Source organism: Algoriphagus sp. PAP.12 (genome assembly GCF_026652115.1).
Taxonomy (GTDB): Bacteria; Bacteroidota; Bacteroidia; order Cytophagales; family Cyclobacteriaceae; genus Algoriphagus.
The window spans coordinates 1-57,671 of the sequence record NZ_JAPPSQ010000021.1; the positions used below are offsets into that span (position 1 = coordinate 1).

The 57,671-nt window shown below is 39.7% G+C and carries 45 protein-coding genes (1 of these 45 running past the window's edge); 20 read left to right on the plus strand and 25 right to left on the minus strand.

The annotated features are described in order from the left end of the window. The 15 genes from O0V13_RS18650 to O0V13_RS18720 form a co-directional block, all read right to left on the minus strand. A partial coding sequence (locus tag O0V13_RS18650; protein WP_268036508.1) for a DEAD/DEAH box helicase occupies window positions 1-1,584 on the minus strand: 1,584 nt, incomplete at its 3' end. Between the two features lie 99 nt (window positions 1,585-1,683). Beyond that, window positions 1,684-2,088 (minus strand): (deoxy)nucleoside triphosphate pyrophosphohydrolase, encoded by a 405-nt coding sequence (locus tag O0V13_RS18655; RefSeq protein ID WP_268036509.1) that lies wholly within the window; start codon window positions 2,086-2,088, stop codon window positions 1,684-1,686. Then, complete coding sequence (locus O0V13_RS18660; RefSeq protein WP_268036510.1) at window positions 2,075-2,959, minus strand: YDG/SRA domain-containing protein; 885 nt, start codon at window positions 2,957-2,959, stop codon at window positions 2,075-2,077. Before O0V13_RS18660 ends, O0V13_RS18655 begins: the two co-directional genes overlap by 14 nt. 134 nt (window positions 2,960-3,093) lie before the next feature. Beyond that, a complete protein-coding gene (locus O0V13_RS18665) occupies window positions 3,094-3,948 on the minus strand; it encodes an HNH endonuclease (RefSeq protein ID WP_268036511.1) in 855 nt (284 codons plus the stop codon). Beyond that, entirely contained in the window at window positions 3,926-5,899 is a 1,974-nt protein-coding gene (locus tag O0V13_RS18670) for an AAA family ATPase (protein WP_268036512.1), read from the minus strand. The genes O0V13_RS18665 and O0V13_RS18670 overlap by 23 nt, the downstream gene beginning before the upstream one ends. Before the next feature lie 227 nt (window positions 5,900-6,126). Beyond that, on the minus strand, window positions 6,127-8,928 hold the full coding sequence (locus O0V13_RS18675) for a TrlF family AAA-like ATPase (RefSeq protein WP_268036513.1): 2,802 nt from the start codon (window positions 8,926-8,928) through the stop codon (window positions 6,127-6,129). Then, window positions 8,929-9,180 (minus strand): hypothetical protein, encoded by a 252-nt coding sequence (locus O0V13_RS18680; RefSeq protein ID WP_268036514.1) that lies wholly within the window; start codon window positions 9,178-9,180, stop codon window positions 8,929-8,931. It lies immediately after the preceding gene. Window positions 9,181-9,641: 461 nt separating this feature from the next. Further along, the gene (locus tag O0V13_RS18685; protein WP_268036515.1) at window positions 9,642-11,069 is read right to left on the minus strand and encodes a DUF1501 domain-containing protein; all 1,428 of its coding nucleotides are present in this window, start codon (window positions 11,067-11,069) and stop codon (window positions 9,642-9,644) included. A 97-nt stretch (window positions 11,070-11,166) separates the two neighbouring features. Then, window positions 11,167-13,542 carry a DUF1549 domain-containing protein gene (locus O0V13_RS18690; RefSeq protein WP_268036516.1) on the minus strand — a complete coding sequence of 792 codons (2,376 nt, stop codon included), beginning with the start codon at window positions 13,540-13,542 and terminating at the stop codon, window positions 11,167-11,169. A gap of 126 nt (window positions 13,543-13,668) precedes the next feature. After that, a complete protein-coding gene (locus O0V13_RS18695) occupies window positions 13,669-15,171 on the minus strand; it encodes a RagB/SusD family nutrient uptake outer membrane protein (RefSeq protein ID WP_268036517.1) in 1,503 nt (500 codons plus the stop codon). A 10-nt stretch (window positions 15,172-15,181) separates the two neighbouring features. After that, a complete protein-coding gene (locus O0V13_RS18700; protein ID WP_268036518.1) occupies window positions 15,182-18,511 on the minus strand; it encodes a SusC/RagA family TonB-linked outer membrane protein in 3,330 nt (1,109 codons plus the stop codon). Between the two features lie 146 nt (window positions 18,512-18,657). Then, window positions 18,658-19,665 (minus strand): FecR family protein, encoded by a 1,008-nt coding sequence (locus tag O0V13_RS18705; RefSeq protein ID WP_268036519.1) that lies wholly within the window; start codon window positions 19,663-19,665, stop codon window positions 18,658-18,660. 189 nt (window positions 19,666-19,854) lie between these two features. Further along, window positions 19,855-20,523 carry an RNA polymerase sigma factor gene (locus O0V13_RS18710; protein ID WP_268036520.1) on the minus strand — a complete coding sequence of 223 codons (669 nt, stop codon included), beginning with the start codon at window positions 20,521-20,523 and terminating at the stop codon, window positions 19,855-19,857. Window positions 20,524-20,898: 375 nt separating this feature from the next. Then, on the minus strand, window positions 20,899-22,008 hold the full coding sequence (gene tnpC / locus O0V13_RS18715; RefSeq protein WP_268036521.1) for an IS66 family transposase: 1,110 nt from the start codon (window positions 22,006-22,008) through the stop codon (window positions 20,899-20,901). Then, entirely contained in the window at window positions 21,998-22,255 is a 258-nt protein-coding gene (locus O0V13_RS18720; RefSeq protein WP_268036522.1) for an AAA family ATPase, read from the minus strand. Before O0V13_RS18720 ends, tnpC begins: the two co-directional genes overlap by 11 nt. A 404-nt stretch (window positions 22,256-22,659) precedes the next feature. Between O0V13_RS18720 and O0V13_RS18725 the strand changes: the two genes are divergently transcribed. The 6 genes from O0V13_RS18725 to O0V13_RS18750 all read left to right on the plus strand — a co-directional run bounded on the left by O0V13_RS18725 (window position 22,660) and on the right by O0V13_RS18750 (window position 32,341). Continuing rightward, on the plus strand, window positions 22,660-25,776 hold the full coding sequence (locus O0V13_RS18725) for a CHAT domain-containing protein (protein WP_268036523.1): 3,117 nt from the start codon (window positions 22,660-22,662) through the stop codon (window positions 25,774-25,776). 54 nt (window positions 25,777-25,830) lie between these two features. After that, window positions 25,831-27,018, plus strand: a complete 1,188-nt coding sequence (locus O0V13_RS18730; protein WP_268036524.1) for a serine hydrolase domain-containing protein — start codon at window positions 25,831-25,833, stop codon at window positions 27,016-27,018. Between the two features lie 69 nt (window positions 27,019-27,087). Further along, window positions 27,088-27,645 (plus strand): RNA polymerase sigma factor, encoded by a 558-nt coding sequence (locus O0V13_RS18735; protein WP_268036525.1) that lies wholly within the window; start codon window positions 27,088-27,090, stop codon window positions 27,643-27,645. Beyond that, window positions 27,645-28,373, plus strand: a complete 729-nt coding sequence (locus O0V13_RS18740; RefSeq protein ID WP_268036526.1) for a hypothetical protein — start codon at window positions 27,645-27,647, stop codon at window positions 28,371-28,373. Before O0V13_RS18735 ends, O0V13_RS18740 begins: the two co-directional genes overlap by 1 nt. Before the next feature lie 63 nt (window positions 28,374-28,436). Continuing rightward, window positions 28,437-30,950 carry a hypothetical protein gene (locus O0V13_RS18745; RefSeq protein ID WP_268036527.1) on the plus strand — a complete coding sequence of 838 codons (2,514 nt, stop codon included), beginning with the start codon at window positions 28,437-28,439 and terminating at the stop codon, window positions 30,948-30,950. Between the two features lie 212 nt (window positions 30,951-31,162). Continuing rightward, entirely contained in the window at window positions 31,163-32,341 is a 1,179-nt protein-coding gene (locus O0V13_RS18750) for a hypothetical protein (protein ID WP_268036528.1), read from the plus strand. A gap of 230 nt (window positions 32,342-32,571) precedes the next feature. On the opposite strand, the gene O0V13_RS18755 is transcribed toward O0V13_RS18750, so the two are convergent. Beyond that, the gene (locus O0V13_RS18755; RefSeq protein ID WP_268036529.1) at window positions 32,572-35,004 is read right to left on the minus strand and encodes an ABC transporter permease; all 2,433 of its coding nucleotides are present in this window, start codon (window positions 35,002-35,004) and stop codon (window positions 32,572-32,574) included. Between the two features lie 634 nt (window positions 35,005-35,638). On the opposite strand from O0V13_RS18755, the gene O0V13_RS18760 reads away from it, so the two are divergent. From O0V13_RS18760 to O0V13_RS18770, 3 genes are all read left to right on the plus strand, one after another. After that, window positions 35,639-36,631, plus strand: coding sequence for an SDR family NAD(P)-dependent oxidoreductase (locus O0V13_RS18760; RefSeq protein ID WP_268036530.1), 993 nt, complete (start codon window positions 35,639-35,641; stop codon window positions 36,629-36,631). 163 nt (window positions 36,632-36,794) lie between these two features. Continuing rightward, complete coding sequence (locus O0V13_RS18765; RefSeq protein ID WP_268036531.1) at window positions 36,795-37,619, plus strand: helix-turn-helix domain-containing protein; 825 nt, start codon at window positions 36,795-36,797, stop codon at window positions 37,617-37,619. 416 nt (window positions 37,620-38,035) lie between these two features. Further along, window positions 38,036-38,356, plus strand: coding sequence for a response regulator transcription factor (locus O0V13_RS18770; RefSeq protein ID WP_268036532.1), 321 nt, complete (start codon window positions 38,036-38,038; stop codon window positions 38,354-38,356). A 205-nt stretch (window positions 38,357-38,561) separates the two neighbouring features. Here O0V13_RS18770 and O0V13_RS18775 read toward each other — a convergent pair whose 3' ends face one another. The 7 genes from O0V13_RS18775 to thiE all read right to left on the minus strand — a co-directional run bounded on the left by O0V13_RS18775 (window position 38,562) and on the right by thiE (window position 43,148). After that, window positions 38,562-39,731, minus strand: a complete 1,170-nt coding sequence (locus O0V13_RS18775) for an ATP-binding protein (RefSeq protein WP_268036533.1) — start codon at window positions 39,729-39,731, stop codon at window positions 38,562-38,564. 618 nt (window positions 39,732-40,349) lie between these two features. Further along, a complete protein-coding gene (locus O0V13_RS18780; RefSeq protein ID WP_268036573.1) occupies window positions 40,350-40,610 on the minus strand; it encodes an aspartate/glutamate racemase family protein in 261 nt (86 codons plus the stop codon). Between the two features lie 17 nt (window positions 40,611-40,627). After that, on the minus strand, window positions 40,628-40,786 hold the full coding sequence (locus O0V13_RS18785) for a hypothetical protein (RefSeq protein WP_268036534.1): 159 nt from the start codon (window positions 40,784-40,786) through the stop codon (window positions 40,628-40,630). Window positions 40,787-40,804: 18 nt separating this feature from the next. Beyond that, entirely contained in the window at window positions 40,805-41,347 is a 543-nt protein-coding gene (locus O0V13_RS18790) for a GNAT family N-acetyltransferase (RefSeq protein WP_268036535.1), read from the minus strand. A 109-nt stretch (window positions 41,348-41,456) separates the two neighbouring features. Then, window positions 41,457-42,026, minus strand: a complete 570-nt coding sequence (locus O0V13_RS18795) for an AAA family ATPase (RefSeq protein ID WP_268036536.1) — start codon at window positions 42,024-42,026, stop codon at window positions 41,457-41,459. 62 nt (window positions 42,027-42,088) lie between these two features. Beyond that, window positions 42,089-42,277 carry a GNAT family N-acetyltransferase gene (locus O0V13_RS18800; RefSeq protein WP_268036537.1) on the minus strand — a complete coding sequence of 63 codons (189 nt, stop codon included), beginning with the start codon at window positions 42,275-42,277 and terminating at the stop codon, window positions 42,089-42,091. 220 nt (window positions 42,278-42,497) lie between these two features. Beyond that, window positions 42,498-43,148: a thiamine phosphate synthase gene (gene thiE / locus O0V13_RS18805; protein ID WP_268036538.1), complete on the minus strand. Its 651-nt coding sequence runs from the start codon at window positions 43,146-43,148 to the stop codon at window positions 42,498-42,500. A 411-nt stretch (window positions 43,149-43,559) separates the two neighbouring features. On the opposite strand from thiE, the gene O0V13_RS18810 reads away from it, so the two are divergent. Both O0V13_RS18810 and O0V13_RS18815 read left to right on the plus strand, forming a co-directional pair. Next, window positions 43,560-44,507: a ketopantoate reductase family protein gene (locus O0V13_RS18810; protein WP_268036539.1), complete on the plus strand. Its 948-nt coding sequence runs from the start codon at window positions 43,560-43,562 to the stop codon at window positions 44,505-44,507. After that, the gene (locus O0V13_RS18815) at window positions 44,474-45,256 is read left to right on the plus strand and encodes a helix-turn-helix domain-containing protein (protein ID WP_268036540.1); all 783 of its coding nucleotides are present in this window, start codon (window positions 44,474-44,476) and stop codon (window positions 45,254-45,256) included. The genes O0V13_RS18810 and O0V13_RS18815 overlap by 34 nt, the downstream gene beginning before the upstream one ends. 81 nt (window positions 45,257-45,337) lie before the next feature. Here the strand turns inward: O0V13_RS18815 and O0V13_RS18820 are convergent, their stop codons facing one another. Both O0V13_RS18820 and O0V13_RS18825 read right to left on the minus strand, forming a co-directional pair. Continuing rightward, window positions 45,338-45,814: a DUF4625 domain-containing protein gene (locus O0V13_RS18820; protein WP_268036541.1), complete on the minus strand. Its 477-nt coding sequence runs from the start codon at window positions 45,812-45,814 to the stop codon at window positions 45,338-45,340. 10 nt (window positions 45,815-45,824) lie between these two features. After that, window positions 45,825-47,990: a TonB-dependent receptor gene (locus tag O0V13_RS18825; protein WP_268036542.1), complete on the minus strand. Its 2,166-nt coding sequence runs from the start codon at window positions 47,988-47,990 to the stop codon at window positions 45,825-45,827. 254 nt (window positions 47,991-48,244) lie between these two features. Between O0V13_RS18825 and O0V13_RS18830 the strand changes: the two genes are divergently transcribed. The 9 genes from O0V13_RS18830 to O0V13_RS18870 form a co-directional block, all read left to right on the plus strand. Further along, a complete protein-coding gene (locus O0V13_RS18830) occupies window positions 48,245-48,622 on the plus strand; it encodes a transcriptional repressor (protein WP_268036543.1) in 378 nt (125 codons plus the stop codon). 247 nt (window positions 48,623-48,869) lie between these two features. Continuing rightward, window positions 48,870-49,643 carry a DUF4625 domain-containing protein gene (locus O0V13_RS18835; RefSeq protein ID WP_268036544.1) on the plus strand — a complete coding sequence of 258 codons (774 nt, stop codon included), beginning with the start codon at window positions 48,870-48,872 and terminating at the stop codon, window positions 49,641-49,643. Between the two features lie 415 nt (window positions 49,644-50,058). Continuing rightward, window positions 50,059-51,048 carry a glycosyltransferase family 2 protein gene (locus tag O0V13_RS18840; protein ID WP_268036545.1) on the plus strand — a complete coding sequence of 330 codons (990 nt, stop codon included), beginning with the start codon at window positions 50,059-50,061 and terminating at the stop codon, window positions 51,046-51,048. Next, window positions 51,048-52,871 (plus strand): ABC transporter ATP-binding protein, encoded by a 1,824-nt coding sequence (locus O0V13_RS18845; protein WP_268036546.1) that lies wholly within the window; start codon window positions 51,048-51,050, stop codon window positions 52,869-52,871. Before O0V13_RS18840 ends, O0V13_RS18845 begins: the two co-directional genes overlap by 1 nt. Next, window positions 52,868-53,812, plus strand: a complete 945-nt coding sequence (locus O0V13_RS18850) for a glycosyltransferase family 2 protein (protein ID WP_268036547.1) — start codon at window positions 52,868-52,870, stop codon at window positions 53,810-53,812. Before O0V13_RS18845 ends, O0V13_RS18850 begins: the two co-directional genes overlap by 4 nt. Before the next feature lie 3 nt (window positions 53,813-53,815). Further along, entirely contained in the window at window positions 53,816-54,754 is a 939-nt protein-coding gene (locus O0V13_RS18855; RefSeq protein ID WP_268036548.1) for a glycosyltransferase family 2 protein, read from the plus strand. Window positions 54,755-54,767: 13 nt separating this feature from the next. Continuing rightward, window positions 54,768-55,616: a glycosyltransferase family 2 protein gene (locus tag O0V13_RS18860; RefSeq protein ID WP_268036549.1), complete on the plus strand. Its 849-nt coding sequence runs from the start codon at window positions 54,768-54,770 to the stop codon at window positions 55,614-55,616. Window positions 55,617-55,862: 246 nt separating this feature from the next. Then, window positions 55,863-56,192, plus strand: coding sequence for a carboxymuconolactone decarboxylase family protein (locus tag O0V13_RS18865; RefSeq protein WP_268036550.1), 330 nt, complete (start codon window positions 55,863-55,865; stop codon window positions 56,190-56,192). Between the two features lie 243 nt (window positions 56,193-56,435). Next, window positions 56,436-57,671, plus strand: the 5' portion of a protein-coding gene (locus O0V13_RS18870) for a S41 family peptidase (RefSeq protein ID WP_268036551.1). The gene runs 201 nt beyond the window's last position; the window shows 1,236 of its 1,437 coding nt (coding positions 1-1,236); the start codon lies at window positions 56,436-56,438; its stop codon lies off the right edge, out of view.

Below are 57,671 nucleotides of genomic sequence, written 5' to 3' on the forward strand. Positions count from 1 at the left end.
CATCTTTCCATGGTAGGGTTTGGCATTAAAACCATCCTTGGTTAACCGTTCCGCAAGCAAAAAAGCCTTTCTGGTTCTTGAAACATAGATGATGGTCGGACAATTCTTCTCCTCAATCAACAGTCTAGTTTGTTGATATTTTTCTTCTTCGTCCCCTTTTTCAAAAACTTTATACTGAAGATTTGTTCGTGATGCTTTGGAGGTATAGAGTTCTAGATCCAGTGAAAGTTTTTCTTTGAAGTAGTCGCGGATATCTTCTATCACTTTCTGCTTTGCCGTTGCGGTAAAACAGGAAACTGGAATTCCCTCTGCTAGATTTTTCTTCTCTTGAAGTTGTCTGATGAAATCACCAATATATAAGTAGTCTACCCTGAAATCTTGACCCCATGAAGAAAAACAGTGGGCTTCATCTATAACAAATCGGACAATCTTTCTTCCTAAAATCAATCGCTCAATTGACTTGGACCGAAGTGATTCGGGTGAGATGTAAAGCATGGTAGCTGAGCCATCTTCCACTCTTTCAAAAGATTTAGCCCTTTCAATCGGGTCAAGCAATCCATTGATGGTTACTGCTTCGGTTATTCCAATTTTTTCAAGGTTGTCAACCTGATCTTTCATCAAAGATTGTAAGGGGGAAATTACAACGGTCAAGCCCTTGGCAGCTTCACCACTCATTAAAGCAGGAACCTGAAAAGTGATTGACTTCCCTCCCCCTGTCGGAAAAATTGCCACTATTGATTTGTTATCAATGGCTGCTTTTACCGCTTTCTCTTGAAGGGGTTCCCCTCCATAAGTCCTAAAAGAATCAAAGCCAAAAAATCTTTTCAACCCCTTATGAATGTCTAAAGCATTGTTGCAATACGCACAACCGCTAACACAAGATTCGTTTCGCAAACGAAACATGATTCTTTCTACTTCCGGGTAATTTTTCAAAACCCATGGCGGTGTGATAGAATGGATTTTCTTGTATTTGATGAAAGAGCCTATGAGCGATAAGCAGTAGGCAAGTTCAATCGGATGCGCTGAAATAATTCTCTTAAGGTCAACTTGTTCACAAATCTCATTTTGAAATTTATTGCGAATTAATTTTTCCAGGTCAATAAGCTCACTTGTGTATCCTATGAAACGAAAAAAGGAACCAAACTCTCTTTTGTCTTTGAGTAACAAATAGAAAATTTGCTTAAGAACTTCATCTGTCTGTTTGAATGCTGTTACTTCATCAAAAAGCAAATCTTTTGCTTTGATGGAATCATTCAATGGATTGTTTAAATCTTCCGATTGTAGCTTGTCGTCCTTTACTAAGGCATGATATGGCCTGGTAGGAAAAAGAAGAGGGGACAAAAATAAGGTATCAATGATGTTAGCTGAATTTATCCCCGCATCAGTGATTGATTGGCCTATATACTCTAAATCGTGGCAAAAAATGTTGTGTCCACAAATGAATTCTGTTCCCCTTAGAAATTGAATAAATTCAGCGACTGAAGTTTTATGAAAAGTACTTCCATCGATCTTGACAGCCCCAATATCATGAATCTTTCGACTCTTTGGGTCAACCTCTGTATCAATAAATGCAATGGACTTCACGCTCAGTTACTCGGGGTTTATTCGTTGACTTTTTGATCTATTTACCTTCTTCCTTCATGAGCCCTCCAGTTTGAAGCAAAGACATTGTTTTAAGGAGTCTTAGGTCCTGTTGGACGGTTTTTTATCTAGTAAAAACTTAATTAAGGGAATATCAGCTGGAGCAAAATTATATTCACCTAATTTTAAACTATCAATCCATTCAAAAGTATCATGGTCGGTCAATTTCCCATGGTAATTGATTAGTTGACATTTGTAACCTAACAATTCGATCTGGAAGTTGCTATAATTATAATTGGATTGGCCGATAAAATCTTTGATTACCACTTCCATTTCTAGCTCCTCATGTAATTCTCTTTTTAGAGCTTGTTCATTCGATTCACTTTCTTCTATTTTACCACCTGGAAATTCCCAGTATCCAGCAAGTGATTTACCTTCCTTCCTTCGGCAAATGAATACCTTTTCATTATCGAAAATAATTCCACAAACAACTCTAATTGTATCCATGACTTTCTCTATGATAACGGATGTTGTCAAGGTCTAATTTGTGACTCGTTAATACCGTCAATTTGCCTGATTCTGCACCTATTAAATCAAAGTTATCTTTCACCGAGAACGCTCCTTTATCAAACATGACATGATGATTCGGACATAAGCATAATAAATTTCCTAGACTATCATCACCATTGTGAGGTTTTCCAAGAGGCTTTATATGAGCTCCTTCAGAGTAAAACCCATTTTTTGTTGGAATGGCTACATCACAAACTTGACATTTATGTTGATAAAGTCTTTTTACATCTTGGGCAATTTTTGTGTCGCGGACAATTTTTAAAACTGTCCCTGAAACACGTTTCTTTTCCCGTACAGCATGATCTAAATTAAGCTCAATTTCTTCAGCTGTTTTCCTATCAGCGTTTTCGCCAGTATAAATTAGCCTGAAACGACAAATTTTAAAACCACTTTTTCCTGTTTTTTGCCAAGCATCAACAACACTATATAATCCCGCATATAAATATCCAGATTTTGGAGAATAAACAGAATTGTGCTGATGACCGCGAATTACTCTAACTGGTAAGCCCTCGTTCATACTTTTTATTAAACCAGCATTTCCTCTATTTTCCCATGTTTGATCAGCTATTTGTTTGCCGGTTTTAGAATCATTACCCCCTGCACCCGTATAAAGAATTTCATCGCCTAAATCTTTATCATCTTCGTATCCTCCTGATAAAACTATTGCAGCAACACCTTCAGTACTATTTCCATCAATCCCTGCCCCCCAGTTTCGATGAAAACTAGATGGCATCATTTCTTTACGTCCTTCAAACCAATGACCCTCCTCAATTCCAGTAATCTCTCCAAATATTATGTCTCTTGGCATATTTTACTATTTATTTTGTATTTGTCGAAGTCGTTTTGGCTATGAGCAGTAGCGTCCCGCAGGGGCGCTATTGCTTATAGGTTTTGTTGGCGGTTCGGTTTTCTTTTTTTAGTTTCGTTTCAGTTTTGTCAATGTCATTTTATTTTAAGTTGTTCTAAAATGTCTTTTGTTAGTTTTGATAAAGGTCGCTTTTCGTGTTCTGCATTTTCAAGATAATTCCCCCAAATAAAGCGGTCAATGTCTGCTTCTTGCTTTCCAAGTCCTTTGTATGATTCAATTAACGAATTGTAGTAACTATGATTGTATGCCTGTGTTTTGTCAATTATCTCATTTACATAGTCAAGATGTTCGTTATAAAGTTCCTTTAATGCAAATACGTTAACGTTTTCATTTGTAGCTGTGAAGTTGATTTCGATTTCATTTTCTAAAGCCCAATCCAAAGAATTATTTCTACCATCTTTTGTTCTCAATTCAAATCTGTAATTGTCTTGAAACCCTTCAATGTATGGGTTTTTGTCTATTGGGTCCTTCGACTTTGTATGATTACAAGTTGGGCAAGCTGGGATTAGATTATAAAGAGATAAAGCCAAGTATGGGTATGTAGATTTTGGGTAAAAATGGTCAAATTCAGGACGAACATTTTTTGTTCCTTTCTGTATTGTAAATATGTATTGACGATTACAATATGGACAAGTTTTTACGTTAAGTTGTTCTGCCAACCATTTTCCTATTTTCTGATTATAAAAAAAATCTTCATACTGCCCTTTCATATAATCTTTAAAATCATCAAACCCGTCTTGATTTAGAGCTTTAAATTCATCGATAATACTATCAAAATCCTTTGCCTCTGATTTAATAATTTTTTCTCTATTTTTTACCCAATAGTTTTGTATAACGTTGCCACGCTTCTTGTTAAACCTTTTTTTTTGCAGTTGTTTTAAATAATCATCTGCAATGACGCTTAAATTACTTCTTTCTATTTTTATCATTGCTTTGTTCTTTTAAAGCGTTTAGCTCAGCTTTTAATTTTTGAACTTCATCTTTTAATTCTGAATAATCAACGGGAGTTAATTCATTGTATTTTTTCAATAACTGGCTTTTAATGAATGGTTCGCCAACCAAAAGTATTTCATTAAATAACTCAGGCGAATGTTCTCCCTTTTGAAGTCTTGCAAACATTTGATTGATTTTTTGTTTTGCAAAAGCTCCAATTGGGACACCATTTAAGAAAAATCCATTTTGTAAAAGTGTATGAATATTTGCACCAAAAGTATTCTCTTGCTCGCTAACTGCAACGGATTTTCCGTAATCTAAAAACAAGACATTCTTTTTAGGTATGTCTGATAGAATAAATGGTGAGTGCGTTGCCATTTCAATATTTAGACTTTCAATGCTAAAATGTAAATTTTCAATATTTCGGATAAGATTGTTTACAAACTGTCTTTGAAATTCAGGGTGGAAATACAATTCAATTTCATCTAAAATAATATTTATGTGGTTGTATTTAACTCTCCGATAACTTCCTTTTATGGAATTTAGGTTTCGTATGTGATACAGAATAGAACTTGTGGTGTAAACTAATTGTTTTTCACCCGAACTAAGTTGTGAAAACGAATAAACTTGATTGGTGTTTTTATCTTTTAATTTTATATCCGTCTCAAAACAATGAGGTGGAATTAAATCAATGTATCGCCATTTACCACTATTCATTTTTCCGTGAACGGTTTTTGCAAACTCCTCAATGGTGTAATGTTTGGTGGAAAAGTGTCTAATCTCAAGAAATGCTAATGTTTGCCTTATTCTAAAAGTAAGATGGCTTTGTTCTTTGTCCATTTCAACTATCAACTTTTTTAGCTCCTCATCAGTTTTTTCAGTCCAAGGGCTTGCATACATAGAAGATAAAGGTGCGAAGTTGTCAAACGCATCGTATTGAGCAACCTTAATAGTTTTATAAGTTAGATACAATATTGCTGCATCATACTCTTCATCTGTTTTGTTTGCTTTTTTGAAATGATACTTTTCCTGCCAAAGACTGATTATTTTTTCTTTTAAGGTTTCAAAAAATGAATCTTCAATTCGATTTCCATCTTTTTTCCAATCATCTTTAATCTTATTCCATTTTGCTTCTGCTTTCTTTTTATCAAGAGTAATGTTTATTGAATTAACAGTATTCTTTTCATTTATATCCGTAAACAAAGCGTTACGCTCTTTATTGTCATTAAAAAATAGAGAAATTAATCTGTCATTAGCCAAACCATTTTCAGTTTGAATGTCTATGTTTCCGTTAGTTCGCATAGGATTTAAAACAACAGGTGTTTGATAACCGTCATTTTTATGAAAGATTCCTCTTAGCCAACAGTCTTTCCGTTGTTCATCCCATTCTTCTTTATATTCTAAAGTATTAAAAGCATGTAATGAATAATTCATCACAATTGTATAGAAAAAGTGTTCTCTTAAATTTTTCTTTGCATCCCCAACATTATTCCATTTGTCTAGTTTGTAATGATATAAAATAACGCTCTCATCTTTTTGTTGTAGCAAGTAGAATTTATTTCCAATTGAAAAATACAATTGAGCACAAACACCTTTTACGGGTATTAGTTCTGCTTCAACTTGAGTAGATAAAATTTTATAGGAAATGTTGTTTATTAATCGTAAAATAATATCAATTAATGCACTTTTCCCACTTCCATTTTTACCTACAATTGCACCAATACTTATCTTAGGTAGCTGAGAATTATTGATACTAAAAAAGTCAGAATTTAAGGTCGAGCTTTCTTTTATTGAAACTCGTAATTTTTGTGAATTTTCACTTTGTTTTAATTCGTAGTCGTTGTAAAACAAATAGGGTTTTCCAATATCTAAATTTTTTCTGATATGAGTGGCGCACCCTTCAAGAATATTTACTGCTATTATTTTTAATTGGTTTTTGTTTTGCATTTCATTTTGTCTTGTCAACTGACTAAGTTAGAATTATTTTGTTTGTTATCGTTAGTGTAATTACCTGATGTGTGAGTCGTCTTAAACTGACCGCCAACGATTAGTATATGAAAAGTAGGCGAATTCGAAACACTAAACTTTAGGTTAAGAAGGAGCTTTGATACGAGCCAAGACCTTTGATTTTATTGCTATTTCGCCTATTTTTTATATACATTGTTACCAGCTGGCTATTTTATATGTTTATATCTTTCCGAACGCATATTAAAAGCTTTTTCACTTCCTTCCATAACGTCACAAATTTCTTTTTTAATTGTCGGTTCTTCAACTGTTCCAGAATATAGAACTTCTAAATTCTTACTTTCAGAATCCATTGACAAAATATATTCAGCATCTCCATTTACTGGAATATTTGCATTATGGGTAACTACTATGATTTGCCTATTTTCTTTAGCTTGTTTTAAGCGATCAACAATTAATTCATATACTAATCTATTATCTAAATCATCTTCTGGTTGGTCTAATAAAAGAGGCGTATTACCTTGAGAAAGAATAAATGTCAAAATCGCTGTTGTTTTTTGACCTGCTGATGCTGTGGATAATGGCTTAAATGTAGATGAACCCGAAGGTTTGTATTGTATATCAATTTCATCTTCGGGAATTAGTAGCTCAATTTCATCAATTTGAGATTCAGACATTCCCTTTACTAAATTCACAAAGTACCCACTAACATTTGTTACAGCTTCCTCTTTTTTAATTTTTAAAAAGATATTGCGAACATCTTTAATTTTATTCTCAACATTGCCATTAAAACAAATGTCAACTAATGAATCAATATCTGTTTCGAAACCAGTCCATCTTTGAGTAATAGCTCTAATTTTATTTACAAAATCAGCTTTATTTCTAAATTGCTTAATTGAAACTTTTACTTTATCATCTTGCATTAAGTCAGCTACAAAATTTCTTCTTAAGACAGTAATGTCTTTAGTCTTCTGCAAGAATTGATTTTGTAGATTTTCTCTTTCAGCTATTTCAGTTGTTAGACTTAGTTCTATAGTTATTATTTTTTCTAGCTCTAATTCTTTTGCTTTTTTAGCTTCTGAAAGTTTTTCATAATTAGAAATGTCATCAATTCCTTGAGCTTCTAATTCAATTTTTTTAGCGTTGAAATCAAGATTATTTTGGTCAAAATCTTTATTCCAATTTGTTAAAAGCAATGAGGTTTTAAAGTCGGTTCTTAATTTCTCAGCTTTTTGCTTTAAAGCCTCAATTTCACGTTTGACTTCTTCATAACCATCAACAACATTTTTGCTCAATGGAGAAATTTCGTCAGAATACTTTGTGTCGAATTCTGTAAAATCAATTTCTTCTATATTAAGAGTATTCGAAAGATTTTCAATTTCATCCTCATTGTTTTTGGCTTCTTGAAAAAATTCATCAATAGTCTTTTTTTGACTTGTGAACTTATTTTTTGAAGTTAGCAATGAAGCTATACCACTTTGTTGTAATAATTTAATTCGAGCGTCTAAATCCGTTATTTCAGTTTGTAATTTTCCTTTTCCTGAAATTTGTTGTCTTATTGTTCTTATGGAAGCTGATTTCTCTAAAAACTCTTTTTTGATTATTTCTCTCTCATTTACAAGAGATTCCATGCCAGATATAGATTTATCAATTCTCTCTCTTAATGAATTAGGTTCTTGAGCTATTTCATATATCTGTTTTTGAGAATATTGCTCATATTGAAAAAAGTCAATAAATGATTCAGCTTCCTCCAAAATCCAATCATCTGTTTCTGAATCGTATTTCTGAATAATTATTGTTTGATTAGCTGAATTAGAAATATTGCTTGCTATTATTTTATAAATAATAGTATTTCTTATAAACTCTATCTCAACTGAAGTGTCTTCCTTGATAACACCTTTTTGAGTTCTAGTATCAAAACTTTTATAAAAGTGATTATGGTCTTCAAGAATTTCTGTTAAATCGGCTAAATCATTTGTACGATTAAACAAGCCTCGAATAAATCTTAAAACACTTGATTTTCCACTACCACGACCTCCAATAATTGTAGTTAATTGTGGGTTAAAATCTATTTTTAAAGGTAAGTTGTCTTCCGTTATTGTTGAATTAGAAACCGTAATAGATTTAATCCATAAGTCTGGAAGATTATAAGGCGAATTAGGAGAATTAAAATCATTCTTAATTCTGAAATCCGGTAATAAAAAGGCTTGTCTCAAACCTTCAAGTGAAGGCATGTCTCCCATTTTAATCCAAGTAAACCTAGTTCCAATTCCATCTAAACCGTGTTTAGAATTTTTTGGTGCGTGTGGGTTGTCTGAGAAAGTTACAATAGCTTTTTTAGATTCTAAGGCGTATTTTACAGAAGTGTACCATTCTTTAATCGTTGAATCTTCGATTGAAGGTGTTGGATTATTATAATAATCGTTCAACTTTGCTTTCAAATCTACATTACCTGTCGTTTGTAAAGAAGGGTCTAAAAATTCCTTATGAACTACTTGAACCGCATTTATCTCATATTCGGCATATAATTTTTTTAAATTTCCAACACTCACAGAGCCAAGTCCGTTGTATTCGTCAATATGTGCTGGAATTACTAATGCTCCATCTTTTGTAGCTAATTCGGATATTTCAAAAATACTAGAAATGGTTGCCGCCTCTTGTTTCCCAAAATCTTCCGCTTTGATATTCGCTCTAACAAGAAAATCTCTTATGTCCGCAGTAGTTTTAGTTGTGTCAAAAATTATTAGTAAATGAACCTTGCTTGCATCACAAGTTATTTCAACTCCTGGAAAGATTGTCAATGAAGTGCCTTTCGCAGCTTCTTTTATTTCATCAATACTTGCTCCTGTATTATGGTCAGTAACAGCAACACAATTCAAACCTTGCTCAATAGCTCTGTCAACCCATTGTTGAGCGGTTACAGTTTGGTCTTCAAAACACTTACTCGCAGTTGTGTGTAGATGTAAATCACATTTAAACCATCTACTTCCTTTGTAATTTAAATCTGTCATTTAGGTTGTGTTTTTTGCTTGCAGGTAACACTTGTATAAACCCAAGTCCTGACTCCCTATTGCGTTTATATCTGAAATATCCACAATACATTTTGCAGTTTTGGAATTCCTAAAATCGGAACCATTAGGATGTTTCTTTCCTATTTTGGTGACACAGGCTGTCTGCCCCTCTACTTCCGATGTAGGTGTCATCAGAGAAAAGGAAATCAACAAAAAAGTCAAAAAGTAAAAGCTTTGGAAAGCTCTTTTCATCAGGTAATGGGCTTATTAAATTCTCTAGAGAATTGATACCCTTAAAGAAAAGGGATTTTGAGGATAAAAAAATACCATGTAATGGGTATTTTCTGCCTAAAAAGTGAAAAAACAGGGAAACTAATTTCTAATTCCCCACTTAAAAGCTCAATTCTCTAATCCCTTAATCACTAGAATTGTTATAAACTCCCTTAGAATTGAAGCCCTTCCCTCCTTCCACCAATCCCTGGTATTGAATATTTAGCTTCTATATTTCTAATTCCATAACCATCTTAATTTTAGTTTTCCTGATCAACTCGCATTTTGATTTGATCACATGTCTTTTTTGAAATGGATTTGAGGATCTTAATGTCTGTCTATTCCAGAAGTTTTAATAGGTTTTAAGTCTTTTAAAACCCTGTATAATTCCCTCGAAACGAGGGGTACAAATGCAGCGAATAGAACGAAATGCTACCCTATATCTATGATTTTAATAAATCGAACTCAACCTTTCCATGTCCATCAGGGGTGGTATAGAATGGTCTTTGTTCAATCTCATAATTGGTTTCTGGATCAATACCGAGTGCATGGTAGACTGTTTGGTGTATCCTATCTATTTTGATAGGTTTTTCAATACTTTTACAAGGTCTTTCATCAGCCGTTTTACCGTATACATAACCTGATTTTATTCCTCCTCCGAACATGAGCATGGAGCAGCCATCTGTAAAATGCCTGTGCATCCCGTAATTCTTTAAGTCATCAATTTTATCAGGCACTTCAACCTGATCCTTCACTTTTAATCCAGGCCGCCCCTCAGTCAACATGTCTCGACTGAATTCACTGGCAACAATAACCAAAGTCCTATCCAATTTACCGCTTTGGTCCAGATCCTTGATCAATTGAGCAATTGGGGAATCAATCAATTTCTTCATGTCTTTAAGCCTGGTATGGCCATTGTCATGTGTATCCCAGCCCATAAATGGCTCATATTCAGATGTCACTGTGATATACCTGGCTCCTTGATTCACCAACCTTTTTGCAAGTAAGCATCCAAGCCCAAATTTACCTGTGTTGTATTTATCATAACTTTCTTTCGGCTCCAGGCTTAAGTCGAATGCTTTGGCTTCCGGTGAGTTCAATAAAATATAAGCTTGTTCCATGGATCGTTTGAGAGATTCTTTTTGATAATCAGATCCAAATTCTCCCATGGAACTTGCCGATATCAGGTCATGATAAAGTCTATTTCTTGACTCAAAACGCTTCGTGGACATCCCAATAGGTGGACGAACACTGTCCAGCCCTGCAGAAGGATCAGGAATCAAAAAAGGGCCATGTTCTGAGCCAAGAAAACCAGCACTGTGAAAAGCTTTGAGTTCTTCCCCTTCTCCCACTGAAAAGCGTTGACCGATATTGATAAAAGAAGGAATAACAGGATTCAATGGTCCCAGTTCTTTTGAAATCCAGGAACCCAAATGCGGCACAACCACAGACTGTGGGGGTTCATAACAGGTATGAAAATGATATTGATGGCGGGTATGAAGGATATGTCCCAAATCCGCAGCAACATAAGATCTGATCAAAGTTCCTTTATCCATAACCCCTGCGATGGATTCCAGACCTTCTGAAAAATGCACTCCATCCAATGCTGTAGGGATAGAGGGAAAAGTACTGAGAACTTCTTTCGACTCCATTCCTTTTCGAAAAGGTGTGTATTTTTTTGGATCAAATGTCTCAGTATGAGCCATTCCTCCTGCCATAAATAATAATATTACTGAATCCGCAGTGGAAGGGATTTTGCCTCTTTCGCAGGAAGTCAGGAGTCCTGCCAAAGGTGCTCCCATTCCCATCGTCGCCATCGCTGCCGCACTGGTTTTTTTAATAAATTCTCTTCTATTAAGTACTGTATTCATCGCTATTCTTAATTCTTATTCTCCTAGATTTTTATAAAGATTTTAGTCTGGAGGCAGTATTTTCTTAACCCATTGAAATAAGACCTCCAGCCCACCATTATTCTATTACCTGAAACTCAGGCAATAGAATCACTGCCCAAAAAAGATCTTGGATTTGGGCAGCATTGGGTTTTTCGCCCAAAGCTTTTAATGCAATTGCCAGTTCTTGCTCATTTGGACTTCGATTTAAGGCTTCTAAGTAAAGCTCTCGTGTAATCTGTTCAGGAGTAAGTACCTCATTGAGCCACTTTTCTGATCCTTTTTGCAAAACTGTGTTTAAACGCTCTCCATTTGTCAGTTCCAATGCCTGCAATAAACTACCCTGGGTGTCCCTGCTCGTAGAAACTATCTCCCGATTAGGTCTACCCAATGCAGTCAGGAAAGGATTATTGGCTACCAGCGATGCTCTGGCAAAAGTCGGAACTGATACCTCAGGACTCTTTAATTCATAAGGATCATATTTTACTTCCTCCTCAGAAAAGAGAGGAAAAATAATCTCGCTGACTGCATCGGAAAATTGTTCAGCAGTTAGACGCTTTTGGACCATTCCTTCAAATTGGTAATCGTCTGCCAGTACCTCATCAGCGCTGGCATACCCTATAGATTGGGATTGATAGATTTTGGAGCTTGCTATCTGAAAGATCAAATCTTTTAGATCATAGCCATTTTCAACAAAATTGAATGCCAGCCAATCCAACAGGTCCTGACTCCATGGCTCATTGTCCATTTCATCAACGGGTTCAACAATTCCCCTTCCCATCATTTGCTTCCATACTCTGTTGACGATTGTTCGATACATCCTTCCATTTGCCGGTTGGACAAGTTGGTTGGCCAGTTGACGCAGCTTTTCAGCTTTGCTGCCAGTGCTATCTATACTTCCCAACTCCTCCCACAGAATTTCGGTTTTCGCCATTTTCCCTGTTGGGACCTCACATCTGCTGATTTCCAATGTGGAATCTGCAAAAATATTAGCGAAGGCATACGCTTCATCCAACTTCCAATCTGAGATAAAGCTATCATGGCAGGATGCACATTTGAGATTCAAGCCCAAAATCACCTGACCTACGTTTTGGGCAGCCTGCATTTCAGTTCGCTGACTGGCATTGACTGTCCCTCTCCATTTGATCCCTTCAATAAAACCTTTGGATTTTTCTGTGGGATTAAGCAATTCTTTGACAAATTGATTGTATGGCTTATTATCACGCAGAGAAGTGTATAACCAATCACTGATTGCAAAGCGACCATTCGTAATATAGCCTGTCCCTGTATAATCATTTCTGAGTGCATCATTCCAGAAACTGAGCCAATGAGTGGCGTAGTCATCGGATCTATTCAACAACTTTTGCAACCAAATTTCTCTTTTCTGAGGATTAGGATCGTTTTCGAATTCCTCTAATTCTTTAGGACTTGGAAGCAACCCATTCACATCCAGATAGATTCTTTTGAGATAGGTTTTATCATCCACTACAGTTTTCCAATCCAACTTATTTTTCTGAAAATATTCGTTTACCCAAAGATCTATGGGGTTTTTCATTTCAGAATTGCCAGGAGGTAACGAAGGGTTTCTTGGAGCAAGTTCGGCAACACGAAAAACTGATTGCTGAGCGGCTCCATCCGGCCAAGGAGCACCTTTTTCAACCCATAATGCAATCAATTCACGCTCTTCTGCATTTAATAATTTCCCTTTTGACGGCATCACATCATCATGATTTTTATTCAGGTTGATGCGACGAACCAGATCGCTTTCCTCCGGTTTTCCAGGAATCAGGATTTGACCACTTTCTCCCCCTTGGAACACAAACTCTTTTTCATCCAGTCGTAAGTCTCCTTCGATTTTTGCCCCACTATGGCATTTATAACAGTTGTGAGCCAAAACCATCCTCACTTCACCAATAAGTTTCATCTCCTTTTCAGGAGTCAATTCTTCCTGATACGTTGCCAGGTTTATAGGTGTGCTTTCAATTGAGTTTTCATCTTTGGACTGGGGCAAAACTTCAGTGAGAAAATTCTCCCCATGAGTTAGGGCTCCTCCAAAATGACCTGCCAAGGAAACACCTATGGCTGTAATAAAGAGTGTTAACCTGAATCCTTTTATTTGAAAAGCTTTCAATTCCCTTTTACCAAAAGGTAGAAAAGCCAGGAGTATTACACTTAAAACGGCGGTGCTTATGCCTATCCATTTATGAAGTTCCAGAATTTCTCCACTTGTCCCTTCATTGGAAGCCAATAGCCAACCCATTGGTGCAGCAAGCAATGCGCTTACCGCCCCAATGGCCGCCAACATAAAAATTCCAGGCCTGATTTTGGAGTTGAACCTCCCAAAGGTAAAGAGTTCCAATACTGCTGCCACCACAATTAAAGCAATCGGGAAATGGACGATCAACGGATGCAATCGCCCAACTAATTCCCAAAGCCAAAATCCACTTTCTTGCATTCTTACTATTATTTCACAACATGAGAATGTCACCTAGTTGGTTTTCTTCCCTGTTTTATTTTCAACTTGTTTTAATAAATAGTGATTTTACTTGGCTACCTGACTAACCCCTTCAGGATATTAAATTCAATACCCTGGGTTTTGTCTGATTTTAGGATTTATTCTGATCTGATCTGCAGGAATAGGGAATAGCAATTGATATTCCTCAATCTGGTAGTCACCGTTTGAAAACGGAATGCCTCCTCTATCTGTAGTCGGACTTTCAATTTCAGCCTTTCCATGTTTCAACAGTAGGTCGATCAATTCGGAATTAGAATGAGTCCTTTTCAGGTCAAACCAGCGATGGTTTTCAAACGCAAGTTCAATCCTTCTTTCTTTCAAAATGGCCTTTCTCAAGTCCTCTTTTCCAAGGCCAGAGATGGGGTCAAGCCCTGCCCTTTGCCGGACCATATTCAAGTATCCATAAGCTTCGCTGGTAGGTCCATTGACTTCATTGATGTTTTCTGCAAGCATCAGTAATACATCTGCATATCTAAACACTGGCCAATTATCATCTGTGGCCCCTCTTACGGTATGCTCATGATTGTATTTATTGATATAAGGCACGGATACCCAATCCCCAGATTGATCAATATATCCTTCTTTCAATGAGGGATCTTTTCTTTTATCACCCTCCTCATAAAGTGCAATGATTTCCTTTGTCGGGATATTCCAACCCCCACCATCTTGCCCTGGGAAATTGATGACTGATCCATTTGAGGACCTTGGAGCAAAGGTGTAGATAAATGAGCTATTCACCCCACCGGTATTGAGTCCCAGATACTGGATCTCCCAAATAGACTCACTGTTGTTTTTATTACTGGTAAGATAGAAATCCCCATAATTGTCCAATAGGGTATATCCAAGTGGAAGTATTTTATTCAGAGTGGCTAATGATTCGGAATATTGCTTGAGTGTAAGTTGAACTTTTGCCAATAAGGTTAATCCTGCACCCAAAGTGGCTTTTCCTGTTTGATCAGCCGGATAGCTTTCTGGGAGTTTTGCAATAGCCTCCTCCAAGTCCATCAAGATAAATTGATATACCTCATTTTCCGGGACCCTTGAAGCAAGAAAAGCTTCTTCCGGGTTTTGAATAGGTGCATCAATTACAATTACATCCCCAAAAAAACGAACCAGATCAAAATAAATGTAAGCACGTATAAATTTGACCTGTCCTATTGCCTGATCCTTAACCTGTTGGTTGACCTCTGAACTGGCCAATTTGTCCAAAAGGGTGTTGATATTGGCAATTATGTAATAGGAATTATTGTAAAGGGAAGAAATATTGCCGGTACCCGCATTGTATTGCCAATACTCCAAAGCTTCCAAAGAAGGCCCCTGTCCCCTGTCTCCTACATTAAACTGCAGGGTTGTATTGTCACTGATGTATTCTGTAAACTGCCATTGATTATTGAAATAATCCTGTAATAAGGCATACACCCCATTCACAGCCTGATCAATCTCTGCCTCATCTTTGTAAAAGGTATCGACTACCAGCACAGTCGGGTCAGTCTTATCCAAAAACCCCTCACAAGAGGACATCATTAAAACTGGGACAATTACGTATATTATTTTTTTAATAAGTTTCATGGCTCTGGGTTTAAAAATTGATACTTCCACCAATGGTAAATACTCTAGGGACTGGATAAGCTTCATCATCCACTCCAAGGTTTACTCCCCCACGGGTATTCACATCAGGGTTTGATCCTGGGTATTTACTGAACAGAAACACATTTTCTCCACTCAGGAATACTCTAGGTTTATAATTTTTCAGAGAGAAAGTATAGCCCAATGTAATATTACGCAGCCACACATGGGAGGCATCGTAGACATACCTAGAGTTGGATTCCCTTTCCCATTTCCAGGTATTGGAAGTTGCTCCAGTTCCGTCTCCAGGGTTTTCAGCAGATCTCCATCGGTCATTTCCTGATTGAAGTATATTGAATACCCCATCCATATTCATCGTGGTGGATTCAATCACCCGGAAAACATCATAATCAAACGCACCGGTAAACAATACATTGAAATCAAAGTTGGAAACATCTCCTCCTAGAGTCCATCCCAGGATCATTTTGGGATGGGGATTTCCTATCTCTACCATATCTTGGGTATCATAAGAAATTACTCCATCTCCATTGGCATCTACATATTTGTAAACCCCTGGTATAGCACCATCTTGGGTAGGCCAGTTTGCAATCTCATCTTCAGTATTAAAAATCCCTACTTTTTGAAAGCCGTAAAGCATTCCCATAGGTCTGCCAGGTTTTGAGACATTGTAGGTGTCATAAAATCCACCGGTCCAAATCGCATCATTTTCACCTCTGATTTCCAATACTTCATTCCTATTGAAAGTGAAGTTTAGATTACTTCTAACTTTAACCTTGTTGATATTTGTCTGAAAATCAAAGGCTAGCTCCAATCCCTTGTTCTGGACTTTCCCCACATTATCAAGCGATTGGGTAAACCCTGAGATCGAAGGCATTTCCACTGACAATAACATATTGTCTGTTAGTCTTTTGTAGTATTCTGCCGTAACGACAAGTCGGTTGTCGAATAATGCGAGGTCCAACCCAATGTCCAATTGCTGACTTTGTTCCCAACCTAAGTTGCTGTTTCCAAAGTTTGAAAGGACCTGTCCATTAACCAGCCCCCCATTTAGGACATAGTTGGAAATTCTCAAGTTCGAATAACTTGAATAATTTCCGATTGCATTGTTTCCTGTGATCCCAAAACTCCCTCTTAACTTAAGATCAGTGATCCATTCGGTCTTGGGGAAAAATTCTTCCTCATAGATTCTCCATCCTAATGAAGCAGCCGGGAAATTCCCGTACTTATTGTTTGCTCCAAAACGTGAACTACCTTCCCGTCTCATGGATGCAGAAACCAAATATTTATCTCTATAGGAATAATTTGCCCGAACAAAATAGGCTAATAAGCTCCATCCATATTCGCCGGAATTAGTGGTTTGGACTGATGCAGCACTAAGATATCTATTGACATCATTCGGAAAAGTATTCCCATTCCCCTGGAGAAAAGTGGTGTTTTCTTCCTGAGCAGAGAAACCCAGCAATCCTTCCACTCGATGTAGATCAAAGTTTTTGGTGTAGGTCAAGAGTTGATCCGCCGAAATATTGTAGGTATTGAAGGTGGACTGGCCCAGGGTAGCTACTCTTGGAGGAGGTTGATTAAATCCTGTCCCAGCTAAAGTGGAAGGCCTGAATTCCTTTTGTTCACTGCTGTTATAAATAGCGTTTACCGAACTTCTGAATTTAAAATCCTTTAAAAATGAAAGTTCAACAAATCCATTCCCCAAGATATTGTTGGCTAATCTGGTTCGGGTCATTTCATTCAATTCCTGAACGATGTTCGCTGTTCCGAATACTCCATTGGTACCACCAATATACGTATTATAGCTTCCATCTTCATTGTAAACTGGATACCGTGGATCAGCCCAAAGAGATCGTCCAATGACAGCTCCTCTCCCATTCGTTGGAGCATAATTTTCCCTTACATGTGCAGCAGATATATTCCAACCAATGGCCAAAAAGTCGTTGACTTTTCCTTCCACGTTTACCCTTGCATTGAAACGCTTATAGTCTGTATTGATAACCGCACCTTCCTGATTAAAAAATCCCAAAGAAGCAATTGTCTTCAATGAACCTTTTCCTGCGGTTAATGTCCCGTTTACATTTGTATAACTCGCATTCTGATTCATTATCTCCTCAAACCAATCGGTGTTGACCGTGGTTTCCTCAGGATATCTGAACTCCAGTGGGATTTCTTCTAGAGCAGGTTCACGGTTCTCAAAATATCTGATTTTGTCTACGAAACTTTCATGTTTGAAATAGGCAAATTCCTTTCCGCTCATCATTTTGGTCCTTCTTGAATCTGGGACGTTGGTAATTCCCTGATTGACAAAAAGCTGGAAATTCAAAACATCTGATTGAGCTGATTTAGTGGTGATCAAAACCACTCCATTTGAACCTCGCGCTCCGTAAATAGCTGTTGAAGCAGCATCTTTTAGAACTGTAATGCTTTCAATATCTGCTGGGTTTACAATATTTCCAATTGAGGTTCCAATTGGGAAACCATCAACCACATACAGCGGCTCACTACCCGCACCCATGGACCCAATCCCTCGGATGGTCACCTTCATATCCTGTCCGGGTGTTCCTGATTGTTGCTGGACCTGAACACCAGCGGCCTGTCCTTGCAATAACCGGGAAGCATTAGTGGTTGGTATTTCACCAACAGATTCCATATTTATCACCGATACAGCTGAGGTGATATCAGCTTTCCTTTGGGAACCATATCCTACAACAACAACTTCTTCAAGGGCTTGCTCATCTTCCAGCATAGTGACATTAATTACCTGCTGATTACCTACTGCAATTTTTTGTTGTTTAAACCCTATAAAGGAAAAAATCAATACATCTTCAGGATTGGCTGTTATGGAATACTTTCCGTCCTCATCAGATACTGTTCCCGTAGTCGAACCTTCAACGATGACTGTTACTCCAGGAAGAGCCTGTTCAAGGTGATCCCTAATTTCCCCTGTCACGGAAATTCGATCAAATTCTCCTTCTCCATTTAGTGGAAATCCACCGTTGGCAGGCCTCATTGAGATATTTCTGTTGACCTGTTGAAAATTCAGGCCAGTTTGGAATCCGATTTCTTTCAACAAGGCTTCCACAGAAATATTGGAATGAATCGCGGTTACTTTTTTTTGAAGGAATTTATCATTCTCTTGAATAGTAAATTGAAATTCCGTTTGCTTTTCTATTTCCTGAAGTGCCTGAATGAGCCGTTTCCCTTTAAAGGAAACATTCACATAAACTTCGTCGATTTTTTGGGCTTTTATTGAGTGGGCTAAAACCGTATTCAATAGTAGCATCTGAAACAAAAAACCATAGAGGGTAAATTTTGTCATTTTCAGAATTAGCAGTATAGGTTTATTTATCATAATTTTGGGTTATAAAGTACTGAGCTGTATTTTAGAGGTTTATGTAAATTGTCTGCAAACAATTCATTAAACCGTTCAGAATCAATGGACTGCAATCCATTGGTTCTGTTTTTTTAAAAGGTAATTGTTACGTTAGTTCCGTTTATTTCATAGGCGAATTTTTTTGAATATTGAAGGTCTGTTAAAATATTTTTCAGGGTTTGATTTTGGTAAACAGTGGAGACCTGCCAGTCCTCTGGTGCATTGCCCTTAACTGTTATATCCACTCCAAACCATTTTTCAAGTCCAGAGGTAATAGCCTGGAAGTCTGCATGGCTAAACACCAGTTTTCCTACCGTCCAACCAATCACCTCTTCGGACTCAAAGGCTTGCTCGAAAAACTTTCTGGTTGCTAAATTGATGAGCAATTGATTCCCCGGACTCAGAGTGGCAAGCTTGGAACTTGTCTCAGACTCATTGATTCTGACTTTACCTTCAATCAGAGAAATCCCGATTTGATGGGGGTCAAAAGCATTGACATTAAAAGCGGTACCCAAGGCTTCGGTTTCGATTCCCAGACATTCCACGATGAATGGCTTATTGGCATCCTTTGCCACTTCAAAAAATGCTTCTCCATTAAGGACAACCCTTCTTTCCCTCCCTTCAAAGTTCTCCTGATATTTAATGCTGGAACTGCTATTCAAGAAAACCACTGTTCCATCAGGCAACAATACTTTTGTTTTTTGTCCTGGAAGATTCTCCCTCAAAATAAAAGTAGAAGCCAATGCAGTTGAGTCCTCTTTTTCTGTTTTTCCACGATCAGCTAAGTTCAAAACCCAGAAAAATGAAACAGAAAAAATAAGGATAGCCGCAGCATATCGAAACACCTTCCTCCAACTCATCAGTTTTTTGGGTTGCTCCTGCATAGCAGCGGCCCAAATCTCATTTGCTTTCGATTCGACATGTGTGAACAATGGTTCAGGAGTATCCTCCTTCCACGTTTTCCCTAGATTTTCTATGAGTTTTAGATTCTCCTCATTTAGACGGCCCCATTTTTTAAGTATATCCAGTTCCTCCTCAGTGGCAGTTTGCATGAGCCACTTAAGAAGTATTTCATCGATTTTATCCTTCTGTACATCCACATCTTAAAGACAAGCAAAAGAAGAAAAGGGCGTAATGGATAAATGATTTTTTTCAAAAAAATAATTCAATGACCAATACATTAACCAAATAAGCCATTGAATACAGTAGTTTTTGAACAATAATATTCCTCTGGAAAGGAAACGAAGTAAAAATAGAAAATCGAAAAAAATAAAATGGATGGAACAATCTTAAAAATTGGAATCAGTACCAGTTAATATATCAAGTGCACCAAAAATAAAAACTCCCAGATGGCCGAGTTTGGTACCAATAGGAATAATTTTGGCATCTGCATGATGTAAGGAAAGGTATTCCTGAATTTCGACTCTGATTTCCCTAATAGCTAATTCAAGGTGTTTCTTTACGGTTTTGTCAGCAATTTCCAACAATCTGGCAGTATCCTTAATACTCAATCCATCGTCTTTGACCATTTTATAAACCAATTTTCGTTTATGGGGCAACCGATCCACGCAATTTGCTAATTTCTCGCGCAATTCAGCAGTCAATAGCTGTTCTAGTGGCTGTGTATATTCACCGGTTTTACAATCCTGAAAATCCAAAGGCAAAAACAAGCTTTCTTTTCGCTTATTTTTTTTGAGTTGGTTGAGGCACTGATTTTTTATTGAGGAATATAGATATCCTTCAAAGTTCTCTATCTTCTTAAGATCTTTATGATTCTTTAGTAACCTGATAAAAACCTCTGAAACCATATCTTCTGCTTCTCCATAATGGGGCAAAAAGCAAATTGCAAATGAAACAAGTTTTGCATGGTACCTTTTAAAAAGTTCGGAAAATGCCTCTTGATCAGAATGATCCGATATCCTGGAAAGTAGCACTTGGTTGGTTATTTGAAAGGGCATTTCAATGCTTTTTATTTTTTGGCACACTTTAGAACCCCCTTAAAGCATCAAATTATCTAAACTTTAGTCAAAGCCAGAGATTCAGCGTAGCTTGTAATTGTCAGAGTTCTTCATGAAAAGAATAATCCAAAATATGACAATAATCACTTAATACACCATCCTGCACCATACTGAAGAAGGAATTAAATGACTGTAATTCAACTAGGTTTGGAAACTATCCATTAGCAACAACCCAGTCCTTGATTGTCCTTTTCTTTCAAATCCATTGGGCTTAAGAATTAGCCTTGCCATCATTTCTATAATTTCCGAATGTTCAGCCCAGGCCATTTCAATTTATGATAGCCAACGTTTGTATCCGCCCGAGCAACTGCATCTTTACTTATCCTGATTTATTTCTAGGGAAAGTTTGTAGTTTTTCGGTAGGAGTTCTTTTATTTTTTGGATGTTGGTGTCCATGATATGGTCAAAGACAAATTTGAGCCACTGTTGAGGATTAACATCTTCGATCTTGCACATGGCAAAGAATGAGTAGATCATTGCTGCCCGCTGTGCTGCATCATGGGACCCTGCGAACAGGTAGTTTTTCCGACCTAAAGCCGTTGGGCGAATTTTATTTTCACAGGCATTATTATCTATTTCCAGCATCCCGTCCATCAGGTAATTGGTCAGTTCTTCCCAGCGGGTCATGGTGTAGGCCATGGCCTTTCCAATGGCACTTTTGGGCAGGACCTGCACATAGTTTTCCTTTAGCCAGTTGGAAAAGGCGTCCAATACAGGCAATGCCTTGTCCAGCCGATAGGCCTTTCTGTCTTCCGAGCTTAAGTTCTTTTCCCTGCAGTGGGCCTCTACCTCATAGAGCTTTTTGATAAAAGTGAGTGCCAGCTCTGCCTTAGCCCTGTCGTTTTGCTGCGCATCGAAAAATTCTCTTCGCGCGTGCGCCCAACAGCACAGATGGGTCACTCCGTCCTGTTTTCCATACTGGCCATATACGGCATACCCATAGCTTTGGAGATAGCCTTTGAAGCCTTCCAATATATAATCCTTCAAATACTTTTTCAATCGGCTTTCTGCACTTACACAATCATTAAAAGAAGCCTGTGTGAATTCAAAATGGAGCAGAAACCAAATTTCAATACAAGGTTGATTGATAATAACCGTGACATTTGAAATAGAATTCAGGTGGCTCATATACTTTAAGAATTCCTCAAGAGGTCTGGGATGCCCTCTCCTCGCCTCCCGTGTTTCTTTCAATATGACATCCATATCCACGATCCAAATCACCTGATCATAGTCTTTGGATAGACGATCAACTTTTTCATACTGTTCTGAAAGTGACTTTCGCTGAGGAATTTCAGGCTTGATTTGAAATTTGGAACTGGGTTCATTTCGATTAAGCATGGTAAGGTACCAGGCCTCGGTTTCACCATCTACCACCACAGCGACCTTAGGCTTTCCCCTTGCAGGTAATTTCCTTTTATTCCTCATCAGTCAGGTTTATATAAAAATCCCCTGTATTAGGCACTCCTCCCAACTTTCCTATCTTATAGGCATTATAAACATTACTGGTATTTCTGATTACGGAAGAATCAAAATCACTCAATGAATAGAGCTCAGTTGCACTCTCTTCATTTTTATCCGTAAACCAAATGGCATCATTTCTATAGATATCCCTGTTGTCCAAAATCTCCCGGTTATGGGTCGTAGCTATTAACTGGGAATTCTTGGTATTCATCTGGAAAGAAAGAATAAAATGATTGTACAGATCAGGATACAAGGATTAAGGAAGCTGCTTTAATTCTCTGGAAACAAATTCTGCCTTAGTTGAAAAAACCTGCAAAATCCAGTTTGGTGGATTATTTGAATTGCGAAGTTCAAAAAGGTTTTACATCAATTCTCCTAGGCAACTGATGCTAGCTCAATTAAACCACCCTTAATTTAGGCCACCATCTGAATTAACTAATTGCACTGGGTTTGTAGATCAAACAGATTTTTCGATGACTTTTTTTATCTTATCCGATGTGTGTTTGATAGTCCTATTTCCCTTTTGAGATGCGCCCTTTCACTTTTCTTATCCTCTTTTTACTTTCAACTGCCGTTTTCAGCCAGGAAAATAAAAGGCTGGCGAAATGGGAACAAATGCTTGAAGCAGGAAAACCTCATCTTGCATTGGCTGAAATCAAAGAGTTTACCCAAAGCCTTATCACTCAGAAGAACTATGACAGCTTACCTGAGTATCTGGAGATATATGGAAGGACACTCTTGGCTAATTATGAGGAGAATGAATCCACTGATCAACTCATGGCTGGTTATAAAAACTGGGAAAGTTTATCAGAAGAACCATCTTTCAGACGAAGATTAGCGAAAAGTCTGGCCAATTGGCATGAATACACCGGAAATACCACGGCAGCCTATGAACAAACGCTTGTAGCTCTTCACTGGGCAGAAAAAGAATCCCCTCCACCTAGGGAGGTATTCAGCTCCCTTTATCTAAACCTAGGAGGCCTGGCAATCCAGAACATGGATCTTCCCGCTGCCAAAAAACACCTCAATCAGCTACTCCGCTTAGACCTATCTCCCGTGGATCCGGAGAATATCTATTTTGCCAACAGCTACTTGGGAAATATTGCCTATTTCAATTCCAATTTGGATTCAGCAGCTTTTTATTACCAACAATCAATTGAGGCAATTGATCAGCTGGATCCCATACCTAGAAATCAATTTTACCGCAAGAGTATAATTTTGAATAATCTGGCAGGGGTGCAAATGGCCCAAAGTGATTTTGAAGCTGCTGAGCAGTCCATGAACCAGACCATCAGTGCCCAGGAAAAATACCTGGCAATTGACCTGGAGCCAACCGAGCGTCAAAAGGTTTTGCAGGGCTATTTCAGATCAATGGACAATCTTGCCGGATTATACAGACAATTGGGTATTTATCACCGCGCAAAACAGCTTTTGGAATTTTCTTTCCAAAGGAAGTCTGAGGAATTTGGAAGCCAGGATCTGGAAACGGCAAAGTCCCGGGTATTATTGGGTCAGGTCTATTTCGATATGCTTCAAATCGAGTCGGCAAGGGAGTTTCTACAGGAAGGTCTCAGCAGAATGCAGGACCTGGATGAGGAAAGTAGCTACTGGCAGGCTGATGGGATCCATACCTTGGCCAGAATGGAAGATTATTTACAACATGAGGAGTTGGCTGATTCCTTATACCGGAAAGCTAACAGTATTTTTTATCAGGAACTTGAAGGGGAATACGATGTGATTTACCTGGATTTCCTGAAAAACTTCAGCAAGTTTCTGGCTGAAAACAAAAAAATAGAAGAGGCCATTCAATGGTCCAGCCTGGCGAGAAATTACCTATCGAACGTTGGTTCCGATAATATTCAGCTTGAGTATAACCAACTGGTCAATCAGGCATCGATTTATGAGCTGGGAGGAAATCATCAAATGGCCCTGGACTATACCTCAGAGGCTTTAAAGAAGCTAGATCAGCTTGTATCACGTAGTAAAACCCCCAAGGATTCACTTCAGGCAATGTTTCAAAAACCCCAGACTATTCTCATCCGGAACCGGAGCAGGTATGAGCTGGGGAATAAGGAAGAAGTACTTTTACGTTCGATCGAGCAGGAATTACAAGAGGGTTTACAGCTCATCGATTCTCAGTCAGATTTCCTGTTTGAACCATCGGATGTGAGCATCCAGCTGGATTATAATCAAGAGTACTTTGATTTTCTCGAGAAAATAGAACTTGAACTCTACCGGCAAACAGGAAACAAGGGGTATTTGGACCGGCTTCTAGCCTATCACGAGCACGCCCGCTACCGGCAAATCCGTTCCCGTCTTCAGAAAGACCAACAAGTTCAATTTGGCGGATTGCCTGCCAAAATTAAAGAAAGGGAAAATCTCTTGAAGGACAACCTATTTCAGTCATTACAATCAACCAAGACTGACCTCTCTTCATTTGCAAAAGCAAATGGAGAATGGATGGCCTATCTGGATACGTTGGAGCGTTTTTATCCTAAGTATTTCCAACTCCATTTTGAAACCAGTGAGAAGGTCCTTTCCCGAGTTTTTTCCAGTTTAAAAGCAGATATTACCTACCTAAGGTACCTTCAAATTGATGGGGAATGGATCCTATTGCTGATCCGGCAAAATGAAAAAGAATTATTCCCCTTGAAATCCCAGCCCCTATCGGAGGCCTTGAAATTGCTTGCCGAACAATCCTTCCAGAACAAGTTTCAGCCGGCCTTGCTCCATGAGCTATATCAACTCCTTTGGAAACCCGCTGCGGCATCCATAAAGACTGAGCGCATAGCCGTTATTCCCGAAGGGTTGCTGTTTAACCTGAGCTTTGAAACGCTTCCCAAAGCACCCATTCAAAATTGGATGGAAATGGAAGATCAATTTTTGCTAAATGACCATAGTTTCTCTTACCAGTACAGCTTACTTTTTTTGGATAATCCGATCAATGAGGATTATGAAGATCAGCTGATTGCATTTGCCCCTGGATTTTTTGACAGGATGAAGCAGACTTACACAGCATCCTTCTTAGATAAGCAATTTCTGGATATGGAGTATTTAAAGTTGCTTCCACAACCTTTCACCAGAAAATTAGTGGAAGATATTTCATCCAAGTTTAGGGCAAGAACCTATTTGGAACATGGTTCTACACTGGATAATTTCAAGAATGAAGCCGGCCAATCCAAAATCATTCACATCGGCACCCATGCGATTTCAAGTAATGTAAATCCTGGAGATTCTAGGTTGGTTTTTGCAAAATCAAAGGAAAATCCGGTGGAGCCCAATGAGCTTTTTGCACGTGAAATCTACAGTCTTGATCTGAGTGCCGAGCTGGCGGTTTTACTGGCATGTGAATCCGGCAAACCCTCCTACTCTCCTGGGGAAGGGATGATTTCTCTCGCTCATGCGTTTAATTATTCCGGAACCAAGGCCCTATTGATAGGACTTCGGAAAATAGATGAGCAAGCCAGTGTTGGCATTGCTGCTGATTTTTATGATTACTTAAAAGATGGAATACCCAAAGATAAAGCCTTGCGGCAAGCCAAACTGAACTACCTGACCAAAGCCAAAGGAAGGGCCATCGATCCGGCATTTTGGTCCGGCTTGATCCTTTTGGGAGATCCTGAGCCTGTGGCTTTGGAAACCAAGCGCCCTCTTTGGCTTATTTACGTAGCCTTTCCTCTGTCTCTATGGGTGTTTTTCTGGTTTTATAGAAAAAAAGTGGCAGGTACTTGATGACTTGTTTTATAGGCTTCCGATGTAGAGGAAAGAACCATAACAATTCGACAGATGAAAAACTTATTCAAGCACTTTTTTCAATTTTTAGCCCTTGCCATCCTTGTAGTTAATTTCGCATGTTCAGGCGGTTCTGACCCAGACCCCAATCCTCAGCAAACTGAAGAACAGGAAGATATTGCCGTCATAGACAGTCAAATCGAGGAGTTTATTTCAACCTATTCTATTCCGGGTGCGAATATAGCCCTTGCAAAAAATGGCAAATTGGTCTATCAAAAAGCCTATGGGATAGCAGATATGGCTCAGGGGTCAGAAATGGAAACAGGAACCCAAATGCGGGTGGCAAGTGTCTCCAAAAGCTTTACCGGGCTGGCTATAATGCTTTTGGTCCAGGATGGTGAAATCAGTCTGGATGACAAGGTTTTCGGAGATGATGGAATCCTCGGTTCTGAATTCGGAACCAAAGCATATTCATCCAGAGTACTTCAGGTAACCGTGAAGAACCTCTTACAGATGACCACAGGAGGCTGGGTGGTCAACGGGGACCGGGATGCCATAGACTATGAACAAAACAGGACAAACGAGGGCTTTTTTAACTGGATGATGGATAATTCTAGTTTGAATTTCGATCCAGGTTCACAGTATTGGTATATCAATACCAATTATTTTGTGGCTGCTCGCATTGTAGAGAAAGTCTCCGGAAAATCATTTGGGCAATTTGTCAATGAACGAATCACAACTCCCCTTGAAATGAAGTCCACTACGCTAGGGAAAAACGGAATAGCAGGAAAGCTAGCCAATGAAGCTGTGTATTATGGACAGGGAGGTACCAAAGGACATGAATACAATTTCAATTTGGAACGAAGAGATGGAGATGCCGGGATTGTAACCACCCCTTCGGATCTTCTGAGATTTGTCATGGCCATAGATGGAAATCCTTCCAAGCAGGATCTTTTGCAGGCTAATTATTACAGCCAGTTTATTCAGGGCTCAGCTGCAAATCCAGGTTTTGCCAATGGGATAGCCCTATCAAATCAATTTAAATTCTTCTATGGAGCTTTACCAGGCACCAGATCCGCCTACATGTTTCATTCCAACGGCATGGCGGCAGCGGTCATATTTAACGGAAATGCAGATTATACAAAATCGAATTACAATGCCTTTGCCGGTGCACATGATGAGTTAATGGTGAGTTTGGTCACTAAGAATTTAGATGTTTTCAAGAACATAGACCAATTCTGATAGGAATAGAGGGCTGAGAATCTTGGGATAAAATAGATTTACTAGTATCTTTTTGGCAACAAGCAAAGTATGCCGAAAGTATCCATCAATCATTTATCACAAGAGGAACTCATCCAGGGGATCAAGGAGAACCATAAGGATACGATAGCTGCATTCTATACCGAGGTTTTCCCCAAGGTAAAAAGCTATATACTTCAAAATAGCGGTGATGAGGATCAGGCCAAAGATATTTTCCAGGAGGCATTTATGGTGGCCTGGCAAAAAGTAAAAACCGGAGAGTTTCACCCACAGAATGCTACAGCAATGCAGGGATTCCTCTTTCAGGTTTCCAAAAACAAATGGTTGGACTGGTTGCGCTCCAGCCGTTTTAAGAGAGAAAGTTCCCTGGATGCTAATTCAATGGATGTGGCAGATTCGGAGGAAGAGATTTTACAGGAAGAAAGGCTGAGCAAATTGGAAAAGGCATTTCAAAAGTTAGGAGAAAGTTGTCAAGAGCTTCTTCAACAGTTTTATTATCAAAAAGTATCACTGGAAGACTTGGCGGAAAAGTTTGGATGGACAACCCAAACCGCCAAAAACAACAAGTATCGCTGCATGGAGAAACTCCGGAAAATCATTAAAAACTAATGGGCAAAGAACTACATATTGACCCTTTTGAGTACGAACTCATCGAGGCAAAACTTGATGGGGAGCTGAATGATGAGCAGCTTCAGGCATACCGTGATCGGGAGTCAATGGATCCGGATTGGAAAGAAAAAGTGGAAGAGGTAAAAACCCTTCGAAAGGATATTGAATCCTATCTTCTGAAGACAGAACTGAAAAAAATCCACGAAGAGGCGTTTCCTAAAGCTGCTACTAAATCCAGAAGACTTTCTCCATGGGTCTGGACTGTGGCGGCTTCGGTTGCGCTGATTTTTATGGGCTGGCTGGGCTTTCAAACTATTTTCAATTCTTCAGATGAAAAGCTCTTTACGGCCTATTACCAGACTGATCCCGGATTGATCACGGCCATGTCCGGTACAGATTCCTATGAATTTGACCGGGGAATGGTGGATTTCAAAGAAGGAAAGTATCAGGAGGCCTTGGCGCTATGGGAGCCACTGCTGAATCAAAACCAGGAAGCCGACACCCTCCGCTATTTTGTCGCCATGGCAAATATGGAGTTGGAACACTTTGAGCTGAGCCAAACCCTGCTTGAGAAACTCGTAAATGGAAATCCTTCAGAGTTTACAGAAGATGCTAAATGGTACTTAGGCCTGCTATACCTGAGAAAAGGTGAATCCGAGAAGGCCAAAGCTATTTTTGCCGAATCCAATAGAGCTGAGGCAAAGGCTATTTTGGAAGAATTAGACTAAATTCTTGCAACAACTTGATGACCTTTTAAACTGAGTTCGATGAGTCATTAAACTACTTGTCGAATGAAAAAGCTAATCTTTTTGTTTTTTGTCGCTCTGACCCTTTCCTGTCAGGATGACACCGAGCCCACCTCTCCTACTAATCCACCCACTGGGAATTATAAACTTCAGGATATACAAATCCTTTTGCCGGAAGGGATCAATTTTGATCTGAAAGGCGCTGAATTGGTATCCTTTGGAGAAAGTTTTCCTGTCGGCACTGATGGGAAGACCCAGGCTATTTCCCTAACGAATACCGGACACCTTGCCTATCTATTTGATGAAAAGGATCAGTTGGTCTTGGCAGGTTATCTATCAGATGAGCAGAAAACACTGAGCCCGGCCACGACCGCAACCTATTTAATTTATCTGGCTTCTGGATATTGGCTGAGTGAGGAAGATCTGGCTAGCCCATTTTTCAAAAACATCGGAGAATTTGAAGCAGTAAAAGCTTGGCAGGAAGAATTTGAAAATCTTTGGAAAGCCAATCCGGGGCTCCTTACCGGGGAATCCTATCTAGAACCCTTGAATGAGTTGATGAGGGAAATAGCTCCAAAGCCCAATGAGTTGGACATCAGGGCAAGAATAGAAGAACAAACCCGCGTATCGGATATTTCAATGGATGAATCAGATATCAAAAGCGGTATTCAGGTATTTGAGGCAGAACTTGGAAAAATTGCCATCAGTAACTATTACCGTAGACGAGCCCATGCATTTTTTTATAAGATGAAGACCAAAAAAACCGATGGTTCAGTTGTTGAGCATTTAACGAACATAGGAAAAGGGACAGGTTCAGAATTGGACTTCCCTGTTAATGCAACCACTGGGTTTACGACTGCTTCAGGAATAATGGGAGGAGCCATAGACGGAAGTATCGAAAGTGCAGATGTGGTGACCACCGAGCCTAAATCACTTTCCCTTGCCGAAAATGAAGATGAAAAAACCTTTCGGGTTCGCGTCGTCGGCGCTGGAGGGGTGAATCAGACCATCCAGCTCACTGATACAGAACAGATCAAACAGATCCGCCTTTCCATGGAAACCTTTGTTTTGGACTTTTTCCTACCCATCGGTATGCAAATGGTAGGCTGGAAAGGTGAACTCAACTCCGCAGGATTCAATGTGGGGGACGGTCCTTTGGTTTCATTTGTGGATCAGATGGAGGTCATCATCAATGCCAGTCCTGCCACCTATGACAAGCTAAAAGCAGGAGACTACAAAGGTGCGCTATCGACTTTCTTGACCTATCTGTCATCAGAAGGTTCTGGTAACAAGTATTTTGAACAGGTATTGACTGATGTAATCATTGTGACAAAGTATTTGGCCTCAAAAATGAACATTGATATTCAGGGGGTTTCTGAAAATTTGGATACCAAAGCCATCGGTAAGTTTAGCCACATTTTAAAAATCGTGAACACTGTCGTGGCAGGACAAGATTTGGCAAGGGTTTCTTTTGGTATCGCCATGTCAAAAAACATAGAAGAATGGACTATCCATGCCCGGTCTGCCCAAGTCAGCCTGCTACCAGCCGAAGCGATCGTTTCCAGCCGTGGCCATCAGGAAATCAAAGCTGAAATCAAAAATCTGGAAGAAGAGGGCGGCGATAATTTCCCCTATTTTAAATGGAGTACTTCTGGCAAATACGGCTATATCCAAGACGCTAAAGGCAACAAAGGAAAAAGCTTTGACAGTTCGGATAAGGAGATCCTATACTATTCCGAAACCAGTGGATCTGATCTACCTGAAGAGAATAACTTTGAATACGTTTATGTAGAAGCCTATTACAAAAATCAACTTATCGGTCGGGATACGACTGTTTTGAATCTCAAAAAGAGCTCCTACATGCTCAAACCTGGAGGATTGGTGCTCTCCGGGAAGGAAGACCTGATCAATTCTGCCAAACTCTTTATAGAACCTGTCAATCAACGGGATGTAGACTTTGCCGGCAAAAAAGTAGTATGGTCCACAGAGGGAAAACATGGTCGGTTTGCTTCCCTGGACGGAATTTCGAACGTAATCACCACCTATGATACCAACACCATGACCTATGTATGCTCTGATAAGGAAACTGAAAAAGGAACAGAAACTGTCAAAGCAAGGATCTATGAAAAATCAGCAGTGGATGGAGACTATTTTCTTTTTGAAGAGTTGACTCTTGAAATTGAAATCGATAATTCGGACAACATAAAAATTGTAACAGTGGATTTGCAGGTAAAATCTTTCCAGAACCAAACCGGTAATTATCTGAATTGCGGATCTGGGGTGCATTTTTTGATTGAACCTGTGGAAAATGCCATTTCTTATACTGCAAAGATTATAGACTTCTCTCCAGGAGCAAATGTCATGATTGGTAGATCTTCTACCTGGAATGCCTCCAAAGCGCCAGATGAAAATGGTCAATATGAATTCAGTTATGTATTTGTCAAATCAGGAAGCCGGCCGGAAAATCTTGGATGGCCCGACTGCGGGGGATTTGCTGCTGAAGCAGGAAAATATTCAGGAAAAGCCCAGGTTGTAATCCGTCTGAAAGATCCTGGTTAAGAATTTTGCGAATTTCCAATCCATCCAATGAAAGTCCTCGGTTCCCCTAGAATCGAGGATTATTTTTTTAAACAAAAAGAAAAAAACGTGATGACTTTCTGAATCAAGAGCGATGAATAGTAAAACAAACATCTTAAGAAATCGAGCTTTCCCAGACAGGCTTTTCCATCAGCTTGATTTCCCATGACTTTTAAAAGACAAAAATGAATCATATGAAAAAGCTACTCATTGGAATATTGGTAATAAGCTTCAGTTTTTCATCCTTTTCTCAGACCTCCTATTATTATCCGCCAGGATACTTTGGATTATTTAGTAATCAATCGACCAGTGCCCGGGCACAAGGAATGGGATTCACCACACTCACCAAACCGGGAATCGAAAATTCATTTTACAACCCTTCCTCGATCGGAAATTCAAAGGCACCTATTCAGGTCTACGCCAATTACGCGAATGGGCATTCTTACAGGCCCAAATCCCGGTATTACTTTGCCGGCGGTGCTTTTAAAGTAACTGATAAATTCACGGTTGGACTTTCTTATTTCAGCTATCAAAACCCGGACCCTGTATGGACCACCATCATAGGATGGCAGACATTTGATACAGATTTCTTCTCCCAGCGGGCAATATCCCTGGTCGCAGCTTACGAAATCATGGAAGGCCTGCAGGCAGGGCTTAGTGCCAACATGATGCAAGAAAATGCGGTCAATGGGGAGAAAACCAATTCCGATTTTGTTCCTAGTCTTGGCCTTCAATATGAAAGAGCCATTCAATTCTTCAAGTCTGAAAAAATTAAAAACCAACAATTGGTTGGAGCGATGTCTCTTTACAATTTCATATTTCAGGGAAAGACTTCCCAAAGTTATCAGGACGCTAATGCTGAAGGATATTTACCGATCATTCTCCGTTTAGGAGGAGGTTATTCATTCCAGCTTCCCCTAAAACTTCAACTCATTCATGACAAAAGCTACTTTAAAGGAACCGCTCAAGCGGTAGATCTGCGTTTGGATCTACAGTACCAAGACTACCTCCCTGGCGGTCCTGAGAATATCACAGACCATGAACTGAACACCTCCTTTGGCATAGGTGCCGAAGCTTGGTTTTTTGAGCGAATCGCACTAAGGATGGGTTATTTCACAGAAAAAGGCCCTTCAGGAGAACAGGAGGACGGAGACTTATGGGTAACAGGTAATCGGGCAGGTTTTTCATGGGGATATGGCACATTGATCCCCACTTACTTGCTAAGCAAAGAAAAAATCCCTTTTGACATGGAGGTCAACTTTGTCACTGGCAAACAAATCACCTCTTTAAATGAAAAGATTTATACCCACCCGGCAATTTTCACAGAAAACACCTTCCAGTTTTCTTTTGGTCTCAATTTGCTTTGGAGGTAGCTCTATCCAATAGAATTCATTTTCATGAATCACACCCAATGGTTCATTCTTTAAGGTATTGTTATCTTAAGGAGTTGATAGCAGGTCTCTTCCTTTGTTTTTCAATAAAATGGAAGCTTCTCTATCCGCAACTCTATTTCAATCCCTATGAAAATATTCTCTCAATCCAAAGCCCTTGTAGTAGGCACTCTTCCCAACTTTCCTATCTTATAGGCATTTGGCAATCATTTCTACTCCGATCTTAATGAATGAATAGGGTTGATGTGTGCGGTCCAAAGAACACGGACACTGACTGTAGCCAGTGCCAAACTCCCCGCCAGGAAACCTGCTCCTGCAAACATCCACCATTCCAGGGAAATTTTATAGGCAAAATCAAGGAGCCAGTGATTCATCAAATACCAGGCAATCGGTGATGCTATCAATAAAGAAACCAGGAGCAGTTTGAGATAGTCCCAAGAAAATATCTGAACAATACTGACGGCCGATGCCCCTAAAACCTTCCTTACCCCTATCTCTTTCACCCGCTGCTCTGTTGCATGCACAACCAATCCAAAAACTCCCAAACATGCCAAAAACAACATCAGACCACTGAAAAAAGTAAAAAGTTCAGCTTGACGATGTTCTTTATCATATTGCTTCTTCACCAAATCATCAACCCATTCAAACTTGAATGGTTTCACATCATAAAATGACTTCCAAATCGCCCCAACAGCACCGAGGACCTGTGACTCGGTGCCTTCTTTAAATTTGATTAAAACAGAAGCATAGTTAAAATCATTGTTTGCCATGATGACAGTAGGCTTGATCGGATCCCTCAAAGAAATACTATGAAAATCACCTATGATTCCAACAGGAGTTTCTTTCAAATTGGGCACTGATCCTCCCAGATCTGCTACTTCCAAAAGCTCCGCTGTACTTTGGGTCATCAGAATTACTGAAGACATCTTATCCGTATCCTCCTTTTCTTCCAAAGCAAGTAATGTACTCTGGCTGTTGTCTCTTTGTTCAAAATCTCTTCCTTCTATAATTTCCATTCCCAAGACTCTGGGCAGATCTATATCTCCAATAATATATTGAACCGGAATGACCTGATCCGGATCTTGTGGGTATTGAATTCTTTTTGTCATAGAAGCAGCCCCTTGGGTAGGTACCCAATTACTAAGGCTCACAGCTTCTACACCCGCTATCTTTTCGATTTGTTGTTTTAGCTCAGTGGATTTCCCTTCTGTTGCAAAGGAGGAAATACTCAGGATATGAGAGGGGTCATAGCCAAGATCCTTTTCCTCCATGTAGCGCATTTGAGACCAAACAGTCACGGTACCGATTAATACTAAAATGGCAAAAACAAATTGGGTAGCCACTAGACCTTTTCGAATAAAGGAAACAGAGATACTCCCACTCCTTCCAAAACTATTCTTTAAAGCATTGCCTACCGGAAAACCAGCCACCATCCAGGCAGGATATACTCCTGCCAGTATCCCCATCAGTAAAACACAGGTAGCAAAGCCTAATAATAGAGGCATATTTTCGAATAGTCTTGTTTCAAGCTGGTGACCGAGGAGCTCCTCCACTTGGATCAAGCTCAAGGCATATAAGGCACTGGCCAAAAGGGCTGCAATTAAAAAGAACAGCAGACTTTCATACAAAAACTGTGAAACCAGCTGACTCTTACCGGCACCCAATACTTTTCGAACCCCAATCTCCCTGAATCTTTTGATGGATCTAGCGGCACTGAGGTTGACAAAATTGATAAAAGCAATCGCGAGCAAAAGGATGGCGACCCCTGAAAACAAATAAACATTGGCAGGATTCCCTTTGACTTCCTGACTGGCAAAATCTGATTTGAGATAAATATCCTCGATGGGTTGAAATTCATAGGTATTGACTCGTTGCTTCACTTCCTCAGAGGCATCTGTGATATAATTCTTATACCAGTCATTGACCTTTTCGGTAAATGCTGGAATGGCTGTATTGGAGGAGACCAGGATCATTTGTTCATCAAAATAGCCCCAACCTTCTTTGCTCAAGGGCATATCCGAAGGTTTGGAAATTTGGATCCCATCAGCTCTCAAATAGCTATTGGAAGGTATGTCTGCGATAATTCCCGTAATCAAAAAAGGCCTGGATTCAGAGAGATACGGAGAGACTAATTGAATTTCTTTCCCTACAGGCGACTCATTGGGAAAATGGGTTTCCACAAAGGATTCGGTTACTACCAAATTCCCGATTCCTGACCTGTAGCGCTCAGGAGCTCCCTGTACAATATTAAAATCAAGCATGTCCCAAACATTGGTATCTGCCTGAATCAAATTCATCTCGATAACATCCGTGCTGTTTGCCTCTAAGCGGAAATTGTAATTCCCTTTCGATAGGCTCCCAGATGCTTCGACTTCCGGGAAATTCTCTTGTAAGGTGGCTCCCAAGTTCACAAATGAGGACTCTGATTTACCTTCCATCCCTTCTGAAGTTTCCACTGTCAGAATACGGTAAAGCCGATCCTTTTTTGCCCAGAAACTGTCATATGAAATTTCATCCAAAACTACTGTAGCAACCAATAAGCAGGAGGTCAACCCTATGGTCAATCCAAGAATATTAATGAAAGAATAGGTTTTGTCAACAATTAAATTCCGCCAAGCGATTTTGAGATAATTCCTCCACATCATAGTTTATGTTCTGTTTGAAATCGGGATACAACTCCCTGAAGATTTTGAGATTTTCCATTTCTATGCCATAAAAAATCGCCTATGAAATAAGCCAGAAGTTCTTTTTTGTAGGAAGGTTGAAAAATTAGCGAACAAAATCGTTCGATTTTGGGCAAAGAATCGATAGAGACTTCAATCTTGTCAGACTTTGGCCTTCTCTCCTACCAATTCCTGCAATGGAGTTTTCCCCTTTTAACCACTCTAAAACTATTTTGATCATTTCCTCTACAGAGAACTTTCTACGGGTTTGCCTTTTAATCTCTTTGACAATTGCTCCAACAGTTCTCTTTTTTCTTTATAAATTCTGCTTTTTCAAATCTAAAAAGCAGATGAACCAGATAAAAAATGAAGTAAGCCTCGAATAAAAAGAGAAAAGGCTTTGAAAAACTCTTAATCTAAGCTAATAGTCATTTAAAAGTCTCCCAGGAGTCACTACCAATAGAGAATAAAGAAACCTTCAAAAACAGAGTCATTTATTCTATTAGATCATCAAACCATTACTGACCTTTTGAACAAAGTAACCTTGAACTTTTAAACAAAGTCCCCGAGTTCTTATCCACCTACTTTTGCTTCATCACTATTTTAAACTAAGACGATGAAACAAACTAATTATCAGGGAGCCTTACAGAAGCCGATTGGCTCAGGCTTTTCAGCAATTTCAAGTACGGATGAAGTGATCCAAGGAATGGATCTTACAGGAAAGGTCGCTATCGTGACCGGTGGTAATACCGGTATCGGACTGGAAACCAGTAAAACATTGGCTCATGCAGGAGCCTCAGTAATCGTACCGGCACGAGATCTGGAAAAAGCCAGGCGAAATCTGGATGGAATCCCCAATATTGAAATCCACCCCATGGATTTAATGAATCCGGATTCTATAGATGCCTTTGCCGAAAGCTTTATTGTTTCAGGAAGCCCCCTTCACCTCTTAATCAATAATGCAGGGATTATGTGGGTTCCAATACGAGTGGATAGCAGGGGAATCGAATCCCAACTGGCCACCAACTACTTGGCACAGTTTCAATTGACAGCCAGATTATGGCCTGCACTTATCAAAGCTAAGGGAGCCCGCGTTGTTAATGTTTCTTCCCAGGGACATCAATTTGGGACCTTTCATTTCGAAGACCCCAATTTCAAGGCTCGTGAATACGATACGCTTCAGGCTTATGGTCAATCTAAAACTGCCTGTAATTTATTTTCTATGGAACTGGATAAGCGAGCCCAGCCATATGGCGTTCGGGCGTATAGTCTCCATCCCGGCTCTATTGGGGGAACAGAATTGGCCAGAGAAGCCCCTTTGGAATTATTTCAAAAAATGGGTTTTGTGGATGAACAGGGTATGATGAAGCCAGAAGTTTTGTCTTCACTGAAAACTATCCCCCAGGGAGCTGCCACTACAGTCTGGTGTGCCACTTCCCCTCTATTGGATGGAATCGGAGGTGTTTATTGTGAAGATGTAGAAGTTGCTTCCATTGCACATGAATCAACAATGGGACCGGGAGTCAAATCCTATTCTCTCAATGAAGTGGATGCCCAACGTCTCTGGACTTGGAGTGAAAAAGCTTGTGGAATCTCTTTTTCAATTTAAGAAAGATGATTCCTCTCTAAGGAGCCATTATTCTCAACTCAATTAGTGAAGGGGGGATCCACCCTTTCACTGATTTGGGGTTGAATGGACTTTTAAACAAAGTGCTATTCGGGATAATCATTATATTTATTTGTCTGATTTTATTTTTTTACATTCAAGTGGGATGCAATACCAAGCAAAATACATCACTGATGAAATCAAACTTTCCTGTTATGAGGATACCTTTTTCAAATCCGATGTGATGTTCGGTCAACATATGTTGATATGGTTTATTTCCGGAGAAACAAAGATCGTCCAGGCAGACGCTTCCTATGTTTTCAGAGAAGGGGATATTTTTCTGATTCCCAGAAATCAACTGGCTACTATTTTGAATTACCCCAAGGATGGAAAGCCCCATCAAACGGTCGTCATGCATTTATCCACAGACCGTATACGGGAGTATTATGCTCCTTTAGAAGCTAAACCCAAAAGCAAGGAAACGCCTAAAATCTATCATTTCAGCAACCACCCCTTGCTTTCCAGTTGCCTCTCTTCTTTGATTCCCTATTTTGAAATGGATGACCTCCCTCCGACCCTTGCTTCCCTCAAAATCACAGAGGCCATCAATATTCTCAGAACTGTGGATCCAGGCATTGATCAGGTATTGGCAAACTTTGAGGAACCCGGGAAAATTGAACTGGCTGAATACATGGAAAAAAACTTTATGTTTAACCTCCCTCTTGAAAAATTCAGCTACCTGACCGGAAGAAGCCTCTCCACTTTTAAAAGGGATTTTGTCAAGGTATTCGACACTACTCCGCAACGCTGGCTTACCCAAAAACGGCTGGAGTTGGCCCATTATCAGATTACTGAAAAGCTAAAACGCCCCTTGGATGTCTGCTATGAAACAGGGTTTGAAAACCTGTCCCACTTCTCCCATGCCTTCAAAAAACATTTTGGCTACGCTCCTTCCGAATTGCTGAACAAGCAACAAGACAATACCTTGTAACGGTGCTTTCAAACTTTGGGATAGATCTGGAAGTTTTGAAGTCAAGTCCCTTTATTCTCCCTTCCCTTACTCAGGCTGCAGATTAGATTACAACTTTCATCTCAAATTTTACAAAGCTGGTTTAGATAAACCCCTCAGAGGTCTTAAAAAAACCTTAATTTAAAAAACAATTAATATCTAAGAATAGAATCATCTTATACCAATAGAATCTAAGTCTATTTTACTTATTCTTCTCATGGTAGGAGTCTCGGTTTGAAGACTTTTTTGAAATTTATTTTAAAATTCCCGTTTCAGAAAGAAAGACTTATACTTTTTGCAATGATTTTCGATGCCTTGGAAAAGATGGTAAATACCGTTGGTTGCTCCAGGAAATTCACTTTTTGGATATCAACCCGAATGGAGAACCTCAACTTTCAATGAGTACCTATACGGATATTACTTTTATGAAAACCAATAACAATCTGAATCTATACATTGGAAAATACCATCCCAATGGACAATATCAGATTGAAAATCATTTCACCTATCCTCCAAAACCTAAAGAACTAAATCTTTCCAACAAAGAATTGAAAATTCTGAAATTGATCAGCGAAGGTTTTCTTAGTAAACATATAGCAGAAAAATTGAATATTAGCTTCCATACCGTCAACACCCACCGGAGAAACATGTTAAAGAAAACTGGCACCTATACCTCCAGCAAATTGGTGAAATTAGCTCGAGATAACGGGATGATTTAATGGTGTTATTATTTTGACTCTTTTGCAAATTTGAATGCCCAATTTATCAATCCCAAATTGATGGTCCTATTTTGTATGTTACGAAGGAGATTTCGAAGACCGCCACTCTCGACCATTACACATTAATTTGATTAAAGCTGCCATGCTGGAAAATCACTGAATCCTCTATGGAATATATAAAATGTTAACGCCTGGCATTTTTTTTTTAATAATTCAATCCAAAAGCCCAAAGTGGAATTACATTGAGATAACCATATTCGATGTCATCTTTTACAATAAATGATTTACCATCTTTGACAATCTGATTCTGTGGCTTATTCTTTCCACCAACTTCAAATGTGTAATCATTAATTACAAAATCTGCTTTTTTTGATGAGATTACTTCATTTTTTACTCTCATTTGATTGAAAAAGAATGTTTCCCGTATATTTCCAATATTTGATTTTTCCCCAACCAAATTGAAAATGATATTGGTATTGTCTAAATATACCTTATCAATTTTTCCTAATCCTCGAATTCCGCTCGTTTCATTGCGTAACTGCCCAATTAGTCCTGCCTTTTCCATGTATGAAAAATAATCATCTAAAGAATTCCTGCTTACATTAATCATTTCTGATATTTTTGAAAAATTGGGTTTGAAAGGTACGCTTTCCGCAACTATTGAAAGCAGTCGTTTTAGTTTTCTACTTGTCCCTACGTTTAGGTTTGCATATTGGGGGATATCTGATTCTAACGTTTGAACGATAATTTGTCCTAAACGTAAATTAATTTCATCTTCTAATCCAAATGGATAATATCCTCGTTGCAAATATTCATTAAAAAGCGGTAATGGATGTTGAATATTCTCAAGTTTTACTTGATTGTTTATGATCTGGTCCAAAGAGTAAATCTCTGTGTCGTGATTATGAAATAGTTTCAAATATTCTCGAAACGATAATCCTTGTAATTTGTATATAATTGCACGACGACTTAAATCAGCAGAACCTTTGTGAATATCAAGTACCGAAGAACCTGTAAATACAATTTTTAATGTTGGAAATGAGTCGTAAATGTTCTTCAGTTCTCGAGACCAGTCAGCATATTTGTGAACCTCGTCTATAAATAAATATTCTCCTGCATTTTTGTAGAAATCTTCTGCTAAATCAATCAATTTATTTTCTCCAAAATACATATCATCAGCGGAAACATATAAGGCTTTTTTGCTATCTAATTTTTCTTTTATGTGTTGAAGGATCATGGTAGTTTTTCCAACTCCACGAGCACCGATAATTCCAATCATACGGCTTTCCCATGAGACATTATCATATAAATAACGCTTAAAGTTCGTTGTCGTATTTTGCAAAAGTGTTTCAAATTTCTGGTATAATGTTCTCATGAATTTATAACCTATTTTCTACAAATATACAAAATGCACAACGCGTTTAGCAAAACAGGCCATAAAATGCTCATCAAAAAGTGCAATGTTCGTTTTTGATTGGCGTTATCGGTTGGCAGCTAGAAGAAGTTGGCGATTTCGAAACACAATACTTCCTACATGTACAGTATTCGGTACAAAACACAAAGCTACATTTAACCACTGAACCGCAGCTTTCCTTCTTTTTCGTTGACCTACAAAACGGAACCTAAGAATTAGTAAGGCTGGAGAGAATAAATCCAGATTCAAAATCATCCAAACAGAAGTATTTATTCATACCTCAAACTTTTAACTTCAAAGATCTTAGAATATAGTACTTTAAACTCAAAATCCACTAACAAAACAGGAGAAAATTCTCTGGGCCAGAAAGCATTCATGCCTTTTCCAAAAAATGGATGTCTCGAAAGAAATCAAAACAACAAAAACCAAAATTCCGGAAACCTCATTTCTTCAGGAAATAGGATCTATCAAATTCTAAAGGTATTGGAAACTTTAATGAAAAGGGACTGTGGGTATAAACCAATCCAGCTCTCAAAGCGCATTATAACAGGTTCACCTTGCCGAATCATTTGTTCAGAATCAGCCTTTAGTTCCGTGATTTTTGACCTCATCCTGAAGTTTATTTTTAAAAAAATCCATCTCCATTGTAAACTTAGTCCCTAGAAGACCTACTTTATGAAGCTTCTTCGAAACAATTTCCTGTGCCGTCGCAGTAACCCCATGGATGAGGGACACTTGGATTCTTTGTTGTATATTATCGGCGAATATATGTGCCGTATTGGCACAAAGAGCAATTCCCTCTACCTGGGCTTTCTCCAGTTCCATACAGGCTTTTAACAGATCTCAAAGGAATGCAATCAACCTTTTTCCTGAATCGAAGCGAAATTAATAGAATTAAGGATAATTTTTGCAACCTGCAGTCCCCCCAATTCCTTATTCACACCTTCATTAATCAACCTATAATAATCTATGGTGGACACCCAACTGATGCCTCCTACCAATCCGATTTTTTTCATTTACTTGTCGGTCAATGATTAAAACTCATCTTCTTTAAAAGCAAGGTTCGTCTTGCTATAAACATCCAGACTGATTGACTTTCCATTTTTCAGTTCGCTGTTCCAAAGAGTTTTCTCCAGGCGAAAATCAAGCTTGTTCATGACTTTTTTAGAATTCGCATTTTCGGTCTCTACAAAGGCTTCAATCCTATGGAGATTCAGTTGGTTAAATCCGTAGTCAACTATTTTGGGAACAGCCTCCAATATGATTCCTCTTCCCCAAAATTGGGGCAGCAACCAAAAACCGATTTCTCCCTTTTTTGCCTGGTTGTCCAGATCATTCAACCCTGCAGCACCATAAAATATCTGATTATCAAGTGAGCAAATAGCCCACCACCTTTGTTTTCCCTCCTTAAACCAAGACATCTGTTTTCGTGTAGCCTCCAAACTACTGTAGCTGACCCCATAATAGCGAATCACCTCTGGATGGGAAAGCCCTGCAAAAACATTAGCTAAGTCTTTCTCCTCGATTTCACGCAAGCTTGTCCGCTCTGTTTTTAGAATAGGGAATGAGTCCTTCATTTGAAAAAAATCTTTTGGGTTCCCAATGAGCCCCATCTGTTTTGTTTGCTAAATCTGATTACCCATTGCCAACGGTAAAAGGCTTAGAAAGTTGAATTTGGGACAGATTTTATCCATTTCTGATCGCTTTCAACACAAAATCAGCCCGGTTGATAACATCTGTTTTGGGAACTTCTTGGGGCTTGTACCTGAATTCCAGATAGGTCTCTTTCATTTGAACAAATGTTTTTGTGGCTTCCTCCCAATCCTGTTTCCGTTGCTCATCCTTTTGGTAAATGCCCTCCCAGGGAGGCAGCAAAAACACCATGGGATTAAAAGTCCAGTTTTCTGCATAGGTCCTCATTACATCACTTATTTCTGCACCGATCAGGTGACAATAACAGAGCGTATCCAAAAAAGAACGGTCAAAAAAAACGGGCTGATTGTTCAGATTGCTTTCATCCAATTGCCGGAAAGCGGCTATCGAACGGTCAAACATCATCTGCTTATACAAGTCTCTGTTTTTCCAAGGTAAAGCTTCTCCATCTATTTGCTGTTGTTCCCTGATCAGCTGACGGGCCACCTCCGGAACCACAGGATAGCCCCTGCTTTCAAGTTCTTTGAGTAAGGTCGTCTTCCCTACTCCCGGGCCACCGGTAATCACGTAAAAATGGAGCTTGTTTCTAACTGTTATTTTCATCCGTTTTCCATTTCGAAATGCTGTTCTGATTGAAATCTCCTGTTTTTCCTTCTGGTTTCAAATTAGTTGCCAGACAGGATTCGCTCCATCATATTCCCATTCTTTGCTAATTTCTCAAACCCTAGCTGTTCATAGAGTCCATGGGCATCTTCGGTACTCAGTTTCCATCGTTCTACCCCCTTCAATTCCGTAGATGCCAGAATATTTTCCGACAAATGCTTGGCAAACCCTTTCCCTCTCTGCTCCTCCACGATAAAAAATCCATGAGGTAGGCTAAGGTGATATAATCAGTGATGACCCTGGCATAACCGATTTGTTGTTTATGGAGAAACTGTCCGAAGTTCAGGGAATTGGCAATGGCTTTTTGGACCTGTACCTTCGTTCGACCTTTGGCCCAATAGCTTTGAGAAATAAAATCGGTGATCAGGCCGATATCCATTCTCCCGTTGTCTGTGATCAAGGTCAGCGTTTTCATAAGGTCAAATCTGCCTGTTCAAATCGAGATCTGATTTCCTGAAAAACCGCCCTTTTATGATCGCTTTCATTGATCATCGAGGCTATGGCGATCCCATACACCCCTACTTTCCTTAAATCCGGAATATCGGAAATCTTCACCCCGCCTATGACCAGCAAAGGAATAGGATGAGGAAAACCCTGCCTTTGATGATCGATCAATGCCTTGATCTGCTCCAGGGAAAGAAAATCTTTGATTTCAGGCTTGGTTCTGGTTTTCCGAAAGGTTCCCAATCCCATGTAATCGGCAATTCCCCTTTGTTGATGGTACAGTGCCTCGGACTCATTGTAGGCAGTGGCTCCTATCCACTTATTTTTGCCCAATTCCTTTCTTGCAATCTCGTGATCCAGGTCTCCGTTCCCCAGATGAATTCCATCCGCATCAATTTCCAGGGCCAGATCTAAATGATCATTGATAATCAATGAAGTATGATATCGCCTACAAATCCTTTGGGTCTGCAGGGCGATCCGGAGCATTTCCTCTTTTTCTTTTTCTTTTAAACGTAACTGCACCAAGTCTACTCCCGCCTGACAGGCTTCCAGAGCCAGTTGTTGATGGGATTTAGTGGGCATGTCCTGGGTAATGTAATGGATTCTCGATAATTTCATAGAATAGGGATTTTAAATTATTTTCCTTTTCTGCTCAGGATGGACTCACAACTCTATTAGAAAACTATCAGCTGTCCACATGCAGGAAGAATTTATGCCCCTCCTATCTCTTGACAAAAGGTCTTTGGTAGAACTAATTAATTCCGGTCTAGTAGGAACGATTCATCCCCTCTGCTCCGTTATGAATGAACCATGAAGGGTATATCTGATCTGATTTTCTGAGTTCTTAAGAGGACATTAGGTTCTTCATGCAGGGACAGAAAAGGTTCAACGTTTTTTTTTGAACAAAACTGAATACAAAAAATCATATGGGATAGTACAAGATGGCCACCGCAAACCGATGTCCATCTTGTACTATTTCAACCCCCTGGTTCTTCCCAAATTTGGTTGTACGATTTAATTGATTGATTGATGAAGCTTTACATTATTGGAGCAGGTGCCATAGGAAAGGCCCTGGCTGTTTGTTTATCCCAAAATGGAAAAGAGGTAGAACTCATTCGTGGAAGCGTGGACACAGGAACCCGACATGTTCAAACCCAATGCATAAATCTTCAGTCCGGAGAAAGAATTACTGCTGAAATCCCCTTCAATTACCTGGATAACATCCCCCATTTTGAGGGAGTCATTGTATTGACGACCAAGTCTTTCGGTAACAGGATTCTGGCTGAAAAGCTGAAAGAAAAAGCCCTTCAAACTCCCCTGGTGATTCTGCAAAACGGTCTGGGAATAGAACAGCCATTTAGGGATTGCCAGTTCCGGGAACTGTATCGCTGCGTCTTGTTTGCGACCAGCCAAACCTTATCTTCGGATTCGGTAAGCTACATACCCGTCAAACCTTCCCCCATCGGTGTTGTCACCCAACATTCCAGCTCACTTCAATCCATTGTCAGTGCTTTGGATACGCCAGGCTTCCGGTTTAAGAAAGAGGAACAAATTTCATCTGTCATCTGGAAAAAGGCAATCGCCAATTGTGTATTCAATTCCATCTGTCCCTTATTGGAAGTAGATAACGGAATTTTCCAACGAGACCCCCAAGTATTTGCGATCGCGCAACAAATCATTCAAGAATGTGTGCTGATAGCCCATAAAAAAGGCATTCCATTGAGCCTTGAAGAAGTGGAAGATCAGGTATTGACCATCAGCAAATTATCAGACGGGCAATTGATTTCTACTCTGCAGGATATCCGAAATCACAGGGAAACAGAAATTGACACCCTGAACTTAGAGGTTGTTAGAATTGCCGAACAATTAAACCTTGCTTCCGAGGTCCAACAGACCCAACTTGGGAAAGTTAGTTCAGATAAAATCCAGATTAAACCGTTAATATGTACCAGCTATTCCCTCCTTCTGAACATTTAAAGGATGTGGTCCGGTATTTCTGGTTACTGGATTTCAGAACTAAAAACTGCCATCTAACAGAATATATCTTTGCATACCCTTATGTCAATTGGGTATTTACACTTGGCGCCCCCTACACTGTAAAAGAAATAGCCAAAAGGGATTGGACCATTCAAGACACCCGGATTCTGGGACCCAGAACCAATTTGGCTGAATATGTTCATCCTTCCGGAAACCTGGCCCTGGGAGTCACTTTCCAGATGGGAAGTACCGTCTCCCTCTTTCGAAATACAACAGGGTCCCTGACCAATCAACTTATTTCGCAGGAGGATCTTTTGCCTTCTCACCAATGGCTGACACCTTATTTCCATGAGGCTTCTGTGGAAAGTTTTATTGCAACACTGGAAGTTCAGCTTGCCCGACTTTCAAATACCCCTCAGGCCAAGGGCCATACGGCCTGGCTTCAATTTCTGGAGCTATTGGGTAAACCTGAGAATTTTTCCTCTTCGGCTTATTCCCTAGCTCAGGAATTAAAAATAAGTCCACGCCAGCTCCAACGAATTTCCTCTACTTTCTCAGGCCTTCCCCCCAAACAAATCCAGTCCATTATCCGCTGTAGAATGGCCGTCCGGCAAATCCTTCAATCAGGAAACATGACTGACTTTTTTCACTATGGCTATTACGACCAGAATCATTTTATCCGAGAGGTCAAACGATGGGCGAGGCAAACTCCTGCAAAACTGATTGAAAAACTTCAAGCTGTATCCTAACTACTACCAGCCATGGCTCCCCAGCTTTGCTATTGCCCAATAGGTTTCCGTTCTATTGGAAAAAGAATGCATCCATGTTTCTTATTCGATCTTGATGCTCAATCCCTGCAGTGTTTGCCAACCTTCCTGATCTGTTAACCTGATCATAAAATGGTAATCCCCCGGCTCAACATCCTCAGGGATTTCTAGAGTGGCCGAAGCCTGATAATCAAGCAGACCTTCAGGAATGGTAAAGGTCTGGATGTACAGAAAAGGATTTTCTGCTGATTTTACAGGGTCTTCCTGGCAACTGTTGACTTCCGTACTATGCGTATGATGATCAAAGTTGTGGTGGATATCCAGGCTGTAGCCTCCCAGCTCCTGATTATCCCGGAACAGGGCCCTGAATTCATAGGTCTCTCCTCTCTTGAACACACTGCATTGGCGAGGGAATGAGTTTTCCATGACTATAATTTCTGGATATTCGAGGTCAATTGCGGGTTGTTCACTTTCCGAACAGGAAGTCAGGAACAATCCCAAAATGATCCCAAGAGAAAAACTAGCGGATATAAATTTCATAAGCTGTTGATTAAAACTGATAATTCAGAGAAAGGCTGATATTCCTCCCTGCTTCGGGAAGATTGATCAATCGGTAAAAACTTGTATGGTTCAGGTATCGGGTATTGAACAGGTTCTGAACTTGGGCATCTACTTGTATTTTTTGACCATAAACAGAAACGGCGGAACCAAGACGGATATTCACCAGCCTATAGCCAGGGGTGATCTTCTCGGGAGGAACGATGTGGGACTGGCCTGCCGTCAACCGGAAATCAACTGCCACATAGGGTTCCCCAAAAATCCCAAGTGCACTTGGCTTGTAGGTCACATTGAGAATACCGGATGGAGGTGGAGAAAATGGCAGTGTATACCCTTTCTTGGAACCCGACATCTGCTCACTGTAAACATATTCTCCCAGAACCTCGAAACTCAGCTTTTCAGTCAGTTGATGAAGAACGCCTATTTCAGCTCCATACCTCAGCACCTCAGCCTGTGTATAATTGAACACCTGATTTCCTGCACCATATAGAATATCCAATTCTGAAGTCGGATTGAGGTAGATGTAGTTGGAGAAATAATTGACAAAGGGGCTGAAGGAAAAGGACCACTGATGTTTTTTCATTTCCCCACTCAAATCAAGTTGTATAGAACGTTCAGGGTTCAGGTCTGCGTTTCCTCTCTCATATCTAAAATAATGGTAGTTTACCCCATTGGCTGCCAGTTCTTTGGCAATAGGCATTCTGAAAGCCGATCCAAGGTTTGCTTTTAAAATCAGGTCCCCTGGTGAATAATTAACTCCAACAGACCACACCAAGCTGTTGAATTCCCGTTCAAAATCCTGGGCTCTGGATAAATAATCTTTTTCTCTTGCTTCCAAGGGATTTTCCATACTCGCAAACCAATCCGTGTATTCCTTTACCTCAATCCTGCTTTGGTCAAACCTGAGGGCTCCGGTAATTTGCCAAAGATTCGTAACCCGGAACTTCTCAATCACATAAAATCCATAGCTGGATTGCTGAAATTCCGGGATCAAAAATCCCCAACCTCCAATTTTATTCTGCTGGAATTCTCCACTGGCTCCCATTGCCAGTTCATGCCTGTCAAAAAAGAGCTCATTTTTGAGATGGAAAGAAAATACCTCCTTGTCAAAGGCCCTCTCCAATTCGGATGAATAGGGCATTTCGGAGGGATAGATTGCTGGCATATACCCATGGTTGACATACTGACTCCATTCTTTTCTGTCATTGCGTTGATATCCCAAATCAAGTTGGAAAAGACTGTTTCCCAGGTTCAGGCTTGATTTATTGATCAACTTGGTATGGCTGACTTCCTGAAAAGGAAGCAAAATATCCCTGCTGGAACGATCATGAAGTTCTGAATCTACCTGTCTTGGCTCCAATCCATGGGCATTGGCGAAGAATCCTGATTTCGTGGAGACTTTGCTCAGTCCTAACGTATTCCTGAAACTCCTCCCCTGGTAACCTATCCTGCCTGAAAAATCCAATTCTTTTCCAGCTGAATTCCGGACCTGCCTGTCATGGAGTTTCACCCCAAAATCATACACAAAAACAGAATCTGTCGGAACCCTGAAATCCCCAAAATCGGCCCGGGTAATTCTGCCTTCCGCAAACCAAGCCCCCTGTTTAAAAATCAAATTTGCCGAACCTCCAAACCAGCCATTATTTGACCGGGTTCCAAGTGCAATAGCTCCACCTAGCCCATCTTTTTGAGGTGCTGCTTTTTTCCGGATATCCAAGACTCCTCCGATGGCGTCGGAACCGTATTGAAAGGAAGCGGGGCCTTTTATAATCATCACCTGATCTACCCCAAATTGATCCACTTCCAACCCATGATCTGCTCCCCATTGCTGACCTTCATGTTTGATTCCATTCTCCACCACCAAAACCTGGTTAAACCCTAAACCACGGATCAAGGGTTTAGAGGCCCCGGATCCAATACTGATCAGACTGACCCCCGGTATTCTTTCCAGTGTGTTCATTAGGCTGCCCCCTCTGTTTTGACGGATAAAATCTTGCTTGACCAATTCGATGGAATTGGATTCCTCTCTTTTGATGAATGCTGCTCCATCTAGTACCACAACTTCCTCCAGCTCCAGAACAGCAGGTAGTGTATCCCCCAAAATCATCCTATCCAATGCCCCATCAGGAGATTTCCTGGTGGGGGCCTGAGGATTCAATAGCTGAAAAGACAGAAAAACTGAGGTGAAAAGCGCCGTATGTATCACGTATTGTAAATGCAATTTAATTGCAAAAATAGAAGCATTATTTTACGACACAATGTTGCATTAATAAAAAAAATGACTGTTGACTAAAAAAAGTGTATTAGATGGAAAGGCTGAAAAAACTAGTAAAAAATCAATAAGCAGGTTTGGAAATTAAAAACAGGATCGTTCTTTTTGCAACATAATTGCATTGGATTTATTGTTAAAAAATGGGCCATTCAATCGCCAGGGAAAAAATCTTGACCCTCATCAAGGGATCCAAACAACCTATCAGTTATGCTGAAATAAAGGAATCAATGGGTTCTTCCTGCAGCAGAGTAACGATATACCGCACCCTAATCCACCTGGAAAAAAACCAAAAGATCAGAAAATTCTCAGACGCCCAAGCCGAATTCCGTTACCTGGTTCACCCTATTGCTGAAGACCAAAAACTTACTCTAAGTCATTTCCAATGCATCCGATGCCATAGACTTCAAAAACTGGATGCCTATCCCCTACCGGAAAACCTGCTTAAGAATTATCTCATCCATTCAGTCCATACGATGGCATCAGGGATATGCAAAGAATGCAATGAAAAAGGTCTATGACCTCTTAAACCCCTAATCTTCCAGTTTAAACCGCGCATTTCACCATTGAAATAAACATGGTACACGAGAGTTTTTCTCAATTTGTTTATGCAACATTATTGCTTTTACTTTACGCAACTTAATTGCATTTAAAGGATTTGGAGGAATAGTGCCTCGCTCATCAATGGAATTCAAACTCTATAATCCCATTCATTCCGAACGAAAAAGAAAACACTAAATCAAATTTATAATCCACAAAACGTTTACAATGAACAAACTAAAGCATCTACTTTTGATAACACTTTTAGGTTCAGCCTTATTTTCTTGTCAAGACGACGAGGATCAAATCTTGGAGGCTCCGATCATTTCAGAATTTCACTTTGGAGATGGGGGGTCTCATTCTACAGACGGAAATGCCTACAGTGGAACAGACCTTCACCTTGAAGCGTTGATCATGGCGCAGGCTAACATTTCTTCTATCACCCTAACCATTCATGGCCATGATCTGACTGTGGGTGAAGGGGAAACCGAATGGGATTATTCTGAAACGTTTACCGATTCAAAATACCTGGTCCGAAACCCTGTTTTTCATGAACATGTGGACATACCGCCTACTGCACCCAAAGGGGAATACCATGTGGTTTTAGAGGTTACTGACCTAACAGGACAAACTTCAGAAATTGAAGGACATCTCCACATTCTTGCCCCTGTTTCTGTCTCTGATTTGGAAATGGATGAAACCGTGGAAAGGGGATCTGATTTCCATTTGGAATTTATGATCCAGGCTGTCCATGGAATTCATCAGATTTCAGTAGATATCCATGGACATGGAATCGCCATCGGAGAAGGAGAAACTGAATGGCATTTTGATCAAATTTTCGAAGAAGGATACCATGGATTGACGGAGGCGGAATTTCACGAACACATTGATGTTCCGTCCACAGCACCGGCTGGAGAATACCACATGAGTATCACGGTCGAAGATGAAGATGGTAATACCTCAGTTCAGGAAGCCCATATAGAAGTGACTTCAAACTCATAAAGGCATCCCTTGCTAAAAGCCGGGTTGAACTCAGTTTCTTCCCGGCTTATTTTTTTTGATCCTTATCATGAATTCCCTTTTTTTCCATTCCCCTTTTTTGAGCTGTTTTAGTTGATCCATTTTTCGATCCTTTTTTGATCCATTTCCCTTTCCTCCCCGGAAGATCAGAAGCTATTTCCTCCATTTTCTCCTTGTTGGAATTTTCTTTTTACTAAAAACTCAACCAAATAGCCTGATTTGGAACTTCAAAAAGGTTCAATCATCAGGTACAAAGTTCTCCATTTCCGGAAAAACCATGCAACCAATTCATTTCCCTAATTCTGAAAGAGTTAGGGTATATCACTATTTTTTCAGCAACAGGATGTATCACTTTTTTTAATCATTTCGTCAGTTACATAACTAAACCACTATTATTTTGTCTTTTTCCATTTCTGCCATTCTTCCCAATTTTAATGGGAGGAACCTATTAGACCTATATCTTCCCCATACCATTTGCGCATTGGAGAACAGTTCCTGCCCCTTTGAAATCATTGTGGTTGATGACGGTTCCCAAGACGATTCTGTTTCATGGCTAAAGAAAAACTATCCTGAAATCTTTCTAATTCAGAATTCTGAAAACTGTGGATTTTCAAAGGCCTGTAATCAGGGGATTGCGAAGGCCAATGGGGATTTAGTTCTTATTTTGAACACGGACGTCCAGCTTTCACCCGACTACCTACTTCATTTGCTCCCCTATTTTTACAAAGCAAACACCTTTGGTGTAATGGGAAAGATTTGGGATTCCTCGGGCAAAAAAGTAGAAATGGAGGCCAAAATCCCCAGCTTCAATGGATTCAAGCTCAAAAGTCATTGCTTAAACGTCCTTCCAGAGGATGGTGAGAAGAATATTCCAACGCTCTTTCTCTCAGGTGCCAACTGCCTTTTGGATAGAAAAAAACTACTGGAACTAAATGGTTTTGATGAGATCTATTCCCCTTTTTATTCAGAAGATCTGGACTTGAGTTTCAGAGCCTGGAGGCTGGGCTGGAATTGCTACTATGAATCCAAAGCAACTTGCATCCATTTGGGTTCCCACACGACCAAAACCTTTTTCCAAAAAGCATTTGTCAAGCAAATCTACTTCAGAAACAGGATGCTTTTTCATGCCATACATGTCAATAGAAAAGATCTGAAACGCTTGGAGCTTTCAATTATCTTCCTGCAGGTCCTTCCCAAAATTTTGCTTGGTCAATTCTGGATCATCAAGTCATTTAGAGGCTACAGAATCAAAAAAAAGGAGGTTAAACTTTCCCGCAGAAACATCAGAAAGCTGATGGGATGCAACTTGGGAAGAAAATCGATTCTGGATGTTACCCGTGAAATCCAACATAAACTAGATCTGTTGGACCTAAACTATTCCAAATAATGCTTTTAAAAACCTATTGGAGGCTTCTATCTTTTGCCAAACCTCTGGGAAAATTCGCCGTTCCCTATGTTTTTTTCACCCTACTTGCTGTTCTGTTCAACACGCTGAATCTGGCACTTTTAGCGCCTTTGCTCAGTACACTGTTCAAGGAGGAATCTATAATCTTGACAAAACCGGATTCCTGGATGAATGTACTTGATTATTTTAGCTATTACATCCAAGAGGTTCGGACAGAGTTGGGCGCATTCCCTGCTCTGCAATGGGTCTGCCTTTTCCTTTTGATTTCTGTGATCCTAAGCAATGGGTTTCGCTACCTCTCCCAGCGGATTATGGAAAATTTACGGATCCATACTCTTTTAAACCTCCGCAAAGCAGTATTTGATCATGTGATGGATTTACATGTAGGTTATTTCAATGATCAACGAAAAGGGAATATCATTTCAAAAATCACTTCTGATGTCCAGGTAGTCCAATATTCGGTAACCAGTACCCTTCAGGTCATATTTAAGGAACCCTTCCAACTCCTGGCCTACCTGTTCATTTTGTTTGCCATTTCAATAAAACTGACCCTATTCTCGGTTTTGGTCATACCCATCTCTGCCTGGGTAATTTCCAAAATCGTCAAAAGACTAAAAGCTCAGGCAACTGAAGCCCAAGAGCGTTTTGGCCTAATGGTCAGCTACCTGGATGAGGCGTTATCAGGAATTAAAATCATCCAGGCCTTTAATGCGACTTCTCGAATAAAAGAACGGTTCCAAGAAGAAAATGAGCGATTTTCTGACTTGGGAAGAAAAATGGCCTACCGCCAACAATTGGCATCTCCGGTCTCTGAGCTATTGGGAGTTTTGATGGTTCTGATAATTGTCCTTTATGGAGGAGCCCTTGTAGTTCAGAACCAATCTGATCTCAGTGCATCCGAATTCATTACCTACATCGCGATTTTTTCCCAGATCATGAGACCTGCCAAAGCCATTACAGAATCATTTAGTACAATCCATAGTGGAATTGCCGCAGGAGAAAGGGTACTTGAACTGATTGAGGAAAAAATCAGGGTCAAAAGCAAACCTGATTCAATTTCCATCAAAACGCTGGAGAAAGGTGTGGCTCTTCAGGGAGTTCATTTTTCATATGGATCCCAGCCTGTTTTGAAAAACATCAACGTGGTTATACCCCGAGGATTCACCATTGCCTTGGTTGGACACTCTGGCAGCGGAAAATCCACTTTGATGGATTTGATTCCCAGGTTTATGGATCCTCAGAAAGGATCAGTCTTTTTTGATGGGATCAACAGTAAAGACCTGTCTATTAAATCCATTCGTTCATTGATCGGAATTGTCAATCAGGAATCAATTTTATTCCATGATAGTATTGCCCAGAATATTGCTTTTGGAAAACCAGATGCAGGAATGAATGAAATCATCCAAGCGGCCAAAATTGCAAATGCTCATGAATTCATTCTTCAGACACCCCAGGGATACCAATCCAATATCGGAGACCGGGGCACCAAATTATCCGGTGGTCAAAAACAAAGGTTATGTATTGCCAGAGCGGTATTGAAAAATCCTCCAATTCTTTTACTTGATGAGGCAACTTCAGCACTGGATACCGAATCTGAATATTTAGTTCAGGATGCCTTACAAAAACTGATGGAAAACAGGACCACTCTTGTCATTGCACACCGGCTTTCCACCATACAAAAAGCAGATCACATTTTGGTTTTGGAAGATGGTGAGATCAAAGAACAGGGTACCCATCTTGAATTATTACTTCAAGAAGGAATCTACAGTAAACTGATTGACAAACAACAAATCACACAGGCATGAATGATCCTAAAGCACCTCTGATTTCCATTGCCTTATGTACCTACAATGGTTCCAAATACCTAAGAGAGCAACTCGACAGCTTGGTCCATCAAACATACCCTAATATCGAAATCTCGGTATTTGATGATTGTTCAACCGATGACACTTGGGCAATCCTATTGGAATATGCGCTGAATTATCCCCAGATCAAACTTCATCAAAATAGCCACAACCTCGGTTACCAAAAGAATTTTGAAACCAATTTTAAGGCTTGCCTCGGGGACTTGATAGCTCCTTCAGATCAGGACGACATCTGGGCATTGGATAAAATCGAAAAATTATATTTGATATTAAAAGATCATATCCTGGTTTACCATGACAGTGAACTGATTAACAGCGAAGGGAGCAGTATGGGGCTTTCCATAGGGAGTAGACTCAATTTTGTAAAAGGCAAAAGTCCAAGATCATTTTTATTTTTCAACTGTGTTTCCGGTCATAGCATGTTATTTAAAAAAGAACTGCTCGGGCATATTTTCCCTCTTCCCAACAAAGGATTTTATGACCATTGGATCGCATTTGTGGCCTCCCATTTTGGAAGCATCGATTACATAGATGCCTGTCTGGTAAAATACCGGCAACACCCCCAGAATCTAACCGATATCCTTGGATCGAAAAGAAAGGAATCCAAATTACAAATTACCCTCTCCCGGATCCAACGGGAGAATGACTGGTTGGAAATCTGTGCAGCCTATGAAATGCAGAATACCGGGGCAGGATTCAATACCCGCTTATTTAACCAGGGGAAACCCAGAATCAATAATTATTTCAATTTCAGATTTGGACTGACTATTTGGAAAAACCAACAGGAGCTTCTTTTTATCCCGAAACAAAAAGCCAAAAGACGAATTGGTTTTGCCATCCGCCAAATCTGGGGAATGAAAACAAAAACCATTTTTAAGTAACTCATGAAAGTTTCCATTATTATTCCTACACATAATTACGGTGCCTTTCTGGCTGACTGTTTGGATTCGGTTTTGAATCAAACCTACCCGGACTGGGAAGCCTGGATTATTGATGACGGCTCAACCGATTCCACCTATGACCTCGTCAGGAAATATAAATCCTTAGATGAAAGAATCAATTACCATTTTCAACTCAATCAGGGATTATCCAATGCCCGAAACAAAGGGTTGGAGTTAATAGAAGGTGATTTTATTCAATTTTTGGATGCTGACGATAAACTCTCCAATGAAAAGATAACCCGACAGATTCGGCATTTCCAGGAGAATCCAAAAGTGGACATCTCCTATTGTCGAACCTATTTTTTCGAGCATGAAAACCCCAATAAGAAGTTCAGAGACTTTCGCCTTCAAAACAAGGATATTTTCCCGGTGATGGAAGGTCAGGGATTTGAAGTTCTATCAGTTTTAACGAATGCCAATTTCAATGTGGTATCAAGTCCTCTGATTCGAAAAAGTCATAAAACTGAATCAATAAGATTTAAAGAAACTGTCAGAAATTCTGAAGACTGGTATTACTGGCTGGAATGTGCATTCAAAGGTTGTCAATTCTCATTTCTTCCCAATCCAGAAGCATCCACCCATATAAGAGTCCATGCAGATAGCATGAGTCAACAAACATTCAACATGTATTACGGAGAACTCCAACTCAGAGACTGGCTATTTAACCAGCTCAATCTTTCAGGATTAGGCCCCAAAGAAAAAGAATTGCTGGTTCTTAAGAACCAGTATTTAAAAGAAAAACTGGTAAAACATTCCATGCTGACCGGTCCTTTATGGAGCTTCTCCCATTTAAAGGAAATCTATCCTCATCTGGGACTTACTAAATTGCTTCAATATCACAAAGAGGGCCGCAAACACCAGAAAAAAGCGCTTATAAACTAAAAAACCAAACTTTATGAACCAGGCTATTCAAACTAAGACCACTCCTCTTGTTTCAGTCATCGTTCCCTGTTTTAACCATGAACTTTTTTTAGAAGAAGCGGTAAATTCAGCACTTTCTTCTTCCTATCCTGACCTTGAAATAATCATTGTAGACGATGGGTCCAAAGATAAATCATTGGCCATAGCCAAGGAACTCGAGTTCAAACACCCTTTTCAAATCAGTGTATATTCCCAGGTGAATTCCGGACCTTCGGTAGCCCGAAATAAGGCCATTTCCCATGCAAATGGGGAATTTATCCTCCCCTTGGATGCAGATGATAAAATCAATCCCGACTATATTTCCAAAGGGGTCAAAGTATTGGAAGGGGACCGAAACATAAAATTGGTTTATTGTGAAGCTGAGAAATTTGGCAAAAAGTCAGGACATTGGAAATTGAAACCCTATTGTCCAAATGCACTGGCATTGGACAATATGATATTCGTATCCTCCCTGTTTAGAAAATCTGACTGGATGAATATCGGTGGATATGACGAAAGACTAAAATGGGGATGGGAAGATTGGGAATATTGGATCAACCTCCTCAAAGATGGAGGAAAGGTCCATAAGCTACCCTATGTTGGATTTTATTATAGGATCCACTCTGTTTCAAGAAGAAAATCTGTCAATAAAAAAATAAAAAAAATGACATTGCAGCTGCTCAATTCCAAACATGCAGGCTTTTTGAACCAACAATTGGGTGGTCCAATCCGAAACCCGAGAAGCTGGTCAAAATTCATCAATAAAACCTCTCAGGCTATTACCTACCTCTCAGCCATTCCCTACAAAAAACATTTCCAGATTCCCATATTGGAAAAAAAGTAATGCCTCTTTCATTTCAGTTATGTGGTTGGTAAACTCAATCAAAGTCACTGAAAAAAATTCTTTTTTGACCCACTCAAACCAACCCAGACATCGTCCTGTAAATATTCTCCTTCCCATTCAGGACATTCCAGCTTGCTTAACATCACTGCCCTTATTTGGATTTCAACAGGGTATATTTCCGCCCACCAGAAACAGGCATATAAATTATTGATAAAACTGTATACTTTATCTACTAACAGATTTAAGATGAAAGAATACCAGAACCCCAAAGACCGAAAATACACTCAGCAATTATTGGATTCGGCACCACAGGAATCCTCAGCCTTCATGAATCTTAAGCATACTGCTGAAAGGGCCGATGGAGTCATTCCTGTAAAATACCGAGAGCTCATGTCCATCGCAGTAGCCTTGACCACTCAATGTGCATACTGCCTGGAATCCCATATTCAGAATGCAAAAAATGCCGGAGCGACAAAGGAGGAAATTGCAGAAACTGTTTTTATTGCCTCTGCAATACGAGCTGGAGGAGCTGTTGGGAATGGATTGATGGCAATGCGGATCTTTGACGAAGTTTGATTTTTCAGCTCTAATTTTCAGCTTGTTGTAAGGGGTTTTCCAGAACTAGATCAGCCCCTCCCCTGTTTCGAATCAGGGTTTACTGAAGGAATCAGGAAATAAGAGGGAATAAAACCTGCATGAAAGCGTATTTACTCCCTTTTTGGGGAACCATTTTCGAAGGACTGGCTTTGTTATTCTTATTTGCTCATTGCTGACTAATAGTTGAACCCGTACCACTTTAAACTTTCCCTAAACTCCTTCATGCGTTTTCCAAGCATCATCTTTAGCGCTGTCTTTTTTCTTCTTTTCAATGCTGTAAACGGACAGCAAAAAATCAAACCCGAAAAACTACAGGAAGATTATCAATTTCTACTTCAGGAACTAAGGCTTCAACATCAAGGTCTTTATGAATACATCGATGAAAAACAAACCGATGAACTGCTGGACAGTATCGGGGCAACTCTAAACAGCCCTATGACCCAACTGGAATTTTTTGAAAAGCTATGGCATGTTCTGGCTTTGACAAATGAAGGACATACTTCCATGGAATTGCCCAAAAAAGCCATGGTGAAAATTGGTCTTTCCCAATCATTCCTCCCATTCACGGTCCGCGTGATGGACGAAAACCTGATTTTGACCCAGCATTTTGGAAAAGAGAATGAAGATTTAAAAAACGGATTGAGAATCACTTCCATCAATGGAAAACCTACTCAGGAAATCCTTTCCGAGCTTTACCCATTGATGCCGACCGATGGATTTAATGAAACAGCTAAACGGGAATGGATAGGAGGAACCAATTTTTCGCTCTTATACCGCCTTCATTTTGGCAAAACCCGCCAATTTGATCTGGTCTTGGAAGAATATGGCCAAGCCCAACCCATCAGGTTACAAATCCCCGCTGTTAGGTTTACCCGGTTCAAACGAAAGAATGCCCAATTGCAATCCATCCCTATGGAATACAACCGCTTTAAATTTGAGCAGATCAATGATTCGATCGCTTATTTGAGTATTCCCAGCTTCGGCGAAGATGACCTGGATTACGAAACTTTTTACAGAAACAGTTTTAGAAAAATGGATTCTTTGCAGATTCAGCACCTGATTCTGGACATTCAGGCTAATGGAGGAGGAACAGAAGGCAACGAAAACCTTCTTTTCAGCTATTTAAGTGAAGAGGTAATCCGGAAATATAAACAGGTGACCATGCTGAAAAAACCTTACCTCATCAACGAGGCAGACCCCTACTACCGGGAAGATAAATGGGCTTTTTCAGACAGCATTGCCTCAAGAGGTGATTTCACTTTGTACAGTAACTATTATTCAGATTTAGGATATCAAAAACCAGATTATGAGGACATTTTCCAGGGAAAACTTACTGTATTGACCAGTGGTAAAACATTCTCCGGAGGAGCTGAATTCGCCAGCATGATCCGAATGACAGACAGGGGGATTTTTATCGGTGAAGAAGTAGGAGGTGCTTATGAAGGGAATGTCAGTGGT

Excerpts from the sequence above, each read along its gene's own strand:
- O0V13_RS18655 (WP_268036509.1), bottom strand. The coding sequence starts at position 2,088 with ATGGATACAATTAGAGTTGTTTGTGGAATTATTTTCGATAATGAAAAG.
- O0V13_RS18815 (WP_268036540.1), top strand. The coding sequence starts at position 44,474 with ATGTACCAGCTATTCCCTCCTTCTGAACATTTAAAGGATGTGGTCCGG.
- O0V13_RS18690 (WP_268036516.1), bottom strand. The coding sequence starts at position 13,542 with ATGCAAGAAAGTGGATTTTGGCTTTGGGAATTAGTTGGGCGATTGCAT.
- O0V13_RS18735 (WP_268036525.1), top strand. The coding sequence starts at position 27,088 with ATGCCGAAAGTATCCATCAATCATTTATCACAAGAGGAACTCATCCAG.
- O0V13_RS18710 (WP_268036520.1), bottom strand. The coding sequence starts at position 20,523 with ATGCCCTTTCAAATAACCAACCAAGTGCTACTTTCCAGGATATCGGAT.
- O0V13_RS18795 (WP_268036536.1), bottom strand. The coding sequence starts at position 42,026 with ATGAAAATAACAGTTAGAAACAAGCTCCATTTTTACGTGATTACCGGT.
- O0V13_RS18790 (WP_268036535.1), bottom strand. The coding sequence starts at position 41,347 with ATGAAGGACTCATTCCCTATTCTAAAAACAGAGCGGACAAGCTTGCGT.
- O0V13_RS18755 (WP_268036529.1), bottom strand. The coding sequence starts at position 35,004 with ATGATGTGGAGGAATTATCTCAAAATCGCTTGGCGGAATTTAATTGTT.
- O0V13_RS18745 (WP_268036527.1), top strand. The coding sequence starts at position 28,437 with ATGAAAAAGCTAATCTTTTTGTTTTTTGTCGCTCTGACCCTTTCCTGT.
- O0V13_RS18725 (WP_268036523.1), top strand. The coding sequence starts at position 22,660 with ATGCTTGAAGCAGGAAAACCTCATCTTGCATTGGCTGAAATCAAAGAG.
- thiE (WP_268036538.1), bottom strand. The coding sequence starts at position 43,148 with ATGAAATTATCGAGAATCCATTACATTACCCAGGACATGCCCACTAAA.
- O0V13_RS18845 (WP_268036546.1), top strand. The coding sequence starts at position 51,048 with ATGCTTTTAAAAACCTATTGGAGGCTTCTATCTTTTGCCAAACCTCTG.
- O0V13_RS18765 (WP_268036531.1), top strand. The coding sequence starts at position 36,795 with ATGCAATACCAAGCAAAATACATCACTGATGAAATCAAACTTTCCTGT.
- O0V13_RS18740 (WP_268036526.1), top strand. The coding sequence starts at position 27,645 with ATGGGCAAAGAACTACATATTGACCCTTTTGAGTACGAACTCATCGAG.
- O0V13_RS18700 (WP_268036518.1), bottom strand. The coding sequence starts at position 18,511 with ATGACAAAATTTACCCTCTATGGTTTTTTGTTTCAGATGCTACTATTG.
- O0V13_RS18785 (WP_268036534.1), bottom strand. The coding sequence starts at position 40,786 with ATGAAAAAAATCGGATTGGTAGGAGGCATCAGTTGGGTGTCCACCATA.
- O0V13_RS18820 (WP_268036541.1), bottom strand. The coding sequence starts at position 45,814 with ATGAAATTTATATCCGCTAGTTTTTCTCTTGGGATCATTTTGGGATTG.
- O0V13_RS18810 (WP_268036539.1), top strand. The coding sequence starts at position 43,560 with ATGAAGCTTTACATTATTGGAGCAGGTGCCATAGGAAAGGCCCTGGCT.
- O0V13_RS18830 (WP_268036543.1), top strand. The coding sequence starts at position 48,245 with ATGGGCCATTCAATCGCCAGGGAAAAAATCTTGACCCTCATCAAGGGA.
- O0V13_RS18850 (WP_268036547.1), top strand. The coding sequence starts at position 52,868 with ATGAATGATCCTAAAGCACCTCTGATTTCCATTGCCTTATGTACCTAC.
- O0V13_RS18750 (WP_268036528.1), top strand. The coding sequence starts at position 31,163 with ATGAAAAAGCTACTCATTGGAATATTGGTAATAAGCTTCAGTTTTTCA.
- O0V13_RS18860 (WP_268036549.1), top strand. The coding sequence starts at position 54,768 with ATGAACCAGGCTATTCAAACTAAGACCACTCCTCTTGTTTCAGTCATC.
- O0V13_RS18865 (WP_268036550.1), top strand. The coding sequence starts at position 55,863 with ATGAAAGAATACCAGAACCCCAAAGACCGAAAATACACTCAGCAATTA.
- O0V13_RS18660 (WP_268036510.1), bottom strand. The coding sequence starts at position 2,959 with ATGCCAAGAGACATAATATTTGGAGAGATTACTGGAATTGAGGAGGGT.
- O0V13_RS18775 (WP_268036533.1), bottom strand. The coding sequence starts at position 39,731 with ATGAGAACATTATACCAGAAATTTGAAACACTTTTGCAAAATACGACA.
- O0V13_RS18685 (WP_268036515.1), bottom strand. The coding sequence starts at position 11,069 with ATGAATACAGTACTTAATAGAAGAGAATTTATTAAAAAAACCAGTGCG.
- O0V13_RS18855 (WP_268036548.1), top strand. The coding sequence starts at position 53,816 with ATGAAAGTTTCCATTATTATTCCTACACATAATTACGGTGCCTTTCTG.
- O0V13_RS18665 (WP_268036511.1), bottom strand. The coding sequence starts at position 3,948 with ATGATAAAAATAGAAAGAAGTAATTTAAGCGTCATTGCAGATGATTAT.
- O0V13_RS18720 (WP_268036522.1), bottom strand. The coding sequence starts at position 22,255 with ATGAATACCAAGAATTCCCAGTTAATAGCTACGACCCATAACCGGGAG.
- O0V13_RS18760 (WP_268036530.1), top strand. The coding sequence starts at position 35,639 with ATGAAACAAACTAATTATCAGGGAGCCTTACAGAAGCCGATTGGCTCA.
- O0V13_RS18695 (WP_268036517.1), bottom strand. The coding sequence starts at position 15,171 with ATGAAACTTATTAAAAAAATAATATACGTAATTGTCCCAGTTTTAATG.
- O0V13_RS18675 (WP_268036513.1), bottom strand. The coding sequence starts at position 8,928 with ATGACAGATTTAAATTACAAAGGAAGTAGATGGTTTAAATGTGATTTA.
- tnpC (WP_268036521.1), bottom strand. The coding sequence starts at position 22,008 with ATGAGGAATAAAAGGAAATTACCTGCAAGGGGAAAGCCTAAGGTCGCT.
- O0V13_RS18835 (WP_268036544.1), top strand. The coding sequence starts at position 48,870 with ATGAACAAACTAAAGCATCTACTTTTGATAACACTTTTAGGTTCAGCC.
- O0V13_RS18770 (WP_268036532.1), top strand. The coding sequence starts at position 38,036 with ATGAGTACCTATACGGATATTACTTTTATGAAAACCAATAACAATCTG.
- O0V13_RS18670 (WP_268036512.1), bottom strand. The coding sequence starts at position 5,899 with ATGCAAAACAAAAACCAATTAAAAATAATAGCAGTAAATATTCTTGAA.
- O0V13_RS18730 (WP_268036524.1), top strand. The coding sequence starts at position 25,831 with ATGAAAAACTTATTCAAGCACTTTTTTCAATTTTTAGCCCTTGCCATC.
- O0V13_RS18680 (WP_268036514.1), bottom strand. The coding sequence starts at position 9,180 with ATGAAAAGAGCTTTCCAAAGCTTTTACTTTTTGACTTTTTTGTTGATT.